This window comes from Nocardia sp. NPDC004573, assembly GCF_053602135.1.
The window spans coordinates 1-57,073 of sequence record NZ_JBSGDA010000009.1; the positions used below are offsets into that span (position 1 = coordinate 1).

Sequence of the window (57,073 nt, forward strand, 5' to 3'; positions counted from 1 at the left end):
TTTGGTGCCTGCCGCTGCCGGGGGTGACGCTGCTGCTGGTGCCGCTGGTGGTGGTGAAGTCGTTGCCGTTGGCGCTGCTGGGGCCGGTGTGGATGTGGCCTGGGTGAAGTCCGAACTCACCGCTGGGTTGCCGTCGTACATGGTGCCGTCGGCGTTTGTGGTGTTGGATGCGTTGCCGTTGAATGTCAACGGCAAGCTGGATCGGAAGGCGTTGCCGGAACCGGAGTTCGAGGTTCAGGCGTTCCGTGTGCCGTCGACTCCGATCGAGGAGATCGTGGCGTCGGTGTTCGTCGAGGTACTCGGGGTCGAACGTGTCGGTGCCGACGACGACTTCTTCGCCCTCGGTGGTAACTCGCTGCTGGCGACGCAGGTCGCGGCGCGGATCGGCGCTGCACTCGACGCGCGCGTCCCTGTCCGCACGATCTTCGAAGCCTCCACCGTCGCCGGACTGGCGACCAAGGCGGAACGCGGCTTCGGCGAACGCAAGCGCGCCCCGCTGGTCGCCGGGCCCCGCCCCGACCGCATCCCGCTGTCGTTCGCGCAGCAGCGCATGTGGTTCCTCAACCAGTTCGACACCTCGGCTTCGGTCTACAACATCCCGGCCGCGATCCGCTTGTCCGGTGAGTTGGACGTGACCGCGTTGCGGCAGGCCGTCGCGGATCTGGTGGCGCGGCACGAGATCCTGCGCACGATCTACCCGCAGACCTCCGACGGCCCGGTCCAGCGGATACTCGCTCCGCACGAGGTCCCGGTGGACCTGGACCCCGCGCAGATCGGTGACGAGCACGTCGCCGACGAGGCGCAGCGCATCGTCGCCGCGGGCTTCGACGTGACCGCCGAGGTGCCGTTCCGCGCGCGGCTGTTCCAGCTCGCGCCCGGCGAGTACGTGCTGGTCTTCGTCGCGCACCACATCAGTGCCGACGGCTGGTCGATGGGGCCGCTGACCAGGGACCTGATGCTGGCCTACGCGGCGCGCAGCGGCGGCGCGGAGCCGTCCTGGGCGCCGCTGCCGGTCCAGTACGCCGATTACGCGCTGTGGCAGCGCGACGCGCTCGGCGGCGACGACGATCCCGAGTCGATCGCGGGCGCCCAACTGGCCTACTGGACCACCGAACTCGCCGGCCTGCCCGACGAGCTGAACCTGCCCGCCGATCGCCCGCGCCCGTCCGCGCAGTCCTTCGTCGGCGGCCGAACCGATTTCGTGGTGAACGCCGACGTGCACGCCGCGCTGTCCGCTCTCGCGCGGCAGCACAACGCCACGTTGTTCATGGTGGTGCACGCCGCGTTCGCGGTCTTCGTGTCGCGCCTGTCCGGCACCGACGATATCGCCGTCGGCACGCCCGTCGCGGGCCGCGGTGAAGCCCAGCTCGACGACTTGATCGGCATGTTCGTCAACACGCTGGTGCTACGCACCCGGGTCGCGCCCGGACTCCGCTTCACCGAACTCCTGGCCCGCACGCGGGAAACGGACCTACGCGCCTTCGCCAACGCCGACATTCCGTTCGAGCGGCTGGTCGAGGCGCTGGAGCCCGAACGCTCGGCCGGTCGCCACCCCCTGTTCCAAGTGGCGCTGTCGTTCGAGAACCTGGCCGCCACCAGCTTCGAACTACCCGGCTTGCACTGCACGGCGCTCGACCCCGCCGTCGACACCGCGAAGTTCGATCTGTTGTTGACCATCCGCGAGCAGCGCACCGCGTCCGGCGCGGAAGCCGGTCTCGCCGCCGAATTCACCTACGCCCGTGATCTGTTCGACGAACGGACCGTGCTCGAGTTCGGCCGCAGGTTCCGCCGCCTCCTGGCCGCGGTCGTCCGGCGCCCGAGCACCGCGGTCGCTGACCTGGAGATCCTGGACGACTCCGAGCGCGCCGACCTGGCCGCCCGTGCCGGCGCACCTGCCGTGCCGCCGCGCACGCTGCCGGATCTGATGGCCGCCGCCGTCGCCGCGAACCCGTCCGGCATCGCCGTGGTCGCGGACGATCGCACGTTCAGCTACACCGAACTCGACGCGGCCTCAGCGCAATTGGCGCGGGCGCTGATCGACCGCGGGGCGGGGCCGGAGGCGCTGGTCGCCATCGCGATCCGCCGTTCGGTGGAATCCGTGCTCGCCCTGTGGGCGGTGGCCAAGACCGGGGCGGCGTTCGTCCCGATCGATCCGACCTATCCGGCCGATCGCATCGCCCACATGGTGGCCGATTCCGGCGTGGCGCTCGGCGTGACGGTGACCGCCGAGCTGGACTATCTGCCCGTTCTCTCCGATGGCTCCTGGGTCGCCCTGGATGACCGCGACTTCACTCTCGATGTCGCCGCGCGTTCGGACCAGCCGGTGCGGGAGGGCGAACTACGTGGACCGCTGCGCGCGAGCAACGCCGCCTACATGATCTACACTTCCGGCTCCACCGGGCTGCCCAAGGGCGTCGTGGTGACCCACGCCGGTCTGGCCAATTTCAGCGCCGAGCAGGTCGAACGCTATCGGCTCGACCGATCCGCCCGCGCCTTGGCGTTCGCGTCGCCGTCGTTCGACGCGTCGATGCTGGAACTGCTGCTCGCGCTCGGCTCGGCGGGCGCGCTGGTGGTGGCGCCGCCGCACACCTTCGGCGGCGAGGAATTGGCCGAACTGATCCGCGCCGAGGGCGTCACGCACGCCTTCCTCACCCCCTCGGTGCTCGCCTCGCTCGACCCGGACTCGTTGTCGGGGATGCGCGCCGTCGTGGCGGGTGGTGAAGCGGTGCCCGCCGATCTGGCGGACAAGTGGACGACCGCGCCGGAGCGCGCCTTCCACAACGGCTACGGGCCCACCGAAACCACCATCATGACCAACATCAGCGACCCGCTGCGGCCCGGCGAACCGGTCACGATCGGCGGCCCGATCCGCGGCACCCGGTCGCTGGTGCTCGACGCCAGGTTGCGTCCGGTGCCCGAGGGCGTCACGGGCGAGCTGTATCTGGGCGGTGTCCAGCTGGCGCGCGGCTACCACGCCCGCTCCGCGCTCACCGCCGCCCGGTTCGTGGCCGACCCGTACGGCGCGCCCGGCGAACGCCTCTACCGCACCGGCGACCTGGTTCGCTGGCGCCGGGACGGGGACGCGCCGGTGGTGGAGTACTTGGGCCGCAACGACTTCCAGGTGAAGGTGCGCGGCTTCCGCATCGAGCTCGGCGAGATCGACGCCGCACTCGCCGCCCAGCCCGAAGTCGACTTCGCCGTGACCGTCGGACGCCCGACCGGTTCCGGCGCGACCATGCTGGTCTCCTACGTGCTGCCTGCGAAAGACGCCACGGTGGACCAGGCCGCGCTGACCGAGCGGATCGGGCGCACGCTGCCGGAGTACATGGTGCCTGCGGTGATCGTCGTGCTCGACGCGATCCCGCTGACTCCCGTGGGCAAGCTGGATCGCAAGGCGCTGCCGGAGCCGGAGGCGCAGACCCGCGCCTATCGCCCGCCGCGCACCCCGGCCGAACTGGTGATCGCCGAGGTGATCGGCGAGGTCCTCGGACTCGACCGGGTCGGACTGGACGACGACTTCTTCGCCCTCGGCGGCGACAGCATCGTGTCGATCCAACTGGTCTCCCGCTCCCGCGCTCGCGGCGTGGATTTCGCGCCGCGCGATGTCTTCGAACGCCGGACCGTCGCCGCGCTGGCCCGCGCCGCATCGGTGGCGGACGGCCCCGGCGACGAGGCGGGCGAACTACCGCTGACACCGGACGCGGCGCGCATGCTGGACGAGGGCATCGAAGTGCGGGCCATCACCCTCGACGTCCCCGAGACCTGCCCGGTCGAGACGGTGCAGAACGCGGTGGCCGCCGTACTCGACCAGCACCCGATGCTGTGGGTGCAGGTGCGCTACGGCGACGACGGCGCGCCGGTGCTGCGCATCCCGCCCGCCGCCGAGCGCACCGGCGAGGCGTTCCGCAGGCTGGACCCGCAGCGTGGCGAGACTTCGCTGCCCATCGACGACGTGGTGCAGGCGGTCGCGGCCGCGCTGGACCCCGAGCAGGGTCGCAACATCTACTTCGTGCTCACCGGCGGTCCCGAGGCTCGCTCCACGCTGCTCGTCGTGGCCAGCAGCCTCGTGGTCGACGACGTCTCCTGGCGGGCCGTCGTCGACCAGCTCACCGCGCGCTGGAACCGGGCCCGTCATGCCGCGCCCGCGAACCGCGAGTCCGGCCTCGGCCTGCTCATCCGGAGCCTGTCGGCCAAGGCGCACGATCCGGCGACGGTGGCCGAAATGGACTGGTGGCGGCGCGCGCTCGGTTCCGCCCCGGAGGGCGCGGGAACCGAGGGACGAGACCTGCGCGCACGCAGCCGGGTCTCGCTCACCATCACGGCGGAGGGCGCGGCGGCCGTCGCCGCGGCCGCCGAGGCCTATCACGCCGGAGTGGACGACATCTTGCTCACCGCGCTGGCACTGGCCCTGCGGACCTCTGCGGGGGAGGCCGTCACGCGTGCGATCGGGTCGGTCGTGCGGCTGCCGTCCGACGGGCGCGAGGTCACCCAGGCCGACGCGGCGAGCACGGTGGGCGGTTTCGTCACCGAATATCCGCTGCCGTTGCGGTTGACCAGGATCGACATCGAGGACGCCCTGATCGGCGGCCCCGCGGCGGGCACGGCGATCGCGCAGATCAAGGAACTGCGGCGCTCGGTGCCCTCGCGCGGCGCAGGCTACGGGCTGCTGCGCTATCTCAACGCCGAGACCGCCGCCGAATTGCGCGGGCTCGGCCGGGGCCGGTTCGCGCTGCGCTACCGGGATCTGCGCCCGGCGCGGGTGCACACCGACATCCCGTCCGACGACCTGCTGCTCGTGCTCACCGTCGACGCCACGGACGAGGGCTTGCTCGCCCGGTTCGACTTCGCCGCCGCCGCGTTCCGCGGCGAGGACGCGAAAATCTTCGCCGAGCACTGGATTCGCGCGCTCGGTGGCCTCGCCGAGCACGGCCTGCGCCCGGACGCGGGCGGTTGGACGCCGTCGGACTTCCCGCTGGTGCGGCTCAAGCAACCCGACATCGATCGTTTCGCCCGCGCCTACCCGGACCTGTCCGACGCCTGGCCGCTCACGCCGCTGCAATCGGGCATGCTGTTCCACGCCCTGCTCGCCGAGCACTCGGTGGACGTCTACACCACCCAGTTCGTGCTCGATCTCGGCGGCGCGGTGGACGCGCGCCGGATGCAGGCGGCCGCGCAGGCGGTGCTGGACCGGCACGACAACCTGCGGGTCGCCTTCGCCGACGACAGCGAAGGCAAGCCCGTGCAGATCGTGCAGGAGTCGCTGGAGGTGCCGTGGCGGCTGATCGATCTGTCTCAGCTGGAACCGAGCGCGGCCGGCACCGAGCTGGAACGGATCAAGGCGGCCGACCTGGCCGACCACTTCGACATGCGGACCGCGCCGCTGCTGCGTTTCGCGCTGATCCGTTCCGCCGCCGCCCGATACCACTTGCTGGTCACCAGCCATCACATCCTGATCGACGGCTGGTCCATGCCGCTGTTGCTGAAGGACCTGCTCACGCTGTACGCGTTCGGCGGCAACTCCCGCCATCTGCCCGCGGTGCGGTCCTACCGGGACTACCTGGCGTGGCTGGTCGCCCAGGACGCGGAGGCGGCGCGCGCCGCGTGGCGCACCGCGCTGGCCGGTATCACCGAGCCGACGCCGCTGGCGCCGGTCGACCCCGGCCGGGAGATCTCCGCGGGCGTCGGCGAGGTCGGCTTCGAGCTGTCCCAGGCCGACACCACCGCGCTGACCCGGCTCGCTTCCGGTCTCGGCGTCACGGTGAACACCGTGGTGCAGGCGGCCTGGGGTCTGCTGATCGGGCGCACCGTCGACCGTGACGACGTGGTCTTCGGCGCCACCGTCTCCGGCCGCCCGCCCCGGCTCGACGGCGTCGAGGCGATGGTCGGCCTGTTCCTCAACGCGATTCCGGTCCGGGTGCGGCTGGCGGCGACGCACACGCTCGGCGGACTGCTGCGTCAGTTGCAGGCCGAGCAGGCGGCGCTCCTCGATTACCACTACCTGGGGCTGAGCGAGATCCAGGAAGCCGTCGGCGTGGAGGGCCTGTTCGACTCGCTCGTGGTGTTCGAGTCGTTCCCGGTGGACCGGGAGGGTCTGGACCAGGCGGGGGCCATCGACGGGATGAACGTCGTCGGCGTCGGCGCGGTCAACGGCACCCACTACCCGTTCACCGTGATGGTGGTGCTGGACAGTCGGTTGCGCGTCTCGGTGAAGTACCTGCGCGACGTGACCGGCGAACCGGCGGCGCTCGCGCTCGCGCAGCGGTTGTCGGCGCTGATCGGTCGTTTCGTGACCACCCCGCAAGCGCGGGTCGGCGACATCGATGTGCTTCTGGAGGACGAGCGCGCCGAGCTGGCCGCGCGCAACGCCACCGACGCGCCGGAACTGCTCGACGGCGCGACCTTGCCGTCACTGTTCGACGCGCAGGTGGCGCGCACCCCGGACGCGCCCGCGGTGCGCTTCGGCGACATCACGCTCAGCTATGCCGAGTTCGACTCGCGCGTCCGGTCCCTGGCCATCGAGTTGATGCGCTGGGGCGTCGGACCCGAGACGCTGGTCGCCGTGGCCATGCGGCGCGGCATCGACTTGGTCGTCGCGATCTACGCGGTGTTGCGCGCGGGCGGCGGCTACGTGCCGATCGATCCGGACCACCCGGCCGAGCGCAGCGAGTACGTCCTCGACAGCGCCGCTGCGATCTGTGTCCTGACCACCACCGCGGACGCGTTCGACACCGCGACCGGCGTGCCGGTGGTCGCGGTGGACACGCTGTACCTGCCGCCGTACGAGGGTCCGTGGCCGCAGGAATACGTCCACCCGGACACCGTCGCCTACGTCATCTACACCTCGGGCTCGACCGGCCGCCCCAAAGGCGTGATGATCACCCACCGGCAGATGGTCAACCAATTCCGCTGGGCGCAGTCGGCCTACCCGCACGACGGCGGCGACGTGGTGCTGCACAAGACGCCGATCACCTTCGACATCTCCGCCTGGGAGTTGTTCTGGCCGTTGCAGACCGGGGCGTCGATCGTGGTCGCCGCGCCCGACGGCCATCGGGATCCGGCCTACCTGGCCCGCCTCATCGCCGAGAACGCCGTCACCACGGTGCACTTCGTGCCGTCGATGCTGGACGCGTTCCTGGACCCGGCGGCCCACCCGGGCGCGCGGTACCCGTCGCTGCGGCGGGTGTTCGCGGCGGGCGAGGCGTTGCCGGGGGAGACGGCGGCACGTTTCGCCGCGATGGCGCCCGCCGCCGCGCTGGTCAACTGGTACGGCCCCGCCGAAGCCACCGTGGTCACCGACCATCCGGTCCGGGACACCGCCGCGGTGACGGTCCCGATCGGCCTTCCGGTGGCCAACACCCGCGTGCACGTGCTCGACCGGCAGCTGCGGCCGGTGCCGCCGGGCGCGGCGGGTGAGTTGTACGTCGCGGGTGTGCAATTGGCGCGCGGCTACCTCGGCGCGCCGGCTCTCACCGCCGAGCGCTTCGTCGCGCACGCCGGCGGAACCCGCCTGTATCGCACCGGCGACATCGTGCGCTGGCATGACGGATCGCTGGAGTACCTCGGCCGCGGCGACTTCCAGGTCAAGCTGCGCGGCCAGCGCGTGGAATTCGGGGAGATCGAGGCCGTGCTGACCGGTCACCCCCAGGTGCGGCATGCCGCGGTCTCGATGGTGCGTGGCGTGACGGGCGACCGGCTGGTCGCCTATGTGGTCGCCGCGCCCGCGGAGGGCATCGATGAGGACGCGATGCTGCGGCACGCCCGCGCCGCGCTGCCGTCGTACATGGTGCCCTCGGCGGTCGTCGAGCTGGCCGAGCTGCCGCTCAACGCCAGCGGCAAACTCGACCGCAAGGCGCTGCCCGCGCCGCGGTTGGTGACGCGCCCGTACCGCGCGCCCGGCACGCCGCTGGAGCGGACCGTGCTCGAGGTGTTCGACGCGGTGCTCGAGCCCGGCGCCGGACACCGGGTCGGCATGGACGACGACTTCTTCGACCTGGGCGGCACCTCGCTGGTCGCCACGCGCGCGGTCAGCAGGCTGCGCGCGCTCACCGGCGCCGAGGTGCGGGTGCAGTGGTTCTTCACCGATCCCACCCCGGCGGCGCTGGCGGCCCGCATCCTGGCCGCGCTGGCCGACGACCACGACTACGACCAGGACTCGAACGCGGCGCTCGGCGTGCTGCTGCCGATCCGGACCATGGTGCCGCACGACGTGGCCGCCGCCCAGCCGCTGTTCTGCCTGCATCCGATGTACGGGTTGTCCTGGTGCTACGCGGGTCTGGCGCGTTATGTGGCCGCGAGCACGCCGATCTTCGGCCTGCAGTCGCCCGCGCTGACCGAGGAGGGCTACCTGCCCGCGTCGCTGGCGGAGATGGCGGGCCGCTATGTGGCCGAGATCCGCGCGGTGCAGCCGCATGGGCCCTATCGGCTGCTCGGCTGGTCGCTCGGCGGTGTGCTGGCGCATGCGGTGGCCACCCGGTTGCAAGCGGCGGGGGAGGAGATCGGGCTGCTCACGATGCTCGACAGCCACCCGGACATCGACGTCACCGACTTCCGGGCGGCGATCCGCGAAGCGCTGGCCGAACTCGGCATCGGCGCGGACGCCCCGCTGCCCGGCGACGGCGACGTGCGCGATCTGAGCGAGGAGGCGCTGGCCGCGCTGCATGCCACCATCCCGCCGGACATGGCGGTGCTCACCCCCGAGCGGGTGCGCCGGATCTACCGCAGCGCCGTGCGCTCGGCCGAGCTGATCGCCGAGCACCGGCCCGACGTCTTCCGCGGCCGTTTGGACTACTTCAGCGCGGCCGGTCACGACACCGCGGCGGACGGCTGGCAACCCTACGTCGACGGCCGGGTGGACGATCATCCCGTCGGCGTCCCGCACGACCAGATGACATCACCGGAAGCGCTGGCGCAGATCGGCCCCAGATTGTCCGAGTTGCTGGATCCCCCGGGATGGGAAGCGACACGGAACATGGGGCGGTCATGATCGGACCGACACCGTTCCGGCATGATGGGCAACGGTGCGGTAACGAAGTCCCCTGTCGTGACGACTACATAGGCCGTATGGTCGGGCGTGATGCTGGGCATCCATCCGGCGCGTGGGGCATGCAGAGCGAATCTCGAGACGAAGCGAAGGTGCGAAATTGATACGTCGACAGAGCCGGCGCGGTGGCCTGCGGGCCGCGGCCGCGATCGCGGCAACCGCGGTGCTCGCGGGAATGATGACCGGTCTCGGCGCGTCCAGCGCGACCGCTGATCCGATCATCGATTCCAAGAGTCTGCTGGCCGACCCGGTCGCCCCGGACGGTTCGCGTATCACCAAGGCCGAGTACAAGGACGCGCGCAGCATCCGCCTGTACGTGTACTCGGCGGCGATGGACGAGAAAATCATCATCGACGTCCAGCGTCCGGCCGACGCCTCGGTGCCGCGCCCGACGCTGTACCTGCTCAACGGCGCCGGCGGCGGCGAGGACGAGGCGTCGTGGCAGGCGAAGACCGACGCGCTGCAGTTCCTGTCGGACAAGAACGTCAACGTGATCCAGCCGATCGGCGGCAAGTGGAGCTACTACACCGACTGGATCAAGGACGACCCGGTACTCGGCCGCAACAAGTGGAAGACCTTCTTCACCGAGGAACTGCCCCCGCTGGTCGACGGTGCGCTGGGCACCAACGGCGTGAACGCGATCGCCGGCCTGTCCACCTCGGGCACCACGGTGCTGGCGCTGCCGATCGCCAAGCCGGGCCTGTACAAGGCGGCCGCGGCCTACAGCGGTTGCGCGCAGACCAGTGACCCGGTCGGCTCGGAGTTCGTCAAGCTGACCGTCGAGACCTGGGGCGGCGGCAATACCGACAACATGTGGGGCCCCGAAGGCGGCCCGGAGTGGGTGGCCAACGACCCGTACGTGAACGCCGAAGGGCTGCGCGGGCTCGACCTCTACATCTCCACCGGCAACGGCCTGCCCGGGCAATACGACACGCTCAACGGCCAGTACGCCCTCCCCGGTGCGTACGGTCTGGCCAACCAGATCATCATCGGCGGCGTGATCGAGGCGGGCACCAACTACTGCACGCACAACCTGCAGAACCGGCTGAACGAGCTGGGCATCCCGGCCACCTACAACTTCCGCAATTCGGGTACGCACTCGTGGGGTTACTGGCGCGACGAGTTCCAGATGTCGTGGCCCGTGCTGGCCAGGGGCCTCGGTATCTGAGCGCCACCGCATAGGGCCGGACGCCCCGGCCGAGTTCCTCGACCGCCTGGTCGCACCCTGATGCGACCGGGCGGTCTGCTTTTTGAGCCAGCCGTCAACGAAAAGTTCGGGAACCCGTAAAATTCTGTTCGTGGGCATCACGCTGGCCGAGTCGACCAAGTCCGTCACCGGGCGAGCGCGTGCCGCGACGATGCTGCTCGGCCCGGCGTTCGTCGCGGCCATCGCGTACGTCGATCCCGGCAACGTCGCGTCCAACATCAGTGCGGGCGCGCAATTCGGCTACCTCCTCGTATGGGTCATCGTGCTGGCCAACGTGATGGCGGGGCTGGTGCAGTTCCTCTCGGCCAAACTCGGGCTGGTGACCGGTTGGTCGCTGCCGGAGGCGGTGCGAGCGAAGGCGAGCGGCCCGGTCCGGCTGGCGTACTGGGGTCAGGCCGAGACGGTGGCGATGGCCACCGACCTGGCCGAGGTGGTGGGCGGCGCGATCGCACTCCACCTGCTGTTCGGGCTGCCCCTGCTGCTCGGCGGCGCGATCACCGGCGCGGTGTCGATGGGTCTGCTGCTCGTGCAGGACCGCCGCGGTCAGCAACCGTTCGAGCGGGTGATCACCGGGATGCTCGCGATCATCGCGATCGGATTCCTGGCGAGCGTGGTGATCGCGCCGCCGTCGCCCGGGGACACGGTCGGCGGTCTGGTGCCGCGCTTCCAAGGCACCGAGAGCGTGCTGCTGGCCGCGGCGATGATCGGCGCGACGGTCATGCCGCACGCGGTCTATCTGCATTCCGGCCTCGCCCGCGACCGGCACGGACATCCGGCGGCAGGGCCGCTGCGCACCAGGCTCCTGCGGATCACCAAGGTCGACGTCGGCCTGGCCATGGTCCTGGCGGGCACGGTGAACCTGGCCATGCTGCTGATGGCGGCCGGCACGCTGCGCGGCCGGAATGTGGAGACCATCGAAGACGCGCATGCCGCGGTCGGCGACGTCCTCGGCCCCGCCGCCGCGCTGCTGCTCGCGATCGGGCTGCTCGCCTCCGGCCTGGCCTCGACGTCGGTCGGCGCCTACGCGGGGGCGATGATCATGCAGGGCTTGTTGCACAAGCGGGTTCCGCTGATCACGCGCAGGCTGATCACGTTGATCCCGGCCATCGCCATCCTGGCGCTCGGCATCGACCCGACGCGCGCGCTGATCATCTCCCAGGTGGTGCTGTCGTTCGGCATCCCCTTCGCGCTGATTCCCTTGGTGCGCTTCACGAGTGACCGCGCGCTGATGGGCGCGGACGTCAATCACCGCGTGACCACCGCGCTGGCCTGGACGGTGGCCGCGATCATCTCCGTGCTCAACGCGGCGCTGATCTATCTCACCGTCACCGGCCGATAGCAGGCGACGCGCCGGTCAGACCCAGTTCTCGATCCAGTACTTCCAGATTCGCGGTGCGTAGGCGTCCAACGGCGGAACCCTGATGTCGGTGCCCGCCAGCGCCGCGCTGGTGTGCCTGCAGTCGAACCAGCAGGCGAACTCGCTGTGCTCCAGCACGTCCAGCGGTACGCCGACCCGGGGCAGCAGCCAGTTCACGCCGGGGACGCGCAACATCATGTCCAGGGTGCGCTTGGGCATCACCTCCACCAGGTGCGGCGCGCCCGCCTCGTCGGCGAACAGGTTCAGCGCGTCGACCGCGCTCTGCCTGCGCGGATCCACCAGGTGATAGGTCGTCTTGTCCGAACCGGGGCGGTGGGCGATGTGGTCGAGGGCGCGAGCGACGAAGTCCACCGGCACCATGTTGGTCTCGCCCAGTCTGGGCACCAGCACCGGCAGCAGCCTGGGCAGCTGCGCGCCCATGCGCAACAGGCGGAAGAAGTAGTACGGACCGTCGATCCGATCGATCTCGCCGGTGCGGGAATGCCCGATCACGATCGACGGCCGGTAGATCCGCCAGCGCACCGACGACTCCCGCACGATCCGCTCGGCGTCGAATCTCGCCCGCTGCGCCGGCGTGGTGAGTGTTTGGCCGTGATCGAACATGTCCTCGGTGAACAGGCCGGTGCTGGTCCCGGCCACCTCGACGGTCGAGAGGTGGTGCAGCAGATCGACCCCGAGTTCCTCGGCGACGTCGACCAGATGCCTGGTGCCGCCGCCGCGCTCGGTCAGGTCGTAGCCCGCGGCGAGATGGAAGACGTGCTCGATGGCGCCGCGATGCCGGGCCAGCCAGGTCGGGTCGATGCCCAGCCCCGGGGCGCCCAGATCGCCGCGCACCGGACGGACGCGGTCGCCGCCCGCCCATTCCTGCGCGCAGCAGGCGAACCGGTCGGCCGAGGCGTCGCCCGGCCGGACCAGCACATGGATGTCACCCTCGCGTTTCAGCAGCTCGGGGATGAGGAACCGACCGATGAACCCAGTTGCCCCGGTAACCAGGTAAGTCATAGCCGATGAACATAGTCGCCCGTCGTTTGCTGAGTTCCGGCGGGCCGATCAGTCGGCGAAGACGGGCTTGCGCTTGGTGAGCATCGCGGTGGCACCCTCGACGAAATCGGGGGAGCGCAGCAGTTCGGTCTGCCCGGCCTTCTCGGCGGCCAGAGCCGCGTCGAGCGAGGTCAGCGTGGCCTGGTTCAGCGCCTGCTTGGTGAGTTCCAGCGCCCGGCGCGGACCCGTGGCGATCTTCTGGACGCCTGCCTCGACCGCGGCATCGAGCTCGCCGTCCGGCACGACCGCGGTGAACAGCCCGGCGGCCGCGGCCTCCCGGGCGGGCAGTCGCTCGCCGAGCAGCGCCATCCGCGCCGCCAGCGGGCGGCCCGCCGCGGCGGCGACCAGTGCGGCCGCCCCGCCGTCGGGCATCAGGCCGATGTTGATGAAGGCCAGCAACAGGTAGGAGTCCTCGCTCGCGTAGACCAGGTCGGCGGCCAGCGCGATGCCCACGCCGACGCCCGCCGCGGCTCCTCGGATACGCACGACCACCGGGACCGGCGCGTCGACGATGGCGCGCACCAGCCGGTTCGCCGCGTCCATGACCATGTCCGAGGTGATGCCCCGCTGCGCCTCGCCCGCGCTCGCGGAGAGATCGGCGCCGGTGCAGAAATCGCCGCCCTCGCCGGTGAGTACGATCGCCCGCACCGCGCGATCCTCGGCCGCCGCGCGGAAGGTGTCCCCGAGCGCGACCATGGTGTCGTAATCGAGGGCGTTCTTCCGCTTGGGGTTGATGATCGTGATCCGGAGCGCCTTGCCGTCCTGGACCGCGGTGAACTTCGCGGCGGCGGGTGCGGCCGGGGCCGCGGAATCGTTGTTGCTCACGTTTGCTCCTAAGCTGCAATTCGGCGGACGCCAGGCCGTGAATAGTGGTTAACTTTGCGAATTGTGGTTAACTTAGGGTCCAATGTCGGGCGCTGTCAACAAGCGTCGCCGGAGAACGGAGAGGTGCATGGTCGCGGATCGCAGCGAGGTCGACCTCGCTCCCGCGCGGCCCGAACCGGGTAGAAGGGCGGGTGCCGAGGGCGCGCCGTCGGTGCGCCGCCGTCCGAAGGACCGCAAGGTCCAGATCATCCGGGCGGCCGCGCGCGCGTTCAGCGAACGCGGGTACTACCCGGTCGGCGTGGACGAGATCGCCGCCGAGGTCGGCATCTCCGGTCCGGCCCTCTATCGGCATTTCACGAACAAGTACGCGCTGCTGGTGGCGGCCGCCGAAGAAGGCGCGCAGCACCTGCTGACCGTCGCCGAGGCCGCCGACGACGCCCGGTTGGACCCGGCGCGGCGCGCGGACGCGCTGATCCGCGCGATCAGCGAGCACACCGTCGAGATCCGCCGCGAGGCCGGGCTCTACCGCTGGGAGCGGCGCTATCTCGAGCGCGACGACCGGGTCCGCATCAAGAAGATCTACGACGACCTGAACAGCACCCTCGCGGCGCCGATCGCGCTGCTGCGCCCCGAGACGCCGCCGGCGGACGTGGCGATGCTCGCCGCGGGCGTGCTGAGCGCGATCGCCAGCATCGCCGCGCACCGCACCGCGCTGTCCAGCGCTCGGCTGCTCCCGCTGCTGCATCGGATGTCCTGGGCCATCCTCCGAACCGACCTGCCGCCCGCGCCGGAGGAACCGGATCCCGGCGCTCCCGTGCGCGGCATCCCGGTGACCTCCAAGCGGGAACAACTGCTCACCGAGGCCATCCGGATCTTCGGCAGGCAGGGCTATCACGAGGCGAGCATCGAGGAGATCGGCGCCGCCGTCGGCATCAACGCCTCCAGCGTGTACCGGTACTTCCCGAGCAAGGCCGACCTGCTCGCCGCGGCGTTCCACCGCACCGGCGACCGGCTGGCCATCGCGATCACCGAGGCGCTGGCCGAGGCGACGAGCCGCGCCGACGCCGCGCGGCGGGTGGCCGACCGCTACGCCAAACTGAGTTTCGCCATGCCGGAGATCATGGCGGTGTACTACGCCGAGTTCGGCAACCTGCCGCAGGCCGAGCAGCACAAGCTGCGCGCCATTCAGCGGCAGAACGTGCTGGAGTGGGCCAACCTGCTGGACGGGGATCCGGTGGAGGCGCGCTTCCGGGTGCACGCCGCGATCAGTCAGGTGATCGATGTGGGCAGGCTGATCCGATTCGACTCCCGGCCGGCACAAGTCGCGCGAGTCACCGCGCTGATGGACGCGGTGCTGCTCGACTAGCCGCGTCAGGGACGGCGGCCGTGCCGGATCCGGAAGATCGTCTTGGCCACGCGCAGGTGACGCGGGTGCCGATCGAACGTGGAGAGGTTCACCGGCGCCTGGTACCGCTTGCGGGTGATGGCCAGGGTCCGGCTGAACTCCCGCAGGCCCTGGTCGCCGTGGCTGTGGCCTTGGCCGTACTCGCCCACTCCGCCGAAGGGCAGTGCCGGAATGCCCGCGTAGGCGGTCGAGGAGTTGATGGTCACCACCCCGACGCGCAATTGCTCGGCGAACGCCTCGATCTCGTGCACATCCCTGGTGAACACCGACACGGCGACATCGGTGCCGACCGCGTTGATCCGCTCGGCGGCCTCGTCCATGCTCGCCACTTTGTTGACGATGAGCACCGGACCGATGCCCTCACCCGTGATCGCGATGCTCTCCTCCGGCACTTCGGCCAGCACGATCGGCTCGATGTAGGGGTCGCGGATCGAGTCCAGCCCGCCGACCACCGCGCGGCCGCCGCGGGCCACCGCGTCGCGCACCTGCCTGCGCACCACGTCGACCTGTGACTCCATGATCATCGGGCCGTAGGACGCCTTGCGGTCCGCGCCCGGTCGCAGCTTGCGGGCCTGGTCCACGACGAGGTCCAGGAAACGGTCGTAGACCGATTGGGCGACGTAGGCCCGTTGGATGCCGGTGGCATTCTGGCCGGCATTCGCCATCGCGCCGAACACGGCGGCCTCGGCGGCGTCGTCCAGCTTCGCGTCGACGTGCACGACCATGCTGCCCTTGCCGTTGCGCTCCACGACGACCGGCGTCATGCTCTGCGCGCACACCGAGATCACCTCGCGCGCGCCCGCCTCCGAACCGGCGTACGCGATCTTGTCGACCTTCGCGCGGCACAGCGCGGTGCCGGTGGCCTTGTCTCCCGTGACGACTTGCAGCACCGGCTGGTTCGGCGCGAGCCGGGACCAGCTGTCGGCCAGCCACACGCCCACGCCGGTGGTCAGCTCGTGCGGCTTGAACACCACGGCGTTGCCCGCCGCCATCGCGTAGGCGATCGAGCCCATCGGAGTGAACACCGGGTTGTTCCATGGGCCGAGCACTCCGACGACGCCGAGCGGCAGGTAACCGACCGAAGCCCGCTGATTGCGGGTGAGCCAACTGGAACCGATCCGCCGCCGGTCCAGCGTGCGGCTCGCGTTGCGCGCGGCCCAGTCCAGGTTCTCCACCGCGAGCATCACCTCGATGGCGGCGTCCGCTTCCGGCTTCCCGGTCTCCTCACACAGCAGGGCGACCAATTCCCCCGAGCGGCGGGCGATCTCGCGCTTCCAGTCCAGCAGCCACCGCTTCCGGCCGGCGAATCCCAGTTCGGCCCACCATTTTTCGGCGGAGCGGGCCGCGCGCACCGCGCGGTTCAGCTCGCCGGAACCCATCACGGCGTAGTTGCCCACGACCTCACCGGTGCGCGGATCGTAGGACGTCAGCACGTTCGTTCGGCCCGTTCCTCCCGGACGCGCCGCCAACCGTGGCTGCGCGGACTCGGCCATGATCACCTCTCGCAGTGTAGAAACCAACGTGCGGACCGTTCAGCGGGCCCACAGCCGTGGACGAGTGAGTGTTTTCCCCCGCAAAGCAGACTATGGTCTGGCGCAGCGGGCCGACAAGGTTCGGCCGACGGCGCCCGGCCGCACCGGATCGCGCTCACCAGCGTCGATCCCTTGCGCGGTGGACGGGTGGCGAGAAATGTGAGTAAGGACACACTGGGCGCACGCCGGTGCGGGTACCGCGCGCGACGCGAAGCCCGCGCGATCGGGCCGGTAACATCACGCCGAGCGCGACGGATCACCAATCCGGGCGTGCGATTGCGCTCGGGCGACCTGGTCGCCGCACCGGTCGATAGTGGAGAGTTGATGCCGAGTTCCAACCAAGCAGATTCGCATGCCAGTGAGCCTGCGGTCCGGGTAACGGACGTTCGCAAGTCGTTCGGTGATGTGCATGCACTGCAGGGCGTCGGCTTCGTCGCCGAACGCGCCACCGTCCTCGGCATCCTCGGGCCCAACGGCGCGGGCAAGACGACCATGGTGAAGGTGCTCTCCACCTTGCTGCGGCCCGACTCCGGCACCGCCGTGGTCGCCGGACACGACGTGCTGAAGGACCCGGCGGGTGTGCGCCGCTCGATCATGATGACCGGTCAGTACGCGGCGTTGGACGAGAACCTCTCCGGCCGGGAGAACCTCGAACTGTTCGGCAGGCTGATGGGTCTGGGCAAGTCCGCGGCCCGCAAGCGCGCCGACACCTTGCTGGAGGAATTCGATCTGGTGAGCGCGGGCCGGCGGGCCGTGCGCCACTACTCGGGCGGCATGCGCCGCCGCGTGGACATCGCCTGCGGGCTGGTGGTGCGGCCCGAGGTGGTGTTCCTCGACGAGCCGACCACCGGTCTCGACCCGCGCAGCAGGCAGGGCGTCTGGGACCTGGTGACGGCGCTGAAGACCCAAGGCATCACGGTGCTGCTGACCACGCAGTACCTGGAGGAAGCCGACGTGCTCAGCGACAACATCATCGTGATCGACAAGGGCACGGTGATCGCCGAGGGCACCGCCGACGAACTCAAGGAGAAGACCGGCGGCAGCTACTGCGAAGTCGTCCCGCTGGATCAGAAGAAGCTGCGCACCGCCGCGTACGCGCTGGGCGACCTGGTGCCGCCCGCGGTGCTGGCCGACATCGACGGCGGCGACCGGCTGTCCATCCCCGCGCCGGAGGGCGCGGCGACGCTGACCGAGGCGCTGCGCAGGCTCGACAGCGCCGGTGTCGAGCTGGCCGATATCGCGCTGCGCCGCCCCTCGCTCGACGATGTGTTCCTCTCCATCACCGGCCACTCGGGCGGGCGCGCGTGACCGCTGCGACAGCCCCGGAGCGGACTCCGGCCGAGGCGACGTTGTTCGCCGAACTTCCCGCGCCGCGGCTGTCGTCGTTCGCGCAGTGGCGCGCGCTGACCGGCCGCATCGTGCGCACCATGGCGACCAAGGGCGAGCTGATCGTCGCCGCGGTCACGCCGCTGATCTTCACCCTCGGCTTCTACCTGCCGCTGCGCTATGTGATGAAGATCCAGGGCGTCGACTACGCCCAGTACGTCATGCCGATCATCGTGCTGCAGACGATGGCCTTCACCATGATGTCCAACGCGCAGCTGGCTGCGTTCGAGGCGATGACCGGCCTGAGTACCCGCCTGCAGACCATGCCCATCGGCACGCTGGTGCCGTTCACCTCGCGCATCTGCGCCGGGCTGGTCCGCTCGGTCACCTCGCTCACCGCGGCGGTGCTGTTCGGCTACCTGATCGGCTTCCGCTTCGTCGCGGGCGTCGGCCAGGCCGTGCTGTTCTGCGCGTTCTCCCTCGCGGTCGGCACGGTGCTCGCGATCGGCGCCGACGGGCTCGGCAGCCTGACCAAGAGCCCGGAGTCGCTGAGCCAGGCGCTGACCCTGCCGACGTTGATCTTCGGCATGCTCTCCTGCGGATTCGTGCCGGAACGCAACTTCCCGGAGTGGATTCGCCCGTTCGTGCGCAATCAGCCGATCTCGCAGTTCTCCTTCGCCTTGCGCGACATGGCGGCCGACGGGGTGACCTGGCACGTGCTGTGGGTTCCGCTGGTGTGGTTGATCGGGCTGGCGGCGGCGTTCCTCCCGTTGGCGATCTGGGCGAGTGTGAGGCGGTCATGAGTTCGGTGGAATCGACCGTGGAACGCGTCGACCAGGGGGCCGAGCAGGCCGAGGTCCGCGCGACCGAGCCCCTGCCCGTCGTCCGGACGCGGCCGGAAGGCTCGCTGGTCACCTGGGCTGTGCAGAGCCTGATCCAATGCAAGCGGCTGCTGCTGATCTGGGCGCGCGATCCGGCGACGACCATCCAGACGCTGGTCTATCCGGCGCTGACCCTGCTGATGTTCTACATCGTGCTGAACAAGCCCGTGTCCGGAGCCACCGGCATGCCCGCGGTGTACGGCACGGTCCCGTTGCTGACGTTGGTCGCGGCGATGTCGGGCGCGGTCGTCAGTGCCCTCGGCTTCAAGACCGAGAAGATGACCGGGTTGCTCGGCCGCTTCTGGACGATGCCGGTGCACCGCGCGGCCGGATTCACCGGCCGGCTGCTGGCCGAGGCGATCCGCGTGCTGGTGACGACGGTGTTCGTCGTCGCGGTGGGCCTGCTGCTGGGATTCCGGTTCGGTCAGGGGCCCCTCGCGGCGGTGGCGCTGATCGGCATCCCGGTGCTGTTCGGCGTCGCGTTCGCCGTTCTGGTCACCGCGCTGGCCACCGTGTCCGAGGGCGTGATGCTGGTGAACATCATCGGCATGGTCAGCACGCTGCTGATGTTCTTCAACTCCGGTTTCGTCCCGGTCTTCGCCTATCCGGTGTGGTTGCAGGACGTGGTGGCGCATCAGCCGATGAGCTGCGCGATCGATGCGATGCGCGGGTTGTCCTATGGCGGCGCGGTCGCCGCCCCGCTGCTCGAGACGCTCGCCTGGACGCTCGGCATCATCGTCGTCTTCGCCTACCCCGCGGTGCGGGGATACCGAAGGGCCGCGGAGACAGGACCCTAACCACCTGCGTCGTGGGCGTTCGCCGGGTCACCGGACCCGGCGTTCGGCCTGTTCGCGCGGTTCGGCGAAGTCGTAGTCCAGCCAGCGATTCCGATTGGTCCATCCCACCAGGTCGTAACGCCAGTGGAACGGCCAGGTGTGCGCCACCGTGTTGAACAGCACCGCGCCCAGAGCGGTGTAGTCGTCGTGCGCGGACAGCAGGGCGCGCTGACCGCGCGGGGACGCGCTGAAGAACGCGTCGAACATGGCGATGGACTGCTCGGTGGTGAGTCTGCCGAGGCCGTAGAGCCCCCGCATCCGCATCCAATACACCAGTCGCGCCCGCGGCGGCCACAGCGCGGCGATCGGGTCGCGGCCCTGCCGCAGCGCGGTGATCGCGGTGTCCACCAGCGCCAACGAGTCGGCGACGCTGTACCCCGTGCACGGATGCATCATGCCGCCGCGCGAACCGAACGGGATCGCGCGCGCCTCGCCGCTGCGCGGCGGCGGCTGGTCGAGTGGATAGTGCGCCGCCTCGCTCGGTTCGGCGCCGGTGAGGCGGATGCCGTGCGCGGCGAGGCGCGCGAGCGTGCGTCTGCGCAGTTCGTGCTGCGGCATGCCGCCTCGCAGGCCTTGGCTCACCTCCTCGAAGAGCACGGTTCCATCGCCCAGCGGCACCGCATACAGGAACGAGGGCGGCGCGTCTCGGTCCGCGCTGTTCTCCGGCCGCAAGTCCAGCAGTAATGCTTCACCCTCGGAGACCATCGGCGCGGCGGTCTCGACGGCGACGAAGATGCCATGCGCACTTGCCGCATAGCGGCGGCCGACGGTGGACAGCCCACGGGTGTCGAACACCGCTGCTGCGGTGTGCACCGTGCCGTCCACGAGCTCGACCTCGTGCGCGTCCACTCTCGTGGCGCGACCAGCCACGACGGTGGCGTCATCGAGTGGCAGCGCCGCCCGCAGACCGTGTTTGGACAGCACGCAATAGGGCCGGTGGATGCGATGTTCGGTCTTTGTCCACACCGTGGGCTCCGGGACGGTAACGCCGATGGCCGTGGACGGCAGCCACTGCGGCAGCTCGTCCACCCAGCAGCCGTAGGTGGGCGGCCACAGCCGCTCGGGACGCGGATCGATCGCGGTCACCGACAGTCCGGCGCGCATGGCGCGGTGCGCCAGCGCCCGCCCGGTGGGACCGAGCCCGACCACGCACACATCGACTTCCCGGTCCGCGCTGACACCCATAGGGGCATTCAATCCGGTCGGCCGACGCGGGCGCAACTATTCGAAGCGAGCGAGCCCCAGGAATTAGGGTCTCGCTTTTTCCGAATCGCAGCCGGCGAATCGGCGGAAATACCGATATCGCGCATGCCCCCAGAATCGGTGGCCCAGCAACTTCAGTCGTGAATCGGCTCGAGACGCACCATAGCCTGGGCTCGGATCGCGAGGCGATCCGGGATTCGGGATAAGGGGAGTCATGAGAGGAAGCCACCTCCGCCGACTGGTGTTGTCGGCGGTCGTCGCCGGTGCCGTCGCATCGGCCATGGTTTCGGTGCAGGCGGAAGCGGCACCCGCGGAGTCTTCGATCGTCTCCGTGCAGGAGCACAATGCGCGGAGCCTGACTTTGACGGTCCATTCCGCCGCCATGGATCTCGACATTCCGGTGGAAGTGCAGCGCGCCGCGGACGCCAGCGCGCCGCGTCCGGTGCTGTATCTGCTGCTCGGTGCGGCCGGTGGCGTCGACGGCTCCACCTGGGCCACGAAGACCGATGCGATGCAGTTCCTGGCGGACAAGAATGTGCACGCGGTCACGCCGATCGGCGGCATGTTCAGTTATTACGCGGACTGGCAGAAGGACGACGCCAGGCTGGGCCGCCAGAAGTGGCGAACCTTCTTGAGCAGCGAACTGCCCCCGCTGATCGACGCGTATCTCGGGACCAGCGGGCGCAACGGGCTCGCGGGCTTCTCGATGTCGGGGACCACCACCCTCGCGCTCGCCGCGACCACGGGTGACCTGTTCTCCAGCGTGGCCGCCTACAGCGGTTGCGCGCAGACCAGTGATCCGGTCGGCCGCGAGTTCGTCCGGCTGACCGTGGAGGAATGGGGTCTGGCGGAGTTGGACAACATGTGGGGGCCCGCGGGCGATCCGCAATGGGTGGCCAATGATCCGTACGTGCAGGCGGAGGGGCTGCGCGGGAAATCCATTTACATCGCCAGTGGAAATGGCATGCCCGGCGTCTACGACCAGTACGGCGGAAAATACTCGCTGAACGGTCCGTGGGGTTTCGCGAATCAGCTCGTGGTCGGCGGCGTGATCGAAGCGGCCACCAATTATTGCTCGCACAACATGAAAATCCGGCTGGACGACCTCGGCATCCCCGCGCGATACAACTTCCGCCCAGAAGGCACGCATTCCTGGGGCTATTGGGAGGACGCGCTGAAGGATTCGTGGCCGACGCTCGCCGCTGGATTGGGAATCTGAACCGTCGGGAATTCGAGATGTCTATTCGCCTCCGGGCCGCGCGTGTCGCCGGCCTCATGCTGGTCGCGGCCGCCGCGGCGTTGCCGCAGGCGCCGAGCGCGGCCGCCGTCGCCGAGACGCCCGTACTGGACGGCGCCAACGACTGGTCCTGCCGTCCCACACCGGAACGGCCGGAGCCGGTGGTGCTCGTGCACGGCTCGGGAACCGACGTCGGCCGCAGCTTCCCCGTGCTCGCGCGCGCCATCCACGCCGAGGGGCATTGCGTGTTCGCCGCGAATCTGGGCGCGGCGCCGGGCGTCGTCGACGCGGTGAGTGGCCAGAGCGGCTCCAGCTCCACCGGCATCGGGCCGATCGGCGCCGCGTTGCTGGGACGCGCGGTCTACGGCGTGGCCGACATCGACCGGATGGCGGGCGAGCTCGCCGAAGTCGTGCGCTCGGTGCGCGAAACGACCGGAGCGAGCCGGGTGGCGCTGGTCGGTCACTCGACCGGCGGCACCGTGATCCGGCAGTACCTGCGCGCCCGCGGCGGCGAGGCGGTCGCCCGAGTGGTGACCCTCGGAACGCCGTATCGCGGCTCGACCTGGGCCGGATTGCGTGGCGCCTATCCGGACCTGGCCGCCCTCGGACTCGGGGACGCGCAGATCGCGGCTCAGGTCTTCGGAGCACCGGGACAGCAGCAGGTGGTCGGGTCGCCGCTGCTCAACCGGTTGAACGCGGGAGGCGAGACCGTCAACGGTCCCCGGTACACGGCCATCGCCTCCCGCGCCGACCAGGTGATCACGCCGCAGGACACCGCCCTGCTCGCCGCCCCCGCCCCCGCCGACCGCAACGTCTGGCTACAGGAGGACTGCCCCGGCAACACGGCCGACCACAGCGGCATGCTCGAAGACCCGCGCGCGGCGGCCGCCGTTCTCTCCGCGCTCGCCGGGGATCGACGAGCGTTGCCCTGCTGAGCGCGCCCCGGCCGGACAGAACGCACGAAGATGGAGAACCTCGGTGAGTTTCGGCATTACTTGTAGCGGGCTCTGCCGCGAATTCGCCGGAGTCGCGGTGATCGACGGCGTGACCTTCCGCGCGCCTGCGGGCCGGGTCACCGCGGTGGTCGGACCGAACGGCTCGGGGAAGACGACGCTGTTGTCGATGCTCGCCGGTCAGTTGCGGCCGCACCGAGGGTGGCTCCGCGTGGAGGACGCGGATCCGAGCGTCGAACCATGGGTGGTCCGCTCCCGGGTCGGCTGGGTGCCCGACGTGTACGAGGGCAGCGAGACCTGGTCGATCGCGGAGGTCGTGCAGTTCTCCGCGAAGATCGCGGGCCACGACGGAGACACGGCCGACGAACTCGTCGATCGGGCATTGCATCTCGTGCGTTTGGCCGACTCCGCCGCCACGCCGGTTCTCCGTCTCTCCCGGAGTGCGAAGAAGTGGCTGAGCGTGGCCAGAGCGCTCGCCGCGGGTACGACGGCGCTCGTCCTGGACAACCCGATGGCCGACTTGGACCACGACGGTCGTCGCTATCTGGCCGGAATGCTGCGGGCGCTCGCGCGCCAAGACATGACGATCGTCGTTTCGGCTTGTCTCGCAGACGATCTCGCCGGATGCGCGGAGAGCATCCTGCACATCGATCACGGGCGGCTCGTCGCCGGCGACGCATCGGTCCCGGCCCCGGTCGATCCAGGTCGGACGGCCTGCGCGGGACCGGACGCGCACGGCTCGCGGAGGCCGACTACTGCGGCGTCACCCAGGTCGTGATGTCGGCGTGCACCACCTCGAGGCCGTGCTTGTCGTAGATCGAGACCGGCACCACGACTTCGCGTCCTTCGGTGATGCTCGGGAAGTCGGGGAGTTCGGCCAGCTTCGCCACGGCCCGCAGGCCGGTTTCGGCCTTGGCCAGATACCGCACGTTCATCGCCTTGGGAATCCACCGGTGCGTCGCGGGGACCGTCGCCTCGCTCAGCATGCCCATCGCGACCTCGGCCAGGTTGCACGCCGCGATGGCGTGGAAGGTGCCCAGATGGTTGTGGATGCCGAACCACTTGGGCGAGGTCACCTCGCACAACCCGGGTTCGAGCCGGACCACGTTCGGCAGCACGGTACCGAAGTAGGGCACCCGGGCCACCATCCCGAGCGAGAACAGCGCATGCCCCAGCCGGTTGTCCGGCAGCTTCTTCCAGCCGCGGTAGGTCGCGGTCTCTTTCGCCATACGCGTATCTTACTCAGAAGTAAGTTTTCGAACACCCCACCGATTTGAAGTGACTCGCGGGGGTCGTGCATACTGTTCGGGTTGCCCTGCACCGGGTCATGTCCGTTTCCGTGAGAAACGGGTGGCCGGGCGGGGCGAGCAGTACCCCATCGTGTACCTCGCCGGATTTCTGGCGTGGGTACGTCCGGGACAGTGTTCCAGGCCTGAGATGCGTTCGCGATCCGAGGCCGAGGAATGAGCGGACGGGCGACACGCCCGACCGCGTGGACCGGAGAACCATGACAGATGAACAGCGGCGAGGATCGGGCACGCCCGGTCAGGGTCTCCACCGTGTGGGACGTCTTCGTGTGTTCGGGCTGTGCAAATGAGGGTGGTCCAGAGGACTGGTGTAGCCGGGCTTCGGACCACGAAGGAAAGCGGAGAAAAGGACACTTAGCGTGGCGGGACAAAAGATCCGCATCAGGCTCAAGGCCTATGACCACGAGGCGATCGACGCATCGGCGCGCAAGATCGTGGAGACGGTGACCCGCACCGGGGCACGCGTCGTCGGCCCGGTGCCGTTGCCGACCGAGAAGAACGTGTACTGCGTCATCCGTTCGCCGCACAAGTACAAGGACTCGCGCGAGCACTTCGAGATGCGTACGCACAAGCGCCTTATCGACATCCTCGACCCGACGCCGAAGACGGTGGACGCGCTCATGCGCATCGACCTGCCGGCCAGCGTCGACGTCAACATTCAGTGACGGGGACTCGAGACATGACTGACAACAAGAACAGGCCGGCCGCCGGCATCCTGGGCACCAAGCTCGGCATGACCCAGGTCTTCGACGACAAGAACCGCGTCGTTCCCGTGACCGTCATCAAGGCCGGGCCGAACGTCGTCACCCAGATCCGCACCGAGGAGCGCGACGGCTACAGCGCCGTCCAGGTCGCCTTCGGTGCCATCGACCCGCGCAAGGTGAACAAGCCGGTCGCCGGCCAGTTCGCCAAGGCGGGCGTCACCCCGCGCCGCCACGTCGCCGAGATCCGCGTCGCGGACGCCACCACCTTCGAGGTCGGCCAGGAGATCAACGCCGACGTGTTCGAAGAGGGCAGCTACGTCGACGTCACCGGCACCAGCAAGGGCAAGGGCTTCGCGGGCACCATGAAGCGCCACGGCTTCCGTGGCCAGGGCGCCTCGCACGGTGCGCAGGCCGTGCACCGCCGTCCGGGTTCGATCGGTGGCTGCGCCACCCCCGGCCGCGTGTTCAAGGGCATGCGCATGTCGGGCCGGATGGGTAACGACCGGGTCACCACGCAGAACCTGTCGGTGCACAAGGTCGACACCGAGAACGGCCTGCTGCTGATCAAGGGAGCGATCCCGGGTCGCAAGGGCGGCGTCGTGATCGTCAAGAGCGCCGTGAAGGGTGGTGCGCACGCATGACGAGCTCAGCTGTGAACACTGAGAAGAAGTCTGCAAATCTCACGCTGCCGGTCAAGGAGATCGGCGGCAAGACCAACGGCACCGTCGACCTCCCCGCGGAGATCTTCGACGTGACCGCCAACATCGCGCTGATGCACCAGGTCGTCGTGGCCCAGCAGGCCGCCGCGCGCCAGGGCACGCACGCGACCAAGACCCGTGGCCAGGTCTCCGGCGGCGGCAAGAAGCCGTACCGGCAGAAGGGCACCGGTCGCGCCCGCCAGGGTTCGACCCGCGCGCCGCAGTTCACCGGCGGTGGCACCGTGCACGGCCCGCAGCCGCGCGACTACAGCCAGCGCCTGCCCAAGAAGATGAAGGCCGCCGCCCTGCGCGGCGCGCTGTCGGACCGGGCGCGCAACGAGCGCATCCACGTGATCACCGAACTGGTGGCAGGCCAGGCGCCGTCCACCAAGACCGCCAAGACCTTCCTGGCCGAGCTGTCGGACCGCAAGAAGTTCCTGGTCGTGGTGGGCCGCGAGGACGTCGCCGCGTGGAAGAGCGTGGCGAACCTGCAGAACGTGCACCCGATCGCTCCCGACCAGCTCAACACCTACGACGTCCTCAACAGCGACGACGTGGTGTTCAGCGTCGAGGCGCTCAACGCGTTCGTGCACGGCCCCGCGGAGTCTCCGCAAGACACTGCGGCGATTGCACAGGAGGAGAGCAAGTGACCACCATCGCCGACCCCCGCGACATTCTGCTGGCGCCGGTCATCTCCGAGAAGTCCTACGGACTGATCGAGGAAGGCACCTACACCTTCCTGGTGCACCCGGACTCGAACAAGACGCAGATCAAGATCGCCGTGGAGAAGGTCTTCGGTGTGAAGGTGACCAGCGTCAACACCGCCAACCGTCAGGGCAAGCGCAAGCGGACCCGCTTCGGTTACGGCAAGCGCAAAGACACCAAGCGCGCGCTCGTGACCATCTCGGCCGACAGCAAGCCCATCGAGATCTTCGGAGGCCCGGTCGCGTAAGCGCCTGGGAATCCAGAAAGCAGAGAAGAACTCATGGCAATCCGTAAGTACAAGCCGACTACGCCGGGCCGCCGTGGCTCCAGCGTCTCGGACTTCGCCGAGATCACCCGGTCGACCCCGGAGAAGTCGCTGCTGCGCCCGCTGACCAAGTCCGGCGGCCGCAACGCCCACGGCCGGATCACCACCCGGCACCGCGGTGGCGGGCACAAGCGCGCCTACCGTCTGATCGACTTCCGTCGACTGGACAAGGACGGCATCCCGGCCAAGGTCGCGCACATCGAATACGACCCGAATCGCACCGCGAACATCGCGCTGCTGCACTTCATGGACGGCGAGAAGCGCTACATCATCGCCCCCAAGGGCGTGACGCAGGGCACCCGCATCGAGTCCGGCCCGACCGCCGACATCAAGCCGGGCAACAACCTGCCGCTGCGCAACATCCCGACCGGTACCACCATCCACGCGGTGGAGCTGCGTCCGGGCGGCGGCGCCAAGCTGGCCCGTTCGGCCGGCATGAGCATCCAGCTGCTCGGCAAGGAAGGCCCCTACGCCACGCTGCGTATGCCCTCCGGTGAGATCCGTCGCGTCGACGTGCGCTGCCGCGCCACCGTCGGCGAGGTCGGCAACGCCGAGCAGTCGAACATCAACTGGGGCAAGGCCGGCCGCATGCGCTGGAAGGGTCGCCGCCCCACGGTCCGTGGTGTCGTCATGAACCCGGTCGACCACCCGCATGGTGGTGGTGAGGGCAAGACCTCCGGTGGTCGCCACCCGGTCTCGCCGTGGGGTCAGCCGGAAGGCCGCACCCGCAAGCCCAACCGTCCGAGCGACAAGCTCATCGTCCGCCGTCGCAAGACCGGCAAGAAGCGCTGAAGGAGGAGGTAAGAAATGCCACGCAGCCTCAAGAAAGGCCCGTTCGTCGACGACCACCTCCTCGCGAAGGTGGACGTGCAGAACGAGAAGGGCACCAAGCAGGTCATCAAGACCTGGTCGCGTCGTTCGACCATCATCCCCGATTTCATCGGGCACACGTTCGCGGTGCACGACGGCCGCAAGCACGTGCCGGTGTTCGTCTCGGACAACATGGTCGGGCACAAGCTCGGTGAGTTCGCGCCGACCAGGACGTTCAAGAGCCACGTCAAGGAAGACCGGAAGAGCAAGCGGCGATGACGACGACCGAGACTCAGAACCCGACTGCGCGCGCGACCGCCAAGCACGTTCGCGTCACCCCGATGAAGGCACGCCGTGTCGTGGACCTGGTCCGCGGCAAGCGCGTCGAGGACGCCCTCGCCCTGCTGAAGTTCGCGCCCCAGGCCGCGAGCGAGCCGGTCGCCAAGGTCGTCGCCAGCGCCGCGGCCAACGCCGAGAACAACCTCGGCCTGAACCCGGCCACGCTGGTCATCTCGACGGCTTACGTCGACGAGGGCACCACCCTGAAGCGGTTCCAGCCGCGTGCCCAGGGCCGTGCGTTCCGCATCCGCAAGCGCACCAGCCACATCACCATCGAGGTCGAGAGCATCCCCACCGCCGGTGGAGCCACTCGTAACCGCCGGAAGGGAGGGGCAAAGTAAATGGGACAGAAGATCAATCCCCACGGCTTCCGCCTCGGTATCACCACCGACTGGAAGTCGCGCTGGTACGCGGACAAGCAGTACGCGGACTACGTGAAGGAAGACGTCGCGATCCGCAAACTCCTGGCCACCGGCATGGAGCGGGCGGGCATCTCCAAGGTCGAGATCGAGCGCACCCGTGATCGCGTGCGGGTGGACATCCACACCGCGCGTCCCGGCATCGTGATCGGCCGCCGCGGCGCCGAGGCCGACCGCATCCGCGCCGAGCTGGAGAAGCTCACCGGCAAGCAGGTGCAGCTGAACATCCTCGAGGTGAAGAACCCCGAGTCGGATGCGCAGCTGGTGGCGCAGGCCGTCGCGGAGCAGCTGTCCAACCGTGTGGCGTTCCGTCGCGCGATGCGCAAGGCCATCCAGTCGGCCATGCGTTCGCCGAACGTCAAGGGCATCCGTGTGCAGTGCTCGGGCCGCCTCGGCGGCGCCGAAATGTCGCGCTCGGAGTTCTACCGCGAGGGTCGGGTGCCGCTGCACACGCTGCGCGCCGACATCGACTACGGCCTCTACGAGGCCAAGACCACCTTCGGTCGCATCGGCGTGAAGGTCTGGATCTACAAGGGCGACATCGTCGGTGGCAAGCGTGAGCTCGCCGCCGCTGCCGCCGCGCCCGAGCGTCCGCGCCGGGAGCGGCCGAGCCGCCCGCGTCGGTCCGGTTCCACCGGCACCACGGCGACCAGCACGGAGGCCGGACGCGCCGCCACCGCGGTGGCCGACGCTCCGGCAGAGACACAGGAGGGCTGACGCATGCTGATGCCTCGCAAGGTGAAGCACCGCAAGCAGCATCACCCGGGCCGTTCCGGAACGGCCAAGGGCGGCACCTCGGTGGCGTTCGGCGATTTCGGCATCCAGGCGCTGGAGCCGGCGTACGTCACCAACCGGCAGATCGAGTCGGCGCGTATCGCGATGACTCGCCACATCCGCCGTGGCGGCAAGATCTGGATCAACATCTACCCGGATCGCCCGCTGACCAAGAAGCCCGCCGAAACCCGCATGGGTTCGGGTAAGGGTTCGCCGGAGTGGTGGGTCGCGAACGTCAAGCCCGGTCGGGTGATGTTCGAGATGAGCTACCCCAACGAGGAGATCGCTCGTGAGGCCCTGCGCCGCGCGATGCACAAGCTCCCGATGAAGTGCAGGATCGTGACCAGGGAGGAGCAGTTCTGATGGCTACCGGAACACCGGCCGCAGAGCTCCGCGAGCTCACCGAAGAGGAGTTGGTGGCGAAGCTGCGCGACTCCAAGGAAGAGCTGTTCAACCTGCGCTTCCAGATGGCGACGGGTCAGCTGGACAACAACCGTCGTCTGCGCGTCGTCCGTCACGAGATCGCGCGCATCTACACGGTCATGCGTGAGCGTGAGCTCGGTCTGGCCACCGGACCCGCTGGCAAGGGAGATGCCGCATGAGCGACAAAGTAGAAGGGCAGCGCGGCACCCGTAAGGTGCGTGTCGGTTACGTTGTCTCGGACAAGATGAACAAGACGATCGTCGTGGAGCTGGAAGACCGTAACCGGCACCCGCTCTACGGCAAGATCATTCGCACCACCTCGAAGGTGAAGGCGCACGACGAGAACGAGATCGCCGGCATCGGCGACCGCGTTCAGCTGATGGAGACCCGTCCGCTGTCGGCCACCAAGCGCTGGCGTCTGGTCGAGGTCCTGGAGAAGGCCAAGTAAGCCTGCTCCACGGCGTGCAACCCGAAGGCCCGCTTCCCGTCCGGGAAGCGGGCCTTCGCCGTGTCCGGGGTGGGTACTGTCGTGTTCGTGGTGCGGGTAGCGATCGAGCAAACCGGCGGAACGGCCTGATCGGAACTGCGACCGATGGCACCGACGGCCGATGCGGAGGTATGAGCGGTGGGGAATGTGACTCGACCTGACCAGTCCGATGACCGCGCGCTGCTACGCGAACATCTGCTGAAGACGCGGATCGCCGGGGACGTCGCGACGCCTCGGGAGGGGAATCTCGCGAACTATCGCAAGATGGTGCGGAAGGACCCGGGGTACCAGTTCGGCCTGACGCTGAAGGATTGGACGTTCGCCGAGACGCTGGAGATGATGGCTCGGCTCTGTGGGGTCAGCCCCGATCCTCGTCACGTGCGGGGTGCGGACACCATCGACGTCGACCTGACGCTCGACGCGCTCGACGCGATGGGGGCGCGGATCGGGGTCGCGGCCCGTCGCCGGGAGACCGTGATCCTGGCGACCGGACATCCGGACACGCTGATGGGCGTCTATCGCGCCGTCGAGGACGCGTTGCGGGCGGCAGGGTGCGTGGTGCTCGCGCCGGCCGCCGGGTGGTCTTATCTGGTCACCACACCGTTCGGCCCGCAGATTCGCGAAATCGTCTACACCTCGGGCGTCGCCGCGCTCGGCACCGACGGGACGCTGCGGCACACCCATGATCCACACCCGATGCGGGCGGTGCTGCGCGAACTGCGCGACACCGCGACCGGCCATCGGCCCGACTTGGTCGTCGCCGATCACGGCTGGGCCGGAGCGGCGGGGGAGGCGGGAATCGAGACCGTCGGATTCGCCGACAGCAACGATCCGGCGCTGTTCGCCGGGCAGGCCGAGGGGAAGATCGCGGTTACGGTGCCCCTCGACGATGGAATCCACCCCGACCACTACCGGCCGTTGATCGCCTATCTGCTGAACCGGGCGGGGCTCACCGGGTGAGCCGTGTGTCGCGCACGATCGTTTCCAGATCGGAACGATCAGGGCGCCAGGCCAATTCGGTCGACGCCTTGGTGGGATCGCTGATCAGTACGGCCGGTTCGGGCGCGGCAGGCCGATGGGTCATCCGGATCCGGCGGCCGGTCTGCCGCTCGACCGCGGTGACGGCGTCGAGGATGCTGCTGCCCCTACCGCTGCCGACGAGGTAGCGCGTGAACTCGCCTTCCGGCGGCATGTGCTCGATGCACGCCACGAACGCCGCTGCGGCGTCATCGATGTGCAGATAGTCGCGCACCGCGCTGCCGTCGCCGTTGACTTCCAATGCCGAGCCGTTCCGCGCGGCGGCGAACGCACGGGGGATCAAACGCGTCGGATCGGGGTCCGCGCCACCGGCCACGTTCATCAAGCGCAGTACGGTGGCGGACAAGCGGCCGGTGCCCGCCTGCGAGCGGATGGCCCACTCCGCCGCCAGCTTGCTCGCGGCGTACGGGTGCGGGGGCGCGTCGGGTAGGGATTCCGTCATCGGCTGGCGCTCCGGAGTTCCGTATATCGATCCGGTCGAGGCGAAGACCATCCGTGAGACTCCGGCGGCGGCCATGGCGTCCAGCAAGGCGACGGTCCCGCCGGTGTTGACGCGGAAATACCGCAGCGGATCGGCTGTCGACTCGCGCGCCCGCGTCAGCCCGCCGAGATGGCACACCGCGTCCACGCCGTTCAGCGCCTCCCGCAACCCGGCTTCGTCCAGCAGGTCGGCGACACGAGTCGTCAGCCGCTGGGCCGGAACGACCGCGCGAACCATCGCGATCGGTTCATGCCCCGCGCTGCTCAGCAGACCGACAACCGCCCGGCCTACATAGCCGTTCGCTCCGGTGACGAGAACGCGCACCACACGATCTTGTCATCGAGCAGAAGTCGCTGAGGCTGGAGGCGGATTTCTTCTGTTGATGCCGGAGGGCGGTCGGGGCTCGCGGGCACTGGGCGGCCGAGCCGCATTGCAGCAGACGCAGCAGCGAACTCAGGTCGATGAGCGAGCTTCCGGTCCACGAGGATGTGCGGCCCAGCGCTCACCCGGTCCCGCAGGCCAGGGCCGAGGCGGGCCGTGTATCGCCTGGCGCAGCAGTGTAGAACTCGTGCGCTGAATCCATGAATGGACTCTTCCGTGGTTGGCTGGGGTGGTGGAGGTCGGGCGAGCGCGGATGGCTGCGGGGGCGTTGTTCGTGCGCGGTGACCATGTGTTGCTTGTGCACAAGACGTACGGCAATGGGTGGGATCTGCCGGGCGGATACGTGGAGCCAGGGGAAGCGCCCGCTGCCGCTTGCCGGCGCGAGGTTAGGGAGGAACTGGGGATCGATCGTTGCGTCCGTCGGCTGCTCGTGCACGACTGGGCGCCGAGGCCCGGAGAAGGCGACAAGGTCCTGTACGTATTCGATTGCGGTGTGCTCGGCGCCGACGAGCGCGCCATCCGCTTGCAGGAATCGGAGCTCGATGCGTGGCAGTGGGTTTCGATCGGCGACCTCGATAACTACGTGATACCGAGGTTGGCTCGGCGGGTGCGGCGAGCGCACCTGGCATACATCGACGGCTGCCCCAGGTATCTCGAACACGGGCGTCCGGTCGGGCACGGCGACTAGGTTCAACGGCCGCGGGGGTCGCTGGCGTGTCACGTCTTGCGCTATACGTATACATCTACTTATAGTGAGACGGCGGCCCGAACGATCTGAGAACATCGAATGCGCGCCAAGGGAAGCGGATTCGGAGGGGCCGAACTGGCATAGACGCATGCCCGCATGCGCACTGATCTATGAAACGGGGAAATCATGACCACCGATCCGACCGAGCTGGATGGTGCCCGCACCGTCGAGGAGCGGCCTTGCGGCGTCACCATCGTGAAGGAATCAGCCGAGCCGGTCGACGCGGACGACCTGCGCCAGATCGTGTTGCGCGTGGGTCCGGGCGGCGGACGTCAGCAGCGGTTCGTCGGCAGACTGCTCGGTGAATCCCGCGAATACACCAAGGTCGGATTGACCGTGGTTCGGGTCTACGTGAGCCGTAAAGGCAAGTTCGTGGTGCACCGCCGGGAATCGGACTGGCGAGAGATGTCCGTCGCCATCGACTGGACCGAATGGAAGAATTGGCGCGAGCTGCTGCGGCCCGGCAGCGGCGAGCGCGAATGGGGCGATTACACGGTGGAGATCGTGGACTCGCCCGCTGCACTGCGAGGCCGAATCCCCGAGCACATTTACCGAACCGTTGTCGATGTGGCCGAGAACCCGACCTGGCAAGACCTGCAGATCTGATACCGCCGCTTTCGCCGAATCCGGAAAGGATTTCTTCGCAGATGTTCGCACGACTGGGGGCCGTAGTCGTCCACAATCCGTGGAAGGTGATCGGCCTGTGGGTGCTGCTCGCCATCGCGGTGGTGGCCTCGGCGCCGGAACTGAAATCGACGACAGATCAATCAGCCTTCCTGCCCTCCCATTACGAGTCCATTCAGGCATTGGAGTTGCAGCAGAAAGCGTTCCCGGACAGCGCCGCTCCCGCGGCGATCATCGTGTTCGCCCGGAAGGACGGCACGCCGCTGACCGACGCGGACGCGGCTTCGGTCGTGTCGATCGGCAGCAGCCTGCGCGACGCGCAGATCAAGGACGTCATCGGGATGCAACCGACGCCACCGTCGGAGAACCGCTTGGTGCAGATCATCGCGGTGCAGATGACGAAGGTGACCAATCCCAACGACACCACGCAGGGCGACGCGGTCAAGGCGCTGCGCAAGGAGTTGAAGGAACGCATCGCAGGCACCGAGCTGAAGGCGGGCATCACCGGCCAGGCGGCGCAGGTGCTGGATCAGCAGGAATCGGGCGACAAGGGGCTGGCCATCGTCGGCGTCGCCACCGTCGTACTGATCCTGGTGTTGTTGCTGGTCATCTTCCGCAGCCCGGTGATCGCGTTGCTGCCGATCGTCGTGATCGGCGCGGTCTCCAGCATGGTCGGCGGATTGATCGCCATGGTGGCCAAGGCGTTCGACCTGCAGATCGATGCTTCGATCAATGCCATCCTCGTGGTCGTGCTGTTCGGTGTCGGCACCGACTACATCCTGTTCCTGATGTTCCGCTACCGGGAGCGGCTGCGCGCCGGCGAGGATTCGAAGACCGCCATGGTCAGCGCCGTCACCCGGGTGGGTGAGGCGATCACGTCCGCGGCGGGCGCGGTGATCATCGCGTTCATGGCGCTGGTGCTGTCCACGCTGGGCATGTTCCGCGCGATGGGTCCGGCGCTGGCGATCGCGGTGGCGGTCGCGCTGCTGGCGGGGCTGACGCTCGTTCCCGCCGTCGTGTCGCTGCTGGGCACCAAAGTGTTCTGGCCGTCCAAGGCATGGCGCACGGAACCGAAGGGTGCGCGGTTCACCGCGGTCGGCAATGCGCTCGGCCGGCGGCCCGGTGTGTTCGCCGTAGTCTCCGGCGGTGCGCTGATCGTGCTCGGCATCTTCGCGTTCGGCTTCCATCCGACATTCGATCTGAGCTCCGGATCGACTTCGCAGGCCTCGGAATCCGTCGTCTACAGCAAAGAATTGGTCAAGGGCCTGCCCGCCGGGACCACCCAGCCCTCGGACGTTCTGCTGAAGTCCGACGGAGCGTTGACCGCCGAGCAGCTCAGCGCCTACCGCAACGCGCTGGCCGGGGTACCCGGTGTGGGACAGGTGGCCGAGCCGAAATTGTCCGCGGACAAGACGATCGCCGACTTCGCGGTGACGCTGGATGCCGCGCCGGAGTCGGATGCCGCGCTGAACACCGTCGAGGGCCCGCTGCGCGATACCGCGCACGCAGCGGCGCCCGCCGGTACGACCGCCGCCGTAGGTGGTCTGACCTCGGTGTTCGTCGACTTCCAGGAGGCGATGGCGCGGGACTACTCGATCGTGTTCCCGGTGGCGGCGATCCTCATCATGATCGTGCTGGGGCTGTTGCTGCGCAGCCTGGTCGCGCCGTGGTACCTCATGGCGTCGGTGTTCCTCGGCTTCGCCGCCACGCTCGGCGCCGCGGTGCTGGTATTCCAGCACTTCCGGGGTGAGACCGGCCTGATCTTCACGCTGCCGGTGATCATGTACCTGTTCGTGGTCGCGCTGGGCACCGACTACAACATCCTCATGGTCGCCCGGCTGCGGGAAGAGGCGCGCGAGGGCAACGAGCCGAAACAGGCCGCGGCGCTGGCCGTGCGGCACACCGGCCCCACCATCGCGGCGGCCGGAGTGATCCTGGCGGGCACGTTCGCGTCGATGATGCTCGCCGGCAACAACGTCCTCGCACAGATGGGCTTCGCCATCTCGGTGGGCATCGCGATCGCGGCCTTCGTCATGGCGATGTTCTTCACCCCCGCGCTCACGGCGCTCATCGGACACAAGGCGTGGTGGCCGGGGCATGGGGACGAGAAGCCTGGTGGGGCGCGAGCGGAGGCGCACGAGGTCGTCGGGACTTCGGTCGGCGAGAACTGAGCCGGACCGTGGTATTCGACACCGGCGCTCGCGGTTGAGTAACTCCGGATAGAGCTGTGCACCCGAATTCATCGGGTGTACAGCTCTTTTCTTACTTCAAATCTTGACGTTTGCCCATTTCGCGAACCGGGCCAAGGAGTCTGTTCCGCGTCGTGCGTGCGCCAGCACACGGACGGTCTCGTGCACCTGCGGGTGGTTACGTGTGAGCCCTGGTGCGATCCGGCGTGCTCGGTCGAGACTGGTGAGAGCGCGCTGCTTGTCCCCGTGGAGCAACCACGCGCGGGACACATCGATCCAGTGATGCCCGGCGCGGGAGGGCGTGACCGATGCCGGTAGCCGAATCCGCTCGGCACGCGCAACCGCTGTCGTGCCATCGGACAACTCGACGGGTACAGAAACGGAATGGATATCGACGTTCGCCAAGTGGAACCCGGTTCCGTACTCCTGGCACTGCGCGGAACCGATGGTCTCGGCGATTCGGCGGGCCTCCCGCAGATGCGTGTCGGCGGCGTCGGCGTCGAGCGCACGGGCCGACAGTATCGACCCCCGCAGGTGTAATGCGCCCCGCACCGCGAGGACTTCCGGTGTCGTGGGCAGCTGCTCGCCGGCGGTCTGTGCGCGAGCGATGATCCGCAGACCGCCGGCGTACGAGCCGGAGTACAGCAGGATCAGCGCGCGATGGTATTCCGCCGCGATCGGCCAAACCGGGTCGCCGCTGCGTTCCGCCGCCCATACACAGCGCTCAGCGGCCAACGCGGCGAGGTCCAGGTAGCCGTATCGGTAGGCCACCGACGACGCGCTGTTGTAGGCGTAGGCGAGCGTCGCATAGGTCCTCTCCAGACGACGCTCGGAAGGCTCGTCGGCCGCGAGGGCGTGCAAACCGTGGATCACGTCCGGCAGTTCGGCGATGTGGTCGCCGTACCGGCCGCGCCGTCTGCTCTCCTGCACCCGATGCAGTGCTGCGGCCAGCTCTTTCAAGGTGATCGGCGCGCTCAATGGTTCGTCGTTGAACGCCAGTATCTTCTGGCGCAACTCGCGAATGGTGGCGTGAGCTCCGGCATCGTCGCGCGCCGGGGTGTAGGGCTGCCCGGTCAGATTCTCGATGTCGACCCCGAGTGCTCCGGCCACGGCTGCGATGAACGCGGGCGAGGCCGGGCGGGCGCCCCGTTCGACTTTGCGGAGCAGCGACACCGAGACGTTCGCCTTCTGCGCGAGCTGTTGCTGTGTGAGCCGGGTGAGTTTGCGAGCTCTGGCGGTACGTTCTCCGATCCCGGCATCGTCCATGTCTCCACGGTGACACAGGATGTGCCGCTTCGCAGGGGTTCACCCAGGCCAAAGTATCCGCAGGCCCCGGCGTCGGGTTGAGTCCCGAGTCCCCGGCGTCGGGTGCCCGCCAACCACGACACGACACGCCGAAAGGTCATCGAATGACCGTAGAGCTCGCCACCGTCCTCATCGTCATGGCCGCCGTCGGCGGACTGCTGATACTCGTGTTCTGGGTGCTGCCTTGGCTACTCGACCTCGGCGGTGAGCCGGACGAATCCGTACCGGCACGCGAGATCTTCGCGCGGCTGGAGGACGAGCACCGATGACGATTCGGCGTTCATGGGTGCAGGACTACTGCGACGACGGCAACATGCCCGAGGACGAGGAGCACGCGCGCGGTCTGTCGAAGCTCCACCAGAGCTGCGAACCACCTTGCCCGCGCGGGGTGTCGGCTGAGCGCTACCTGCGCGCACGCGGCGAGGGCGGCGCGGTGACTTCCGCCTGCCGGTAGGCCGCCCGCTCGGCAGCATGGGGGTGGGCTGCCACCTCGCGATCATTCGTGGGCCGGGGAGCATCGTGATGCAGCACAATCAGGAAGTGAGGAACGAGAGGATTCGCCTATCCGCGCCGGTACCCGTGCTGCGCATCTTCGATGTGGCCGAGGCCTACGAGTTCTATCGGGACTACCTCGGTCTCGAGCTCGACTGGGAACACCGGTTCGGCGCAGACTTCCCGCTCTACGCGCAGGTTTCGCGGGCGGGACTGCGCCTGCACCTGAGCGAACACCACGGCGACGGCACACCGGGCACGGTCGTGTGGATTCCGGTCGACGACGTGTACGCGCTGCACACCGAACTCGCTGCGAAGCAGTACCGCTACGCCGAACCCGGCCTACCCGAACCGGGACCGGGAGGGCCCGGATTCGACCTGACCGACCCCTTCGGCAATGTCCTGCGCTTCGGCCAACCGGATTAGGTTCTGTTCGGGCCCGCGGCGGTCAGCCGATGGTGGCGTAGGGGCGGTGGACTTTGAGGGCCGAGTCCAGGACGCGGGTGACCGCCGAGCGGGGGACGCCGAGTTCGTTGGCGATGGCGGGGGTGGTGCCGCCCTGGTCGGCGAGGGTCAGGATTTCTCTGACCTCCTCGATGGGGAGGTCGGACAGGCGGCGGTCGGCGATGGCCCGCGCGAGCGCGGAGATTTCGTCGTCGTCGGTGTCGGCTTCCTCTTTTTCGGCGGGGAATTCGTCGTCCTCGTCGTCGTCCTCGAGGATCGGCATCGGTTCGACGCGCGGGTGCGAAAGCTCGGGAGTTTCCTCGAGGGCCAGTTGTTCGCTCTCCGCGTCGGCGGAGCGGTCGTTCTGCTCGGCGCTCGCCGACTTTCCGCGTTTCGCCGCGCGCGGGGCGGTGGCGTTCGGGTGCACCTGTGCGGCGGTGTCGGCGGATGTCGGCGTGGGCATGGGTTCGGTGGGGCCAGGACGCCGGGCGGTGTCGTCTCCGCGATGCGCGCGATCGATCGAGCGTTCGCCTCGGTTGACCGCAGCGTGCGTCGATGCCGCACCGTTCGCTCGCGTCCGAGCGTGCTCAACGAATTCCAGGCCGTCGTTCAGGTCGGCGAGCGAGATCTGCTGTGCCGCGGATCGCGTGGATTCGAAACGCGGCTGCGGGCTCTCGAACTCAGGCGCTTCCGCCCGGTTCGAGACTCCCTCCTCGAAGGTGGCAGGAGAAATCTGGGAAGGAGTCGTCACTTCGCTACTGACAACCGACTGACCACGGTATCCGTTGGGAGCGGTCGGGTGGTCTTCGGCGGCGCGAGCGGTGTGCTTGCCGAGCGGAAGGGCTTGCGCAGCAATGTCGGCGGGTGTCTCGGCGGCGTGACCGCTGGCCGCTTGTGCATCGCCGTGCGTGTGTGCATCGCCGTTCGTGGGGGACGCGGTGATGTGGCCGTTCGTGCTGGGGCGCACGATGTTCTCGTCGACCTGCAAGGGCTGTGCGGCATCGGCAACAGTGTGGCCGTTGGTGGCTGGGCGCACCGTGTGTCCGTTGATGCGCGGGTGCGCGTTTCCGTTGACAGGCAACTGGTTGATGTTGTTCTCGATCGGCGGAAGGGCGTGGCCGTTCGTGGACAGGTCTCGGGTGTGCCCGTTGGTAGTGCTATCGACCGGGCGGCCGTTCGGAGCTCGGTGTAACGCGGCACCAGGGTCGACCGCGTGGCCGTTGATCGGCGTCTCGACCGCGTGCCCGTTGGTCGGGCGAGCATCGGTCCGGCCCGGAGCAGTGGACGGCGCGGGAGCTTCGCCGTCCTGGTCATCCACCGGCGTAAGCGGGGTGCGGTCGACATCGATGGAGTGGCCGTTGATCAGCGACTCGACGGCGTGACCGTTGGCGGAGCGGATATCAGTCGAATTCGAGTCGCCCCCGTCCTCGCCATCTCGATGGCTCGCGGCAGCGAGGAAGGCGCGGTCGGCGGTGTGTGGGCGGCCGTTGATCGGCGAGTCGACTGCGTGACCGTGGGTCGGCAGCCTTCCGTGGTCGAGGTGGGAGGTGGCTGCGCTCGAGTTCGCGGACTCTGCCCGCGTAGCGCGTTGCGTGAAAGGCGTTTCGGATGTCCCTCGGTCCCGAGGTGCGGATCCGGTGCCCACGATCGTGCGGTGGACGGAGGTCGGCCGGCCGAGACCGTGGACGTCACCTCGATGACCGACTTCCGTTCCGGAGCCCGCATCGTGGTGCGCCGCACGGTTATCGCTGACCGGTGCGGTGTAGGTGTCGCCTTCCCAGGGACTGCGACGGTTGGTCGCCGCTGCCTCGAGCGAGTGATGTCCCTCGGCTTCCGGCATGCCCGGTTGCGCATCGAGATGGATCATCCGCCGGTCGCGCTCGATCACCGGCGCACCGTCGATCAGCACCGCGTACCGCGCGGAAACCCAGGCGTGCAACCAGATCACGACGCCGACCATCACCGGGGCGATCGCGTATTCCGCGGCGCGGCCGAGGTCGCCTGCGGCGAGATGCGGGCCGGTGTTGAGTGCGACGGTCGTGCCGAGCAGGGCCGCCTCGAAGAAGATCACCTTGCCGCGCGCCAGCTCCCGACCCCACTTGGCGGCCGTGGTCGCCGCGACCATGATGGTGATGATCGGGATGGAGATCATCGCCTCGATGCCGTAGCTCAACCAGTACAACGGATCGGACATGTCGCCGCTGGGCACCAGATTGTGCTGCACGTTGACGCCGGCCCACACCATGCCGAGCACGACGACGGCGATCAAGGCGCGCGAGGACCATTCCGCCCGGCGGTAGAGCTGGGCCAGTCGCGCGTCCTCACTGGACGCCCGCCGCCGGGCGGCCAGAGCCCGCCGGTGCCAGCGGGCGTCGGCCTCCTCCGAGCGGCGCAACGCGGCCGCCGACTTGCGATCACGCTGCTCGGCGGCCAATTCCGCCTCGATCTCCCGGCGCCGCTGGGTGCGCCGCTGCGCGCGAATCCACTCCGCGAGCTCGCGCTCGGCGGCGATCTCGCGTTCGGACAGCACCTCCAGCAGGGCCGGATCGAGCTGCAGGGGCAACTTCCCCCGCGCGGTCTCGACCTGCTGTGCCAACGCGGCAATCTCGGAACTACCGTTCGAGGGTTCGTCGGGCATCGCGAGCCTTCCCAAGAGCAGGTGTCATGTCGGGTGGTGGAGACATGATTGCTCGAACATATGTGTGATCGGAGTGAGACTAAACCGAGCTCTTCCCGTGGTCAACGTGGCGCTCTCCATGCCGAAGGCGACACGCCGAACAGGCGAAATTCATGGTCTGGCTGGAATATCCGGATGAGCGGCGCTTTTGTCGGCGCCCTCCGCGTGTCGAAACTCAGTTCGAATTCGCGGAGCAATAGAGTGAATCCCCCGCTATGAGTTCCGGCCCCGCACGCCCCGCGCCCTTGGTCGAACAACCAACACGCCCGCTCGCCACAATCGTCGTCTTGCGGGCCGAGCGGATCGAGCATGCGCCGTTCGCGGCCCGGCGCCCGGTCCGGATGTCCGCCGGACGGCACTGACTCTGTGAGACTGACCGGCCCAGCCTGTCTGTGAGAACGGACCGGCCGAGTCTGGACGGAAACTATCTACCGACCCTGTGAGCGATGGGTCCGGAGTTCCCCGCTGACGCGCCCGGATCGCCTGATCCACGTCTTTCGAGCGTAGCGAGATCGAGCATCCGCCGTTCGCGGCCCGGCTCGCGTGTGCGCGGCCGCCGCGTACGCGACGAAGGAGCAAGCGGCGGTCGCGCACACGCGAGCCACAGAGGGGCCGCGAACACGCCGCGACGAAGTCGCGGCCAATTAACCGAGCGTGGTGTGCCAGACGACGGCGGCCGCCAGGGCTCCCGCGCTGTTGACCGACCAGTGCAGGGCGATCGGGGCGAGCAGGCTGCCGCTGCGGTGGCGCAGCCAGGTGAACACCATGCCCGCCGCGGCCGTCGCGATGACGGCGAGCAGGATTCCGATGACCTGCCCGGCCACGCCGCCCCCGATGAAGCCGCTCAGGCCGCGGTTGCCGGAGGTGAGGCCGAGCGAGGACGCGATGTGCCAGAGCCCGAACAGCAGGGAGCCCGCCGCGAAGACGCCGCGCGCACCGTAGGCGCGGTGCAGCGTGCCGTGCAGCACGCCGCGGAAGGCCAGCTCTTCGGGGATCACGGTTTGCAGCGGGATGACGATCATCGAGGCGATCAGCGCGCCCGAGATGGTCGCGTAGCGATCGGCCAGGAAGAACGGGCGGGTCAGCGGCAGCGCCGCACCGATGGCGACGACCGCGAGGACCACCGCCACCGCCGCGAGGGCGTAGCGCGAACCGCGCCGCCAGTGGCGGGGTGAGAGACCCAGTTCCGACCAGCCGAGACCGCGCCTGCGCATCAGCGCGAGGAGGACGATCGCCGCGACCGGCACCGTCACGATGTTCGCCCACGCGGTGGTGAAATGCGCGATCAGATTGGTGCCCGCGAGGACGATCACTACGACGGCGACGTCGACGTAGGCGTGCAGTTTGCGGCGCGGATGGGTCGGGGCTGCTAGGTCCGGCTCAGACATCCCGGCCGAGTCTACGGAAGAGGAACACGTTCACCACGGCTCCCGCCCTTATTGCCGGATCGATCACGTTTTCGCCGCCGTCGCGCGCAGACCGCTGCGCCGGGCGATCATGGCGAGACGGCGCTACCCGCGCCAACGGACGGGCGCTGCTCCCGCAGCCGTCAGCCGGCCCACCCGTGCGGGTCGGTCCAGGCCTGCAAGGTGCGACTGGTCTCGAAACGACGCGACTCGCGGGTGACCGGATCGGTGAACTCGAGCGAGGCGGCCAGCAACTGGAGCGGCCGGGTGAAGTCGTCGACGGGCTTGTCGGTGAGCGTCGGGTAGAAGTCGTCGCCGAGGATCGGGATGCCGAGGCTGTTCATGTGCAGCCGCAACTGGTGGGTCCGGCCGGTGTGCGGGCGCAGCCGGTAGCGGCCGAGCCCGTCGCGGTGCTCGAGCAGTTCGACCTCGGTCTCCGCGTTCGGTTCGCCCGGGACCTCCTGCGCCGCGAGCACCTGCTTCTCTTTGATGATCCGGCTGCGCACGACGCGGGGCAGCGCGAGATCGGGATCGAACCGGGCGATCGCCTCGTACTCCTTGCGCACGGTGCGCTTGTGGAACATGGTTTGGTACGCGCCACGGCGGGCGGGATTGATCACGAAGAGCACCAGCCCCGCCGTGACGCGGTCGAGCCGATGCGCCGGGACCAGGTCGGGGAGGTCCAGCTCCCGGCGCAGCCGCACCAGCGCGGTCTGCAGGATGTGCTGACCGCGCGGAATCGTGGCCAGGAAATGTGGCTTGTCCACCACCAGGAGGTCGTCGTCGCGATGCACGACGGGGATGTCGAACGGCACCACCGTCTCCTCGGGCAGATCGCGATGGAACCAGACCGCACCGCCGGGCACGTACGGTGCGTCGGGAGCGATCGGCCCGCTGAGGTCGACGATGCCACCCGCGTGCAACAGTTCGTCGATCCGCGTCGCGGGCACCCGGGGGAGACGCTCCACCAGATGGTCCCGGATGGTCGCCCAATCGCCCTGCTCCGGTAGTCGCAGCCGGGCCGGGTCCAAGCCGTGCCGTTTCGGCAACGGCGGTTGTTGCCGCCTTCTCATCGCTACCGACCCTAACGGCAGGCGGGACCGGCGTTGTCCGAGGCCTGGGGCTCAGTGGGCGCGGGACGCGATGCCCGGGTACTCGAGCACCAAGCCCGATTTGTCGTAGTCCAGGGTGCAGCGGAAGTCGAATTCGGGGGCGGCGTACTCGAACCGCGGTCCGTGCTCGCCGTCCGCCGTGCGGAGGTAGCGCTGTTCCAACCGGCCGACCGCGGCGCCGGAGGCGTAGACGTACGCCGCGGGCGCGTCCATGCCGTCGCCGACCTCCCGCGCGGCCCGGTGCACCGGCAGGGCGTTGGTCAGCGCGGAGGACTCCAGGTCCACGTCCAGGCAGCCGTCGAGCAATGGCGCGGGCATCCCGTCCAGCAGCCAGGACCCCGCGCCGTCGCACTCCAGCACCAGGGTGTTCCAGCCACCGGGTTTACGCATCGCCACCTGGGCCCGGCGTGTGCGCCATTCGGTGTCCAGCGCGATCCGGTAGTCCACCACCCACGCCGCGCCGCCTTCGACGGCCGTGGTGCAGCCGTCGATCAGCACGCCCTGCTCGGTGACGCGGAAATACGCCACCTCGAATCCGTCGCGGGCGAAGCGGTGCCGCCATGCGGCGGTGGGCGGCGGCGGCGCGAACGTCATCGGGGTCAGAATCCGCGCAGCCGATCCGGGGTGATGCGCAGGACGACGGAGTATTCGGCGTAGAACTGCTCGTCGGTCATGCCGATCGAGCGCAGGCCGTCGGCGTACTTCTTCGTGAACGCGTCGATCTCCTCCGCGCTGGGCCGCTGGTCGACGACGCGGGCCGTGCCGGTGAGCACGACGACGTCGCCGCCGGTCGCGGTGCTGTTGAGATTCAGCGAGACCCGGGGGTTGCGCCGAATGTTGCGAATCTTCGGCTGGGCGGGCTTGCTGAAGACGAGGAACTCGCCGTCGCGCCACTGGAACCAGACGGGGTTGGGCTGCGGTGTGCCGGTGGGGCCGACGGTGGTCAGCCAGAGGACGGATTCGCGGCCGAGGCGTTCGGCGACTTTCGCACCGAATTCGGTGTCGGTGTCGACGACAGGGCTGGCGGATCGATCGGATGCCGTTGCGGTCATGACGAAGACAACACCTCCGTGGCGGGGACGATTCCTCCTGACGGCGCGCACCGGCGTCCGAAGGCGCGAACGCGGGGCGCTCATCGCGGACGCGGTCACGGCGTCGCCCGCTCGTCGAGCGCCATCAACCCGGCCTCGACCAGCCTCCGGCGTGCGCGCCGCCGGACCCGGCACATCTGCACGCTGTAATCCAGGTGCACCTGCATGGCGCGATGCGCTCGGCCCGTGGTGAGTTCGCCGGGGTCCTTCGTGCAATTCGACAGAACCGAAAACAACTCCGTGCCATACATATCGGTAGCCATACATATCGGTACTCCTGCGCGTCCAATGGTTTCGCTTGCACTCGAAAACAGCGATGCGCATGAGCTATCAGACCAGTATACGGCCCCCGTTCGCGGAGCTTCCCCGGCGCGTCGGAAGTTCGAAAACCATGGGTTTCCCGTCAGTTTTCGCACATGGACGAAATATGTCCCGAAGGGCAACGGCCGGTAGGCGGGTAGCCAGGGCTTGTCCGCTGCGGCGCAACGTCTTCGAGTTCGGCCGCGAATTCGGTGAGCAGGCGGCATGTGGCCGGACCTGGCGGAATTCACTGCGCCGGGTGCGGACCGGCCCCGACGATCGCACGGGCCAAGATAACTTAGGCTAACCTTTCTTACTGAGCGTCGCTGTGTGAGGATAGGGCGATTCCAGAGACGGATGCCGCGAGAGACGAGGTCAGATGACGGTAGAGGTCGCGCCGCTGCCGGCGGCGCAGACGGGGAACCGGCCGCCGAAGTCGGTGCTGAAGGAACGCAAGCAGCAGGAGGCGCAAGCGCGCAGAGAGATCCTCGCGCCCGTGCGTGGCCCGTTGACCGTCGCGAGCCTCATTATGGTCGTCGCGTCGGTGTGCGCGGTCGCGCCCTTCGTGCTGATCGTGGCGGCCTGCCGCGAATTGCTGCGGGACCAGGCGGACACCGACCGGGCGTGGCGCCTGCTGACGATCGCGGTGCTGGTGCTGGTGGGGCGGGCCCTGTTGCAGGCCGCGGCGCTGACCTGGACGCACCTGGTCGACGCCGGCTATCAGCTCGCCGTGCGCCGGGCACTGGCGGCCAAGCTGACCCGGGTGCCGTTGGGCTGGTTCGGTGAGCGGACCTCGGGCGAGGTGAAGAAGTACCTCCAGGACGACGTGGAGGCGCTGCACTACCTGGTGGCCCACGCCCGCCTGGAGTTCGTCGGCGCGGTGACCGTTCCGCTGATCACCCTCGGATACCTGGTCACCGTCGAATGGCGGCTGGCCGTCGTGCTGCTGCTGCCGATCCTGGCCTACGCGGTGCTCTACAGCCGGATGATGGACCGCGACGGCCGGGACCGTTACGTGGTCTACACGCGCGCCGAGCAGGCCACCAAGCAAGCGGCCATCGAATTCGTCGACGGCATCCAGGTAGTGCGTACCTTCGGTCAGGCGGGCAAGGCGCACAGCGTCTTCCAGGACGCCGTCGAGCACCAGGCGCGCAGCCTCGACCGGCTGAAGACGCCGATCATCAAGGTGCAGGCCGCCTCCGACATCGTCGTCACCCCGGTGTTCGTCATGCTGGTCGTGGTCGTCGCCGGTCTGGGCGCCGTCGGCCTGGACTGGATCGAGCCGCTGGATGTGCTGCCGTTCCTGCTGGTCGGCCTCGGCCTGGGCAGCTCGTTGCTCAGTCTCGGCTACGGCGCGCAGGCGCTGCGTGCCGCCGCGGTGGCCGCGCAGCGCCTGCACGAGCTGCAACAGACGCCCGAACTGAGCACCGGGGCGCCGGCTCCCGCCGAACCGGAATCCGCGCCCGCCGGACTGGTCCGGTTCGAAGGGGTCGGCTTCGGCTATCGCTCCGGCCACGACGTGCTGCACGATATCGACCTCGAGCTCGTTCCCGGCACCATCACCGCTCTGGTCGGCCCGAGCGGGTCGGGCAAGTCGACACTGGCCAAACTGCTTCCCCGCTTCTACGACGTGGGGTCGGGCCGGATCACCATCGGCGGCCGCGATATTCGCGACTTCCCGAGCGAGGAGCTCTACCGAACGGTGGGATTCGTCTTCCAAGACGTCCGTTTGATCCGTGGCAGCATCCGGGAGAACCTGCGCCTGGCCCGGCCCGACGCCGACGACGCCGCCGTGGAACAGGCCGCCCGCGCCGCGCAGATCCACGAACGCATCGTGGCGCTGCCGCGTGGTTACGACTCCGAGCTCGGCGTCGACGCGACCTTGTCCGGTGGCGAGGCGCAACGGCTCTCGATCGCACGCGCCCTGCTGGCGGACACCCCCGTCCTCGTGCTGGACGAAGCGACCGCCTTCGCCGACCCGGAATCGGAAGCGGCGGTGCAGGACGCGCTGGCGGTCCTGGTCGCGGGCCGCACGGTGCTGGTCATCGCGCACCGGTTGCACACCATCACGGGGGTGGACCGGATCCTGGTGCTCGAGCGGGGACGGCTGGTCGAGCAGGGCGACCACGCGAGTCTCGTCACCGCGGGCGGCGCTTACCAGCGGCTGTGGGAGATCAACGAAGCGGCGCTGGGCGAGATCGCCCTCGTCGACAGTGTGGAGGGTGCCCGATGATCCGCAAGGTGCTGGACCTGGTTCCGGCCGAATTCGCCCGGCTGACACCGAGGTTGTTCGCCGCGATCGTGGCGCAGGCCCTCAGTCAGGCCGCGGCGTATCTGCTGCTGGTCCCGGTCCTGACGGCGCTGTTCGACGACGATCTCGGCCGCGCCTGGCTCTGGGCGCTCGGCATGCTCGCCGCCGTGGCGGGCGTGGTGGTATTCGGCTATCTGCAAGCGGGGATCGGCCTGCGCGTCGGTATCGGCATGCAGCGCGGATTGCAGACCCGGCTCGGGGACCACCTCAACGCGCTGCCCCTCGGCTGGTTCGAGACCCATGACGCCGGGCCGCTGGGGCGGTTGCTGGTCGACAACGTGCGGGAGCTGCAAGGTCTGGTCGCCTACTTGCTGGCCAAGATCCTCACCGGTGTCATCGTCCCGCTCGCGGTCGCGGTCGGCATGCTGCTGGTCGACTGGCGCATCGCGGTGGCCATGCTGCTCGCCGCGCCGGTGCTCTACCTGGTGAACGGTCTGGCCAATCGCGCCTACCTCGGCGCCGATCGGCGGATGCACGCGGCGGCGGCCGAGGCCGACTCGCGCGTCATCGAATTCGCCCAGGCCCAGCCGGTGTTGCGCGCGTTCGGTGCGGTGGGGTCGGGCAACCGCGCGCTCGACGCCGCGCTGGCCGGACAGCGCTCGGCGGGGTCGCGCATGGTGTTCGCCAGCGTGCCAGGCCTGATCTTGTTCGCGCTCTTCGTGCAGGCCGTGTTCCTGGTGCTGGTGTACGTCGCGGTGGCGCGGGTGACCGACGGCGCCGTCTCCGCCGCCGCCGCGATCGCGCTCATCGCGGTGAGCTCCCGGTTCATCGAACCGCTCAACCAAGCCGCGCAATTGGGCACCGCGTTGCGCTCGGCGGGCACGGCCGCGGACCGGATCACCGAACTGCTGAACGAACCGGTGTTGCCGGAGGCGGAGTCGGCCGTTACGCCGGGGGCGCCGTCGGTGGTGTTCGATGACGTGAGTTTCGGATACCGTCCCGGTGAGCCGGTGCTGTCCAACGTGACGTTCAGCGTGCCCGCGGGCACCACCACGGCCATCGTCGGGCCGAGCGGCGCGGGCAAGACGACCGTGCTGCGGTTGGCCGCCCGGTTCTACGACGTGGATTCGGGACGAGTGTCGGTGGGCGGGCACGACGTACGCGACCAGCCGTCGGCGACGTTGCTGAGCCAGCTGTCGCTGGTCTTCCAGAACGTCTACCTGTTCGATCAATCGGTGGCGGACAACATCCGGATCGGCCGGCCGGAGGCCGGTGACGACGAGGTGCGTCGCGCGGCGGTGGCGGCGCGAGTCGACGAGATCGTCGACCGTCTGCCCGCGGGCTACGACACCCGGGTCGGGGAGGGCGGCACGGCGCTGTCCGGCGGTGAGCGCCAGCGGGTCTCGATCGCCAGGGCGCTGCTGAAGGACGCGCCGATCGTGCTGCTGGACGAGGTGACCAGTGCCTTGGATCCGCACAGTGAAGCGCTCGTGGTGCGCGGCATGCACGAGATCACCAAGGACAAAACGGTGATCGTGGTCGCGCACCGGCTGGCCACCATCGCCCACGCCGACCAGATCCTGTTCGTGGACGGCGGCCGGATCATCGAGCGCGGTACCCACGCGGAACTGCTCGCCCTGGACGGCCGGTACGCCGCGTTCTGGAACGAGCGATCCCGCGCGGCGGGCTGGCATCTGGAACCGGTCGCCACCTAGCGCGAATCGAGCCGGTCGGCGGACGAGGTCGCCGTGGACGCCGGGACAGCCGGTGGCCCGCGGCGGGCGCGTCCACCGGCCGGCTCGCATCGTGAGCGAGAAGCAGCGCCGCGGTGTTTTCCGGGTCCACCGCTGCCGCCGGTGAATCGGCTGATCGTCGCGTCCGGGTCGATCGACTGGTCGGCGGCTTCTGAATCGGAAACGCCGCACCGCGTGGAGGCGGTGCGGCGTCGGTGGGAGCCTTATTTCCAGTAGGCCTGGGATTTGATCGCCGTTTTGGGCAGATTGTGGATCGTTCTGAAGCTCTTGACGATCGAGCGTGTGGTGTGCCCGTCGCAGGCGACCCAGGCGAACGCGTCTGTCGGGCAGGCGAGTTCCTGTGCCGCTTCCCGCAGCAATCTGCCGTCATCGATCCGCTGCACCCACGTCACTTGGTGGTGGGGTTTGTTGCGCAGCGGGATCGTGGTGTCGGATTCGTACTGCCACTCCAGCCAGACCCGCGCCGGGGTGTCTCCGATGGCGTCCAGCAGCGAGTTGATCGCGGGCAGTGAGGCGGTGTCGCCGAAGATGAGGTATTCGCCCGGTGCGGACTCCGGCAGCTGGAAATTCGAGCCGAGTACGGAGGCGTCGAGTTCGTCACCGACCGAGGCGTTCTGGGCCCATCGGGCGGCAGGCCCGTCGTGCAGCGCGAACTCGATCGAGAAGCGGTCGCCGTCCGGATCGGGGTCGACCAGCGTGTAGCCACGCTGCTGCAACTTGCCGCTGTCGCCGTCCGGGAACCAGCCGCGGATCCACTGGGTGGGGTGCACCGGGTGCTCGGCGAGCAGCCCGCCCGCGGTGAAGCCGAGTCGCACGTATTTGTCCGTGACGTATTCGGTCGAGGTGACGGTGAGCCGGTAGTCGTTGCCACCCCACGCCTTGACCATCAGACCGTTCAAGCCTTTACCCATGGCACTAAGGTTAGCCTAACGAAAGTTGAATGTCGCGCACTGTAGGTGCGGTCGCGCGACACTCAACGGTTCGTTCCCGCCGGAAATCGCGGATGGCAAGGGTTCTGGTTCAGCAGGACAGCGCGAGCGCCGAGGCGAGGCTGCATTCCGCCTGGCGGGTCAGCTTCCAATAGCCGTCGATCTGCTTCCACGAGACGTCGTAGGTGAAGTCCGGGTAACCCTCGGTGGTGATCACGAGCTGCGCGTCGATCCGGTCGCCGGAGGTCGACGGGTTGACCACGTTGTAGCGCAGGCTCGGCGGGGAGACCGCGAGCAGGCCCGCGATCTTGTCCATCGTGGCGACGCCGGCGTCGCCGGATTCCAGTTCCGCCGCTCGCGTGCTGCGCGCGGCGCCGGTGTTGATGGCCACGCGCAATTTGGCGGTCAGCTCACCGGCGCCGGGGGCCTGGGCGTGCAGGGGTGCGACCAAGGGCGCCGCGACCGCGGGCGCAACGGTGCCCGCCGCGCCGACGAGTGCGGCGGTGAGTGCGACCGCCGTCGCGGCCAGTCGGGTGAATGTCTTGTTCGGGGAGGTCATTTGTTCATCCAATCGTTCGCGGGTGTGAGTGTCACCGCTCTGGTCGGGTACGAGTGTGCAATATAAGGTAAGCCTATGCAAACATGATCTGGACGGATTCTGGTTGTCGGCGCGGGAGCGGACCCGCGCACTCGGCGGGAAGCCGCGGGATGTCGGAGAGAGTGGAGAACCGGTGGAAACGCTTCTGGTCATCGGAGCTGGTCCGAAAGCCCTTGCGGTCGCGTCGAAAGCGCATGTACTGCGCACGCTCGGCCTGCCCGCTCCTCGGGTCGTGGTCGTCGAGGCGCACGCGGTCGGCGGCAATTGGCTGCCGAGCGGCGGCTGGACCGACGGCAGGCACCGGCTGGGCACCAGCCCGGAGAAGGACATCGGCTTTCCGTACCACTCGACCTGGGCGCGTGGACGCAACCAGGAGATCAACGCGGCCATGATGGCCTACAGTTGGACCTCGTTCCTGATCGAGCAGGGCACCTATGCCGAGTGGATAGATCGAGGACGCCCGAATCCGGCCCACCACGTCTGGGCCAAGTATCTGCAGTGGGTGGCGCACCGGATCGATCTCCACCTCGTTTCGGGCACAGTGCGCTCCATCGGCGCGACCGCAGACGGCTGGCTGGTCACCGCGACCGATCCCGACGGCAGCGCGGTCCGATTGGACGCGGCCGGACTGATGATCACCGGCCCGGGCGCGAGCACCAAAACCCTCGCCGACCATCCGCGCGTGCTGAGCATCGCGCAATTCTGGGATCTGGCCGGGCGTCGCAGCCTGCCGGTGTCCTCGCGCGTCGCGGTGATCGGCGGCGGCGAGACCGCGGGCTCCGCGTTGGACGAACTGGTGCGTCACGGCATGCTGTCGATCTCGGTGATCTCGCCGATGGCGACCATCTACACGCGTGGCGAAAGCTATTTCGAGAACTCGCTGTTCAGCGATCCGGTCAAATGGGCGGGACTGACCGTCCAGGAACGGCGGGACGTCATCCGCCGCACCGATCGCGGCGTCTTCTCGGTACGGGTGCAGGAGAGCCTGCTCGGCGACAGTCGCGTGCATCATCTGCAGGGTCGCGCCGTCCGCGTCGCCGAGCAGGGCGACGGGGTGGCGCTGACGCTGCGCAACGAGCGGCGTCCGGATCAAACGCATACTTTCGACCTGGTCATCGATGCCACTGGCGGACAGCCGCTCTGGTTCTTGGACCTCTTCGATCAGGACGCGGCGGATCTGCTGGAGCTCGCGGTCGGCGGCAGGCCGACCCAGGAGCGGATCGAGGTATCGATCGGTTACGACCTCGCGGTGTCGGGGATGGACACCAAGCTCTATCTGCCGAATCTGGCCGGGGTGGCACAGGGGCCCGGATTCCCGAATCTGAGCTGCCTGGGCGAACTTTCCGATCGCGTACTGCAACCGGTCACGCGGCGGTCCGGTGCGCATCCGGCGGTGGCCGTCGCGCGGGCGCTCGGGTGAGCGCCCACGCTCTCGGCGCCGCGGCCGTACGCCGCGGCGCACTACCGCGCGACCGGGATGTCCGCCGGGGTGCGCGGGAGGTAGTAGAGCGTGATCCGGCGATCCGGCCGGATGTCGAAGTCGCCGAGGTTGGGAACGCCGAACCGTTCGGTCATGCGCCGGACCGCGACATTGCGGTGATCGGGCTCGATCACCATACGGCGGCAGTGTGGTTCCGCTTCGAAGACGCCTGCCACCAGGACCTCGACGAAAGAGAACATGATACCCCGGCCGATCGCCTCGGGGTCAGCGGTGGCCAGGTGGAAGGCCACGTCGTAGGGGTCGGCGTGATAGATGCGGGCGATCTCGTCCTTGGCCGGGCGGTACAGCTCCAAGTAGGCGATGTCGCGACGGCCCAGTTCCGGCCGACCGGCCGCGGTGAAGTCGTAGCCGACGATGTATGGGCGGGAATAGGACCCGAGCAGCTGCGCGCGCAGGTTCTGCCTGCGCAGTTCGAGGGGCCACGGTTGTTCCCACGTCTCCACCAAGTGCGGCCGGTTCATCCATTCGGTGAGCAGCTCCGCGTCGGCACCGTCCGCGTCGGCCGTGCGGATGTCGAACGGTGCGGGGAGGGCGGGCATCGGCGGAGCGGGCACGGCCCGCAGCTCATCGGAGATATCGGTCAGCTCGCGCGCGATGACATAAGGCGTTTCGGTCGGGTTCATCGGTTGTCGAGCTCCGTTCGGTAGTGGCCCTGCTGGATGAATGTAAGGTTAGCCTATGATAACCTCACGTGGTCGGCGAGGCCGGGCCGTTCCGGACGGGTGGCTTTCGGCCGCAGCGGCCCGCGGTCGAATTCGACTGGTCGTGGGAACTTTTCGCTGACACCGCGTCATGTGTAGGAGCTGTTGGATGTCGAGAAAACCTGGGTGGCTTCGAAAGTTTCACAAGCCCGCCACGGAAACGCTGCCGCCACTGGTGTTGTTTCCGCACGCGGGCAGTGGCGCTTCCACCTACCGCACCATGTCCAAGCGGCTCAGTGCTGATTTCGATGTCGTCGCCGTGCAATATCCGGGACGTCAGGATCGGGCCGCCGAACCGATGGCAGCCGATCTCGCCGAACTCGCTGCGGGCGCGCTCGCGGAATTCCTCGAATCGCCGTATCACCGCGGCATTCCCATCACGGTATTCGGGCACAGCGTCGGAGCGATGGTGGCCTTCGAGTTCGTCCGGCAGGCGGAGGCGGCCGGTGTGCCGGTGGCGCTGCTCGGCGCCTCCAGCGCGGTGGCGCCCGCGCTGGTGGCCGACAGCGAGCCGCTGCCCACCGAGGACGAGGCGCTGCTCGACCGGCTCATCGCCCTGAACGGCACCGGCGCGGATGTGCTCGCCGATCGCGAGATCATGCGAATGACGCTGCCCGTCCTCAAGGCCGACTATCGCGCGTTCGACACCTACGCGTGTGGTCCGGACGTGCGGATCGGCGCGCGGATCGAGGTGATCGGCGGAGCCGACGACGATTTCGTCACCGTCGCCGATCTGCGGCCGTGGCCGGCGCACAGCAGCCGGGGCGGCTCGGTCACGCTCTTCGACGGCGGGCACTTCTACCTGTACGACCACATCGACGGCGTCGCGGAATTGCTTTCCTCAGCGGCCGCCGACGCCGGACAGTCCGCTCTTTCCAGTTAGGCTCACCATGTCAGGATCGGCTTCGGGGGACGAAGACCATATCGTCATCGTCGGAATCGGGGTCGAGGCCCCCGGCGGAATAAACAGTCCACCGGAATTCTGGTCGGCGCTCACCGAATCCAGGGAACTCATCGGCCCACTGCCCCGGGACCGGGAATGGCCGATCGAACAATTACGCACCCTCGGCCGGAACGCCGGGTGGAGCGATGTGCGCGACGCGGGTGGATTTCTGGCCGAAGCAACGCGATTCGACGCGGCCTTTTTCGGTATCACGCCGCGCGAAGCCGTGGCGATGGATCCGCAGCAGCGCGTGGGGATGCGCGTCGCATGGCGGGCGGTCGAGGATGCCGGGTTGAATCCCGGCGCCGTGGACGGCGAGGAGGCGGGGTGCTGGATGGGCGTCACACCGCTGGAATACGGCCCGCGCATGGCGAGCGTCAGCGAGCACAGCGGATATCGGATGACCGGCACGACGCTCGGCGCGGTGGCCGGCCGGATCTCGCACAGCCTGGGGCTGATCGGTCCTTCGATCAGCGTCGACACCTCGTGCGCGGCGGGTCTGACCGCGCTCCATCAGGCGGCGGCGGCGATCCGCGCGGGCGAATGCGACTGGGCGCTCGCGGGTGGCGTGTGCGTCATGGGTTCGCCCGGCATGTTCGTCGAGTTCGCGAAGAACAACGCGCTGTCGACCGACGGCCACTGCCGCGCGTACTCCGCGGGCACCACCGGGACGCTGTGGGGTGAGGGCGCGGGAGTGGTGGTGCTGGAACCGGAGTCACGGGCACGGCGACTCGGTCATCGGATCTACGCGCGGCTGCTCGGTTCGCGGGTCAACCACAACGGCAAGGGCGCTCCGCTGGCGGTGCCGAGCGCCGACGCGCAGGAAAGGCTGATCCGGGCCGCGCTCGGCGCGGCCCGCGTGTCCCCGGAACAGATCGGACTCGTCGAGGGGCACGGCACCGGTACGTCGGTGGGCGACCCGATCGAACTCGCCGCGCTGATCCGGATGTACGGCGCACCCGAGCGAGCGAACGGCGCGCTGCTGGGCTCGGTCAAGTCGAACATCGGTCACACCCAGGCGGCGGCGGGCATGCTCGGCCTGATCAAGATGCTGCTGTGCGGCGCGAACGGTCACGTCGTGCCGAGTCTCTGGGCCCAGAACCCGACCGACGCCGTCGACTGGGAGGCCACCAGCCTGCGGCTGGCCACGAAGTACGCGCCGTGGGAGCCGATCGAGGGTGTCCGCTATGGCGCGGTGTCGGCATTCGGGGTGGCGGGGACCAACGCGCACGCGATCGTGGGAATGCCCGTCCTGGAGGAGAACGGCGATGTCTGAATACCGGCTGCCGGACGGCGCCATTCCCGTCCTGCTCTCCTCGGACAGCGCGGAGGGGCTGCGCGCGGAGGCCGCCGCGATATCGGCCTACTGCGAGGCCCATCCCCGGGTGGATCCGGATCGGCTGGCGCAGCACCTGTTCCGCACCAGGATCGCCCGCCGGTATCGCGCGCTGGCCATGGTCGGCACGCGCGACGAACTGCTCGACGCGCTGCGGTCGGTCGCGGAGAGTACCGCTCATCCCGCGGTGGTGACCTCCGGCGGCGCTGTCGCCGCGCGCCGCGCCGGATTCGTCTTCCCCGGGCAGGGCAGTCAGCGCCCCGGCATGGGCAAGCCGTACTACGACTCCTCGCCGGCCTACCGCGCCGTCGTGGACGAGTGCGCGGCGGTGCACGAGGAGCACTATGGCCATGCGCGGCCGGTGCACTATCTACTCGGAAGCGGCGAGCAGTACGGCGAAACGCTCTGGGAGCTACAGCCTGCCCGCATGTTCCACCTGATCGGCTTGGCCGCCATGTGGCGGGCGGCGGGCGTGCTTCCCGCCGCGACCATCGGGCACAGTCAAGGAGAACTCGCCGCCTGCGTCGTCGCCGGAGCGCTGACGTTGCGCGATGCCGTGCTGATCGTCACCCACCGGGCCCAGCTCTTGGAACGGGACCTCTCGGACGGCTACGCGGTGGCTGTGCTCGGCGCGGGCCGCGACGAGTGTGAGGCGCTGCTGGCCCGGAATTCGGGGTGGGCGGAGGTCTCCCTCGTCAACTCACCGAACCTGACCGGTGTCTCCGGCGACGAGGCGGCGATCGCGGAACTCGTGGCGACGGCCACCGCGCAAGGCCTGTTCGCCAAACAGATTCAGATGTCCTTCCCCTCGCATACCTCCGCCATGACGCGGTTGCGCGGCGAGTTCCAGTCGGCCCTGGCAGAACTGAGCAGCAAGACATTCACGATCGGCCAGATCCCCTGCTATGGGGGAACGCTCGGCGCTCCGGTCACCGCCGAGCTGACCCACCACGACTACTGGTACTGGAATCTGCGCAACCGGGTTCGCTTCGATCGCGCGGTCGTCGCGGCGACCGCCGACGTGGACACCTTCATCGAGATCGCCGAGCATCCGACGTTGCAGCCCGCGCTGCGGGAGAACCTGTCCCAGATCGCGGACGGGGCGGCGGCCGCCCACGACTTCCGCATCGTCGGGACGTCACTGCGCACCGCGAGCGGGTTGGGCGAGTTCACCCGCAACCTGGCCGAGGTAGCGGTGCACGACCTGCACTACGACTGGCAGGCCCTGCGCACCGGATCGCCTGATCCGACGCCGGTGCTGCCGCTGCGTGATTTCCCGTCCACCGTGATGAACCCGAAAAGGCTGTGGGCGCCGTATCAGTCGGGTGCCCAAGCGCCGGTCCCGATCACCGCGCCTCCCGCACGGCTGCGCGAAGAATGGAGAAAGCTGTCCCGGCTCGCGCTGAGCGCGCCGCGGACCGTGCGGCTCGCCGGGCACGACGGCCGCGCCGACGAACTGGCGGCGGCGCTGCGCGCGCGGGCCCCGCGCCACGGCGCAGGCTTCTCCGACACCGAGGCCGACACAGTGGTGCTGCTGCTACCGCCGACCGTGGCCACGGACGAGGCGGGCGCGGTAGCGGAACTCGCCGACTTCGCCGCGGTCGCCGGAGGACTGGCCGCGCTCGGCCCGGGCGTCGGCGCCTGTTGGCTGGTGACCACCGGCGCGGAAGCGGTCGGGCCGGACGACGTCCCGTCGCTGGGTCACTCGGCGGTGAGCGCCGCGTACCGCAGTCTTGCTCCGGATCATCTCGGCATCGCCTTCCGGCACCTGGACTTGCCGCCGGACGCCGCGACGCGGGATCCGGCCGGGCTGGCCGACAAGATCCTCGAAGCCATCCATGTGCTCGACGAGCCCGAACTCGCACTGCGGGACGGGAAGTTGCACGCCAAGCGCGTCGTCCGAGCCGAGCCGTCCGGCGCGTCGACGCCGCCCGATCTCGGCGAGGTCTTGATCCTGGGCGGAACCGGATACGTCGGCCTGGAATTCTGTGAGCAGCTCGTCCGGGACGGAGCGGGCCGGATCACGCTGGTGAACCGCAGCGGGGACACAAGCGCCGTGGCCGAGCGGTTGCGCGCGCTGCGCCAGCTCGGTCCTACCGAAATCGACGTAGTGGCCTGCGATATCACCGACGCCGCCGCGGTCGCCGGGCTGGCGCGGCGTTTCGCCGAGCGCCCCGTGAGCGTGGTCGTGCACGCCGCCGTCCAGTACGCGTGGGCGCGGCTCGAACCGGCGGCGGTCGCGCAGGCAGTCGCCGCGAAGGTCCTCGGGCTCGGGGAGGTGTTGCGTGCGGTGCCGCAGACGGCCGCCTGCACCGTGCTGTTGTGCTCCTCGTTCGTGGCCACGCTCGGTGGACGCGACCAAGCGCTGTACGCGGCCACGAATCGCATGCTCGACAGTCTCGCCGTGCGCCTGCGCGCGCAGGGCAGGGATTGCGTGTCGGTGCAATGGGGGCTGTGGGGGCTGCCCGGTGCGGAGCACGCCGCTGTCGAAGCCAGGATTCTCGGCGCGGGTCTGCAGTCCATGCCCGCGGCGCCCGCCATCGAGGCGGGCTTCGCCGACCGCGCAGGCAACAGCATGGTGCTGTCCGCGGACTGGGAGCGGCTGCGTGAGACGGTCGACATCGTCGGTCTGACACCGGTTTTCGCGCCCACGCTGGCGGCGCAGGAGCCTTCGGCGCCCCCGCCCCCGCCCCCGCCCCCGCCGCAGGCGCCCGCCGCCCCGCTGGAAGCCGACGTGACGGAGAGTTTCGCCGAGATCCTCCGGCGCGAACTCGGGCAGGTGATGCTCGTCGACGGCCCCGATCACATCGACGGCTCGGTCCCGCTGGTCGCGCTCGGCGTCGACTCGCTGCAGGCGGTCGACCTGCGCGCGCGGATCAAGACGACGTTGAACCGTGAACTTCCGGTCGCGGCCATC

Annotated in this window: 49 protein-coding genes and 1 pseudogene (1 of these 50 cut by a window edge); 34 read left to right on the forward strand and 16 right to left on the reverse strand. The window is 69.0% G+C overall.

Features of this window, described 5'->3' with window-relative positions:
• Positions 1–103: 103 nt before the first annotated feature.
• From ACWEKR_RS16270 to ACWEKR_RS16280, 3 genes are all read left to right on the forward strand, one after another.
• Positions 104–8,983, forward strand: a complete 8,880-nt coding sequence (locus tag ACWEKR_RS16270) for an amino acid adenylation domain-containing protein (protein WP_452355144.1) — start codon at positions 104–106, stop codon at positions 8,981–8,983.
• Positions 8,984–9,218: 235 nt separating this feature from the next.
• Positions 9,219–10,208: an alpha/beta hydrolase gene (locus tag ACWEKR_RS16275; RefSeq protein WP_452355322.1), complete on the forward strand. Its 990-nt coding sequence runs from the start codon at positions 9,219–9,221 to the stop codon at positions 10,206–10,208.
• A gap of 136 nt (positions 10,209–10,344) precedes the next feature.
• Positions 10,345–11,586 (forward strand): Nramp family divalent metal transporter, encoded by a 1,242-nt coding sequence (locus tag ACWEKR_RS16280; RefSeq protein ID WP_452355323.1) that lies wholly within the window; start codon positions 10,345–10,347, stop codon positions 11,584–11,586.
• A gap of 15 nt (positions 11,587–11,601) precedes the next feature.
• Here the strand turns inward: ACWEKR_RS16280 and ACWEKR_RS16285 are convergent, their stop codons facing one another.
• Positions 11,602–12,627, reverse strand: coding sequence for an SDR family oxidoreductase (locus tag ACWEKR_RS16285; protein WP_452355145.1), 1,026 nt, complete (start codon positions 12,625–12,627; stop codon positions 11,602–11,604).
• Between the two features lie 48 nt (positions 12,628–12,675).
• Positions 12,676–13,491, reverse strand: coding sequence for an enoyl-CoA hydratase (locus ACWEKR_RS16290; protein ID WP_452355146.1), 816 nt, complete (start codon positions 13,489–13,491; stop codon positions 12,676–12,678).
• Positions 13,492–13,618: 127 nt separating this feature from the next.
• Here ACWEKR_RS16290 and ACWEKR_RS16295 point away from each other — a divergent pair, with 127 nt between their 5' ends.
• Positions 13,619–14,857: a TetR/AcrR family transcriptional regulator gene (locus ACWEKR_RS16295; RefSeq protein WP_452355147.1), complete on the forward strand. Its 1,239-nt coding sequence runs from the start codon at positions 13,619–13,621 to the stop codon at positions 14,855–14,857.
• A 5-nt stretch (positions 14,858–14,862) separates the two neighbouring features.
• Here the strand turns inward: ACWEKR_RS16295 and ACWEKR_RS16300 are convergent, their stop codons facing one another.
• The gene (locus tag ACWEKR_RS16300) at positions 14,863–16,389 is read right to left on the reverse strand and encodes an aldehyde dehydrogenase family protein (RefSeq protein ID WP_452355324.1); all 1,527 of its coding nucleotides are present in this window, start codon (positions 16,387–16,389) and stop codon (positions 14,863–14,865) included.
• 363 nt (positions 16,390–16,752) lie between these two features.
• On the opposite strand from ACWEKR_RS16300, the gene ACWEKR_RS16305 reads away from it, so the two are divergent.
• Genes ACWEKR_RS16305 through ACWEKR_RS16315 form a run of 3 tightly spaced genes read left to right on the forward strand, consistent with a single transcriptional unit; the run spans position 16,753 to position 19,432 of the window.
• Positions 16,753–17,736, forward strand: coding sequence for an ATP-binding cassette domain-containing protein (locus ACWEKR_RS16305; RefSeq protein WP_452355148.1), 984 nt, complete (start codon positions 16,753–16,755; stop codon positions 17,734–17,736).
• Positions 17,733–18,557, forward strand: coding sequence for an ABC transporter permease (locus ACWEKR_RS16310; RefSeq protein WP_452355149.1), 825 nt, complete (start codon positions 17,733–17,735; stop codon positions 18,555–18,557). The genes ACWEKR_RS16305 and ACWEKR_RS16310 overlap by 4 nt, the downstream gene beginning before the upstream one ends.
• On the forward strand, positions 18,554–19,432 hold the full coding sequence (locus ACWEKR_RS16315; protein WP_452355150.1) for an ABC transporter permease: 879 nt from the start codon (positions 18,554–18,556) through the stop codon (positions 19,430–19,432). Before ACWEKR_RS16310 ends, ACWEKR_RS16315 begins: the two co-directional genes overlap by 4 nt.
• Before the next feature lie 27 nt (positions 19,433–19,459).
• Here the strand turns inward: ACWEKR_RS16315 and ACWEKR_RS16320 are convergent, their stop codons facing one another.
• Positions 19,460–20,656, reverse strand: a complete 1,197-nt coding sequence (locus tag ACWEKR_RS16320) for a lycopene cyclase family protein (protein WP_452355151.1) — start codon at positions 20,654–20,656, stop codon at positions 19,460–19,462.
• Between the two features lie 232 nt (positions 20,657–20,888).
• Here ACWEKR_RS16320 and ACWEKR_RS16325 point away from each other — a divergent pair, with 232 nt between their 5' ends.
• Genes ACWEKR_RS16325 through ACWEKR_RS16335 form a run of 3 tightly spaced genes read left to right on the forward strand, consistent with a single transcriptional unit; the run spans position 20,889 to position 23,642 of the window.
• Positions 20,889–21,893 carry an alpha/beta hydrolase gene (locus ACWEKR_RS16325; protein WP_452355152.1) on the forward strand — a complete coding sequence of 335 codons (1,005 nt, stop codon included), beginning with the start codon at positions 20,889–20,891 and terminating at the stop codon, positions 21,891–21,893.
• A gap of 17 nt (positions 21,894–21,910) precedes the next feature.
• A complete protein-coding gene (locus tag ACWEKR_RS16330) occupies positions 21,911–22,846 on the forward strand; it encodes a lipase family alpha/beta hydrolase (protein WP_452355153.1) in 936 nt (311 codons plus the stop codon).
• Positions 22,847–22,889: 43 nt separating this feature from the next.
• A complete protein-coding gene (locus ACWEKR_RS16335) occupies positions 22,890–23,642 on the forward strand; it encodes an ATP-binding cassette domain-containing protein (protein ID WP_452355154.1) in 753 nt (250 codons plus the stop codon).
• On the opposite strand, the gene ACWEKR_RS16340 is transcribed toward ACWEKR_RS16335, so the two are convergent.
• A complete protein-coding gene (locus ACWEKR_RS16340) occupies positions 23,617–24,093 on the reverse strand; it encodes a hotdog fold domain-containing protein (protein ID WP_452355155.1) in 477 nt (158 codons plus the stop codon). The genes ACWEKR_RS16335 and ACWEKR_RS16340 overlap by 26 nt on opposite strands.
• A gap of 437 nt (positions 24,094–24,530) precedes the next feature.
• Here ACWEKR_RS16340 and rpsJ point away from each other — a divergent pair, with 437 nt between their 5' ends.
• The 12 genes and pseudogenes from rpsJ to ACWEKR_RS16400 all read left to right on the forward strand — a co-directional run bounded on the left by rpsJ (position 24,531) and on the right by ACWEKR_RS16400 (position 30,815).
• Positions 24,531–24,836, forward strand: a complete 306-nt coding sequence (gene rpsJ / locus ACWEKR_RS16345) for a 30S ribosomal protein S10 (RefSeq protein WP_003938093.1) — start codon at positions 24,531–24,533, stop codon at positions 24,834–24,836.
• 14 nt (positions 24,837–24,850) lie between these two features.
• Positions 24,851–25,516, forward strand: a complete 666-nt coding sequence (rplC, locus tag ACWEKR_RS16350) for a 50S ribosomal protein L3 (RefSeq protein WP_159839684.1) — start codon at positions 24,851–24,853, stop codon at positions 25,514–25,516.
• The gene (rplD, locus tag ACWEKR_RS16355) at positions 25,513–26,223 is read left to right on the forward strand and encodes a 50S ribosomal protein L4 (protein ID WP_281875634.1); all 711 of its coding nucleotides are present in this window, start codon (positions 25,513–25,515) and stop codon (positions 26,221–26,223) included. The genes rplC and rplD overlap by 4 nt, the downstream gene beginning before the upstream one ends.
• Entirely contained in the window at positions 26,220–26,525 is a 306-nt protein-coding gene (rplW, locus tag ACWEKR_RS16360; protein ID WP_014981657.1) for a 50S ribosomal protein L23, read from the forward strand. Before rplD ends, rplW begins: the two co-directional genes overlap by 4 nt.
• A 33-nt stretch (positions 26,526–26,558) precedes the next feature.
• On the forward strand, positions 26,559–27,395 hold the full coding sequence (gene rplB, locus ACWEKR_RS16365; RefSeq protein ID WP_452355156.1) for a 50S ribosomal protein L2: 837 nt from the start codon (positions 26,559–26,561) through the stop codon (positions 27,393–27,395).
• Between the two features lie 15 nt (positions 27,396–27,410).
• A complete protein-coding gene (gene rpsS / locus ACWEKR_RS16370) occupies positions 27,411–27,692 on the forward strand; it encodes a 30S ribosomal protein S19 (protein WP_039795442.1) in 282 nt (93 codons plus the stop codon).
• The gene (gene rplV / locus ACWEKR_RS16375; protein WP_063021257.1) at positions 27,689–28,093 is read left to right on the forward strand and encodes a 50S ribosomal protein L22; all 405 of its coding nucleotides are present in this window, start codon (positions 27,689–27,691) and stop codon (positions 28,091–28,093) included. Before rpsS ends, rplV begins: the two co-directional genes overlap by 4 nt.
• Entirely contained in the window at positions 28,094–28,888 is a 795-nt protein-coding gene (gene rpsC, locus ACWEKR_RS16380; RefSeq protein ID WP_043687258.1) for a 30S ribosomal protein S3, read from the forward strand.
• Positions 28,889–28,891: 3 nt separating this feature from the next.
• Positions 28,892–29,308 (forward strand): 50S ribosomal protein L16, encoded by a 417-nt coding sequence (gene rplP / locus ACWEKR_RS16385; RefSeq protein ID WP_159839682.1) that lies wholly within the window; start codon positions 28,892–28,894, stop codon positions 29,306–29,308.
• A complete protein-coding gene (rpmC, locus tag ACWEKR_RS16390; protein WP_040864843.1) occupies positions 29,308–29,547 on the forward strand; it encodes a 50S ribosomal protein L29 in 240 nt (79 codons plus the stop codon). The genes rplP and rpmC overlap by 1 nt, the downstream gene beginning before the upstream one ends.
• A 20-nt stretch (positions 29,548–29,567) precedes the next feature.
• A pseudogene (rpsQ, locus tag ACWEKR_RS16395) lies at positions 29,568–29,816 on the forward strand (30S ribosomal protein S17); the annotation flags it as partial.
• A 186-nt stretch (positions 29,817–30,002) separates the two neighbouring features.
• Positions 30,003–30,815, forward strand: a complete 813-nt coding sequence (locus ACWEKR_RS16400; protein ID WP_452355157.1) for a phosphatase — start codon at positions 30,003–30,005, stop codon at positions 30,813–30,815.
• On the opposite strand, the gene ACWEKR_RS16405 is transcribed toward ACWEKR_RS16400, so the two are convergent.
• Positions 30,805–31,698 carry an NAD-dependent epimerase/dehydratase family protein gene (locus ACWEKR_RS16405; RefSeq protein ID WP_452355158.1) on the reverse strand — a complete coding sequence of 298 codons (894 nt, stop codon included), beginning with the start codon at positions 31,696–31,698 and terminating at the stop codon, positions 30,805–30,807. The two genes, ACWEKR_RS16400 and ACWEKR_RS16405, sit on opposite strands and share 11 nt — an antisense overlap.
• A 286-nt stretch (positions 31,699–31,984) precedes the next feature.
• Between ACWEKR_RS16405 and ACWEKR_RS16410 the strand changes: the two genes are divergently transcribed.
• The 3 genes from ACWEKR_RS16410 (at position 31,985) to ACWEKR_RS16420 (ending at position 35,298) form a co-directional block, all read left to right on the forward strand.
• Complete coding sequence (locus ACWEKR_RS16410) at positions 31,985–32,443, forward strand: NUDIX domain-containing protein (protein ID WP_452355325.1); 459 nt, start codon at positions 31,985–31,987, stop codon at positions 32,441–32,443.
• A gap of 186 nt (positions 32,444–32,629) precedes the next feature.
• Positions 32,630–33,109 carry an EXLDI protein gene (locus tag ACWEKR_RS16415; RefSeq protein ID WP_452355159.1) on the forward strand — a complete coding sequence of 160 codons (480 nt, stop codon included), beginning with the start codon at positions 32,630–32,632 and terminating at the stop codon, positions 33,107–33,109.
• A gap of 41 nt (positions 33,110–33,150) precedes the next feature.
• Positions 33,151–35,298, forward strand: coding sequence for an MMPL family transporter (locus ACWEKR_RS16420; RefSeq protein ID WP_452355160.1), 2,148 nt, complete (start codon positions 33,151–33,153; stop codon positions 35,296–35,298).
• A gap of 96 nt (positions 35,299–35,394) precedes the next feature.
• On the opposite strand, the gene ACWEKR_RS16425 is transcribed toward ACWEKR_RS16420, so the two are convergent.
• A complete protein-coding gene (locus tag ACWEKR_RS16425; protein ID WP_452355161.1) occupies positions 35,395–36,582 on the reverse strand; it encodes a helix-turn-helix domain-containing protein in 1,188 nt (395 codons plus the stop codon).
• A 143-nt stretch (positions 36,583–36,725) separates the two neighbouring features.
• Between ACWEKR_RS16425 and ACWEKR_RS16430 the strand changes: the two genes are divergently transcribed.
• From ACWEKR_RS16430 to ACWEKR_RS16440, 3 genes are all read left to right on the forward strand, one after another.
• Positions 36,726–36,890: a hypothetical protein gene (locus ACWEKR_RS16430; protein ID WP_195084553.1), complete on the forward strand. Its 165-nt coding sequence runs from the start codon at positions 36,726–36,728 to the stop codon at positions 36,888–36,890.
• Positions 36,887–37,075: a hypothetical protein gene (locus ACWEKR_RS16435; protein WP_452355162.1), complete on the forward strand. Its 189-nt coding sequence runs from the start codon at positions 36,887–36,889 to the stop codon at positions 37,073–37,075. Before ACWEKR_RS16430 ends, ACWEKR_RS16435 begins: the two co-directional genes overlap by 4 nt.
• Before the next feature lie 86 nt (positions 37,076–37,161).
• Positions 37,162–37,539, forward strand: coding sequence for a glyoxalase superfamily protein (locus ACWEKR_RS16440; protein WP_452355163.1), 378 nt, complete (start codon positions 37,162–37,164; stop codon positions 37,537–37,539).
• A 22-nt stretch (positions 37,540–37,561) separates the two neighbouring features.
• Here ACWEKR_RS16440 and ACWEKR_RS16445 read toward each other — a convergent pair whose 3' ends face one another.
• From ACWEKR_RS16445 to ACWEKR_RS16470, 6 genes are all read right to left on the reverse strand, one after another.
• The gene (locus ACWEKR_RS16445) at positions 37,562–40,153 is read right to left on the reverse strand and encodes a hypothetical protein (RefSeq protein WP_452355164.1); all 2,592 of its coding nucleotides are present in this window, start codon (positions 40,151–40,153) and stop codon (positions 37,562–37,564) included.
• A 725-nt stretch (positions 40,154–40,878) separates the two neighbouring features.
• Positions 40,879–41,622, reverse strand: coding sequence for a CPBP family intramembrane glutamic endopeptidase (locus tag ACWEKR_RS16450; RefSeq protein WP_452355165.1), 744 nt, complete (start codon positions 41,620–41,622; stop codon positions 40,879–40,881).
• Between the two features lie 161 nt (positions 41,623–41,783).
• Entirely contained in the window at positions 41,784–42,713 is a 930-nt protein-coding gene (locus ACWEKR_RS16455) for an RluA family pseudouridine synthase (protein ID WP_452355166.1), read from the reverse strand.
• 51 nt (positions 42,714–42,764) lie between these two features.
• Positions 42,765–43,346, reverse strand: coding sequence for a putative glycolipid-binding domain-containing protein (locus ACWEKR_RS16460; RefSeq protein WP_452355167.1), 582 nt, complete (start codon positions 43,344–43,346; stop codon positions 42,765–42,767).
• Positions 43,347–43,351: 5 nt separating this feature from the next.
• Positions 43,352–43,804, reverse strand: a complete 453-nt coding sequence (locus ACWEKR_RS16465; RefSeq protein WP_452355168.1) for a TIGR03667 family PPOX class F420-dependent oxidoreductase — start codon at positions 43,802–43,804, stop codon at positions 43,352–43,354.
• A 95-nt stretch (positions 43,805–43,899) separates the two neighbouring features.
• A complete protein-coding gene (locus tag ACWEKR_RS16470; protein WP_452355169.1) occupies positions 43,900–44,106 on the reverse strand; it encodes a hypothetical protein in 207 nt (68 codons plus the stop codon).
• A gap of 416 nt (positions 44,107–44,522) precedes the next feature.
• On the opposite strand from ACWEKR_RS16470, the gene ACWEKR_RS16475 reads away from it, so the two are divergent.
• Together ACWEKR_RS16475 and ACWEKR_RS16480 are read left to right on the forward strand one after the other, a co-directional pair.
• On the forward strand, positions 44,523–46,376 hold the full coding sequence (locus ACWEKR_RS16475; protein ID WP_452355170.1) for an ABC transporter ATP-binding protein: 1,854 nt from the start codon (positions 44,523–44,525) through the stop codon (positions 46,374–46,376).
• A complete protein-coding gene (locus ACWEKR_RS16480) occupies positions 46,373–48,109 on the forward strand; it encodes an ABC transporter ATP-binding protein (RefSeq protein WP_452355171.1) in 1,737 nt (578 codons plus the stop codon). Before ACWEKR_RS16475 ends, ACWEKR_RS16480 begins: the two co-directional genes overlap by 4 nt.
• A gap of 242 nt (positions 48,110–48,351) precedes the next feature.
• Here the strand turns inward: ACWEKR_RS16480 and ACWEKR_RS16485 are convergent, their stop codons facing one another.
• Entirely contained in the window at positions 48,352–49,059 is a 708-nt protein-coding gene (locus ACWEKR_RS16485; RefSeq protein ID WP_452355172.1) for a siderophore-interacting protein, read from the reverse strand.
• A gap of 109 nt (positions 49,060–49,168) precedes the next feature.
• Positions 49,169–49,636, reverse strand: a complete 468-nt coding sequence (locus ACWEKR_RS16490) for a hypothetical protein (protein ID WP_452355173.1) — start codon at positions 49,634–49,636, stop codon at positions 49,169–49,171.
• 172 nt (positions 49,637–49,808) lie between these two features.
• Here ACWEKR_RS16490 and ACWEKR_RS16495 point away from each other — a divergent pair, with 172 nt between their 5' ends.
• Positions 49,809–51,095, forward strand: coding sequence for a SidA/IucD/PvdA family monooxygenase (locus tag ACWEKR_RS16495; RefSeq protein ID WP_452355174.1), 1,287 nt, complete (start codon positions 49,809–49,811; stop codon positions 51,093–51,095).
• 41 nt (positions 51,096–51,136) lie between these two features.
• On the opposite strand, the gene ACWEKR_RS16500 is transcribed toward ACWEKR_RS16495, so the two are convergent.
• Positions 51,137–51,799, reverse strand: a complete 663-nt coding sequence (locus ACWEKR_RS16500) for a GNAT family N-acetyltransferase (protein WP_452355175.1) — start codon at positions 51,797–51,799, stop codon at positions 51,137–51,139.
• Between the two features lie 187 nt (positions 51,800–51,986).
• Between ACWEKR_RS16500 and ACWEKR_RS16505 the strand changes: the two genes are divergently transcribed.
• The 3 genes in view from ACWEKR_RS16505 to nbtC are tightly spaced (at most 7 nt apart) and all read left to right on the forward strand, a layout consistent with a single transcriptional unit that may run on beyond the window.
• Entirely contained in the window at positions 51,987–52,760 is a 774-nt protein-coding gene (locus ACWEKR_RS16505; protein ID WP_452355176.1) for a thioesterase II family protein, read from the forward strand.
• A gap of 7 nt (positions 52,761–52,767) precedes the next feature.
• A complete protein-coding gene (locus tag ACWEKR_RS16510) occupies positions 52,768–54,096 on the forward strand; it encodes a beta-ketoacyl [acyl carrier protein] synthase domain-containing protein (RefSeq protein WP_452355177.1) in 1,329 nt (442 codons plus the stop codon).
• Positions 54,089–57,073, forward strand: partial view of a nocobactin polyketide synthase NbtC gene (gene nbtC, locus ACWEKR_RS16515; RefSeq protein ID WP_452355178.1) — the 5' portion only. It continues 57 nt past the right edge of the window; the window shows 2,985 of its 3,042 coding nt (coding positions 1–2,985); it begins with the start codon at positions 54,089–54,091; the stop codon falls past the right edge of the window. Before ACWEKR_RS16510 ends, nbtC begins: the two co-directional genes overlap by 8 nt.

Bases quoted from the DNA above. Each gene is read 5' to 3' on its own strand.
- ACWEKR_RS16500 (WP_452355175.1), bottom strand. From the start codon at position 51,799: ATGAACCCGACCGAAACGCCTTATGTCATCGCGCGCGAGCTGACCGAT.
- ACWEKR_RS16285 (WP_452355145.1), bottom strand. From the start codon at position 12,627: ATGACTTACCTGGTTACCGGGGCAACTGGGTTCATCGGTCGGTTCCTC.
- ACWEKR_RS16340 (WP_452355155.1), bottom strand. From the start codon at position 24,093: ATGGCGAAAGAGACCGCGACCTACCGCGGCTGGAAGAAGCTGCCGGAC.
- rplP (WP_159839682.1), top strand. From the start codon at position 28,892: ATGCTGATGCCTCGCAAGGTGAAGCACCGCAAGCAGCATCACCCGGGC.
- ACWEKR_RS16465 (WP_452355168.1), bottom strand. From the start codon at position 43,804: ATGACCGCAACGGCATCCGATCGATCCGCCAGCCCTGTCGTCGACACC.
- ACWEKR_RS16300 (WP_452355324.1), bottom strand. From the start codon at position 16,389: ATGGCCGAGTCCGCGCAGCCACGGTTGGCGGCGCGTCCGGGAGGAACG.
- ACWEKR_RS16470 (WP_452355169.1), bottom strand. From the start codon at position 44,106: ATGGCTACCGATATGTATGGCACGGAGTTGTTTTCGGTTCTGTCGAAT.
- ACWEKR_RS16435 (WP_452355162.1), top strand. From the start codon at position 36,887: ATGACGATTCGGCGTTCATGGGTGCAGGACTACTGCGACGACGGCAAC.
- ACWEKR_RS16275 (WP_452355322.1), top strand. From the start codon at position 9,219: ATGACCGGTCTCGGCGCGTCCAGCGCGACCGCTGATCCGATCATCGAT.
- ACWEKR_RS16460 (WP_452355167.1), bottom strand. From the start codon at position 43,346: ATGACGTTCGCGCCGCCGCCGCCCACCGCCGCATGGCGGCACCGCTTC.
- ACWEKR_RS16305 (WP_452355148.1), top strand. From the start codon at position 16,753: ATGCCGAGTTCCAACCAAGCAGATTCGCATGCCAGTGAGCCTGCGGTC.
- ACWEKR_RS16475 (WP_452355170.1), top strand. From the start codon at position 44,523: ATGACGGTAGAGGTCGCGCCGCTGCCGGCGGCGCAGACGGGGAACCGG.
- ACWEKR_RS16315 (WP_452355150.1), top strand. From the start codon at position 18,554: ATGAGTTCGGTGGAATCGACCGTGGAACGCGTCGACCAGGGGGCCGAG.
- ACWEKR_RS16420 (WP_452355160.1), top strand. From the start codon at position 33,151: ATGTTCGCACGACTGGGGGCCGTAGTCGTCCACAATCCGTGGAAGGTG.
- rplD (WP_281875634.1), top strand. From the start codon at position 25,513: ATGACGAGCTCAGCTGTGAACACTGAGAAGAAGTCTGCAAATCTCACG.
- ACWEKR_RS16490 (WP_452355173.1), bottom strand. From the start codon at position 49,636: ATGACCTCCCCGAACAAGACATTCACCCGACTGGCCGCGACGGCGGTC.
- ACWEKR_RS16295 (WP_452355147.1), top strand. From the start codon at position 13,619: ATGGTCGCGGATCGCAGCGAGGTCGACCTCGCTCCCGCGCGGCCCGAA.
- ACWEKR_RS16510 (WP_452355177.1), top strand. From the start codon at position 52,768: ATGTCAGGATCGGCTTCGGGGGACGAAGACCATATCGTCATCGTCGGA.
- ACWEKR_RS16455 (WP_452355166.1), bottom strand. From the start codon at position 42,713: ATGAGAAGGCGGCAACAACCGCCGTTGCCGAAACGGCACGGCTTGGAC.
- ACWEKR_RS16325 (WP_452355152.1), top strand. From the start codon at position 20,889: ATGAGAGGAAGCCACCTCCGCCGACTGGTGTTGTCGGCGGTCGTCGCC.
- rpsC (WP_043687258.1), top strand. From the start codon at position 28,094: ATGGGACAGAAGATCAATCCCCACGGCTTCCGCCTCGGTATCACCACC.
- ACWEKR_RS16480 (WP_452355171.1), top strand. From the start codon at position 46,373: ATGATCCGCAAGGTGCTGGACCTGGTTCCGGCCGAATTCGCCCGGCTG.
- rplC (WP_159839684.1), top strand. From the start codon at position 24,851: ATGACTGACAACAAGAACAGGCCGGCCGCCGGCATCCTGGGCACCAAG.
- ACWEKR_RS16425 (WP_452355161.1), bottom strand. From the start codon at position 36,582: ATGGACGATGCCGGGATCGGAGAACGTACCGCCAGAGCTCGCAAACTC.
- ACWEKR_RS16485 (WP_452355172.1), bottom strand. From the start codon at position 49,059: ATGGGTAAAGGCTTGAACGGTCTGATGGTCAAGGCGTGGGGTGGCAAC.
- rpsS (WP_039795442.1), top strand. From the start codon at position 27,411: ATGCCACGCAGCCTCAAGAAAGGCCCGTTCGTCGACGACCACCTCCTC.
- ACWEKR_RS16430 (WP_195084553.1), top strand. From the start codon at position 36,726: ATGACCGTAGAGCTCGCCACCGTCCTCATCGTCATGGCCGCCGTCGGC.
- ACWEKR_RS16415 (WP_452355159.1), top strand. From the start codon at position 32,630: ATGACCACCGATCCGACCGAGCTGGATGGTGCCCGCACCGTCGAGGAG.
- rpmC (WP_040864843.1), top strand. From the start codon at position 29,308: ATGGCTACCGGAACACCGGCCGCAGAGCTCCGCGAGCTCACCGAAGAG.
- rplB (WP_452355156.1), top strand. From the start codon at position 26,559: ATGGCAATCCGTAAGTACAAGCCGACTACGCCGGGCCGCCGTGGCTCC.
- ACWEKR_RS16320 (WP_452355151.1), bottom strand. From the start codon at position 20,656: ATGGGTGTCAGCGCGGACCGGGAAGTCGATGTGTGCGTGGTCGGGCTC.
- ACWEKR_RS16450 (WP_452355165.1), bottom strand. From the start codon at position 41,622: ATGTCTGAGCCGGACCTAGCAGCCCCGACCCATCCGCGCCGCAAACTG.
- rplV (WP_063021257.1), top strand. From the start codon at position 27,689: ATGACGACGACCGAGACTCAGAACCCGACTGCGCGCGCGACCGCCAAG.
- ACWEKR_RS16505 (WP_452355176.1), top strand. From the start codon at position 51,987: ATGTCGAGAAAACCTGGGTGGCTTCGAAAGTTTCACAAGCCCGCCACG.
- ACWEKR_RS16330 (WP_452355153.1), top strand. From the start codon at position 21,911: ATGTCTATTCGCCTCCGGGCCGCGCGTGTCGCCGGCCTCATGCTGGTC.